Source organism: Paenibacillus sp. AK002 (assembly GCF_053903045.1).
This window is the reverse complement of record NZ_CP096377.1, coordinates 4,453,839-4,511,509: the sequence shown is the minus strand read 5'-3', so window position 1 is coordinate 4,511,509 and position 57,671 is coordinate 4,453,839. Positions and strand designations below refer to the sequence as shown.

General features: G+C 50.9%; 58 protein-coding genes (2 of these 58 cut by a window edge). 39 read left to right on the top strand and 19 right to left on the bottom strand.

Translation table 11 applies throughout. The features are described from left to right. From M1D70_RS19950 to M1D70_RS19935, 4 genes are all read left to right on the top strand, one after another. A protein-coding gene (locus tag M1D70_RS19950) for a cysteine hydrolase family protein (RefSeq protein WP_015736271.1) crosses the window boundary here: on the top strand, nt 1-290 show its 3' portion. Its footprint begins 268 nt before the window's first position; 290 of the gene's 558 nt are visible here — the last part of the coding sequence; the start codon falls outside the window, past its left edge; its stop codon occupies nt 288-290. 57 nt (nt 291-347) lie between these two features. Next, complete coding sequence (locus M1D70_RS19945) at nt 348-1,802, top strand: nicotinate phosphoribosyltransferase (protein WP_009590462.1); 1,455 nt, start codon at nt 348-350, stop codon at nt 1,800-1,802. 1,086 nt (nt 1,803-2,888) lie between these two features. Further along, nucleotides 2,889-3,887, top strand: coding sequence for an NADPH:quinone oxidoreductase family protein (locus M1D70_RS19940; RefSeq protein WP_456287758.1), 999 nt, complete (start codon nt 2,889-2,891; stop codon nt 3,885-3,887). Between the two features lie 89 nt (nt 3,888-3,976). Continuing rightward, nucleotides 3,977-4,504 carry a hypothetical protein gene (locus tag M1D70_RS19935; protein WP_009590451.1) on the top strand — a complete coding sequence of 176 codons (528 nt, stop codon included), beginning with the start codon at nt 3,977-3,979 and terminating at the stop codon, nt 4,502-4,504. Nucleotides 4,505-4,568: 64 nt separating this feature from the next. Here the strand turns inward: M1D70_RS19935 and M1D70_RS19930 are convergent, their stop codons facing one another. After that, on the bottom strand, nt 4,569-5,087 hold the full coding sequence (locus M1D70_RS19930; RefSeq protein WP_090908257.1) for a MogA/MoaB family molybdenum cofactor biosynthesis protein: 519 nt from the start codon (nt 5,085-5,087) through the stop codon (nt 4,569-4,571). Between the two features lie 109 nt (nt 5,088-5,196). On the opposite strand from M1D70_RS19930, the gene M1D70_RS19925 reads away from it, so the two are divergent. The 7 genes from M1D70_RS19925 (at nt 5,197) to M1D70_RS19895 (ending at nt 11,358) form a co-directional block, all read left to right on the top strand. Then, nucleotides 5,197-6,321 carry a CobW family GTP-binding protein gene (locus M1D70_RS19925; protein WP_456287757.1) on the top strand — a complete coding sequence of 375 codons (1,125 nt, stop codon included), beginning with the start codon at nt 5,197-5,199 and terminating at the stop codon, nt 6,319-6,321. Nucleotides 6,322-6,448: 127 nt separating this feature from the next. Continuing rightward, nucleotides 6,449-6,787 (top strand): four-helix bundle copper-binding protein, encoded by a 339-nt coding sequence (locus M1D70_RS19920; protein WP_009590455.1) that lies wholly within the window; start codon nt 6,449-6,451, stop codon nt 6,785-6,787. A 167-nt stretch (nt 6,788-6,954) separates the two neighbouring features. Further along, nucleotides 6,955-8,196 (top strand): ROK family protein, encoded by a 1,242-nt coding sequence (locus tag M1D70_RS19915; protein WP_456287756.1) that lies wholly within the window; start codon nt 6,955-6,957, stop codon nt 8,194-8,196. 5 nt (nt 8,197-8,201) lie between these two features. Further along, nucleotides 8,202-9,092, top strand: a complete 891-nt coding sequence (locus M1D70_RS19910) for an ATP-binding cassette domain-containing protein (RefSeq protein ID WP_456287755.1) — start codon at nt 8,202-8,204, stop codon at nt 9,090-9,092. Next, nucleotides 9,089-9,820, top strand: a complete 732-nt coding sequence (locus M1D70_RS19905; protein WP_009590692.1) for a hypothetical protein — start codon at nt 9,089-9,091, stop codon at nt 9,818-9,820. Before M1D70_RS19910 ends, M1D70_RS19905 begins: the two co-directional genes overlap by 4 nt. A 79-nt stretch (nt 9,821-9,899) precedes the next feature. Beyond that, nucleotides 9,900-10,364: a hypothetical protein gene (locus M1D70_RS19900; RefSeq protein ID WP_009590626.1), complete on the top strand. Its 465-nt coding sequence runs from the start codon at nt 9,900-9,902 to the stop codon at nt 10,362-10,364. Between the two features lie 67 nt (nt 10,365-10,431). Beyond that, the gene (locus tag M1D70_RS19895; RefSeq protein WP_456287754.1) at nt 10,432-11,358 is read left to right on the top strand and encodes an S-layer homology domain-containing protein; all 927 of its coding nucleotides are present in this window, start codon (nt 10,432-10,434) and stop codon (nt 11,356-11,358) included. 200 nt (nt 11,359-11,558) lie between these two features. Here the strand turns inward: M1D70_RS19895 and M1D70_RS19890 are convergent, their stop codons facing one another. Both M1D70_RS19890 and M1D70_RS19885 read right to left on the bottom strand, forming a co-directional pair. Next, nucleotides 11,559-13,664: an ABC transporter ATP-binding protein gene (locus M1D70_RS19890; protein WP_456287753.1), complete on the bottom strand. Its 2,106-nt coding sequence runs from the start codon at nt 13,662-13,664 to the stop codon at nt 11,559-11,561. Continuing rightward, nucleotides 13,665-15,422: an ABC transporter ATP-binding protein gene (locus tag M1D70_RS19885; RefSeq protein ID WP_456290469.1), complete on the bottom strand. Its 1,758-nt coding sequence runs from the start codon at nt 15,420-15,422 to the stop codon at nt 13,665-13,667. A 584-nt stretch (nt 15,423-16,006) separates the two neighbouring features. On the opposite strand from M1D70_RS19885, the gene M1D70_RS19880 reads away from it, so the two are divergent. Both M1D70_RS19880 and M1D70_RS19875 read left to right on the top strand, forming a co-directional pair. After that, nucleotides 16,007-16,312, top strand: coding sequence for a HesB/YadR/YfhF family protein (locus tag M1D70_RS19880; RefSeq protein WP_009590696.1), 306 nt, complete (start codon nt 16,007-16,009; stop codon nt 16,310-16,312). Nucleotides 16,313-16,358: 46 nt separating this feature from the next. Then, the gene (locus M1D70_RS19875; RefSeq protein WP_456287752.1) at nt 16,359-16,808 is read left to right on the top strand and encodes an NUDIX domain-containing protein; all 450 of its coding nucleotides are present in this window, start codon (nt 16,359-16,361) and stop codon (nt 16,806-16,808) included. Between the two features lie 139 nt (nt 16,809-16,947). Here the strand turns inward: M1D70_RS19875 and M1D70_RS19870 are convergent, their stop codons facing one another. Further along, a complete protein-coding gene (locus M1D70_RS19870) occupies nt 16,948-17,460 on the bottom strand; it encodes a hypothetical protein (RefSeq protein ID WP_009590651.1) in 513 nt (170 codons plus the stop codon). Nucleotides 17,461-17,710: 250 nt separating this feature from the next. On the opposite strand from M1D70_RS19870, the gene M1D70_RS19865 reads away from it, so the two are divergent. After that, on the top strand, nt 17,711-19,456 hold the full coding sequence (locus M1D70_RS19865; RefSeq protein WP_009590722.1) for an ABC transporter ATP-binding protein: 1,746 nt from the start codon (nt 17,711-17,713) through the stop codon (nt 19,454-19,456). An 80-nt stretch (nt 19,457-19,536) separates the two neighbouring features. On the opposite strand, the gene M1D70_RS19860 is transcribed toward M1D70_RS19865, so the two are convergent. The 7 genes from M1D70_RS19860 to M1D70_RS19830 all read right to left on the bottom strand — a co-directional run bounded on the left by M1D70_RS19860 (nt 19,537) and on the right by M1D70_RS19830 (nt 24,870). After that, nucleotides 19,537-20,724, bottom strand: a complete 1,188-nt coding sequence (locus M1D70_RS19860) for a DUF6080 domain-containing protein (RefSeq protein ID WP_456287751.1) — start codon at nt 20,722-20,724, stop codon at nt 19,537-19,539. A gap of 165 nt (nt 20,725-20,889) precedes the next feature. Beyond that, nucleotides 20,890-21,210: an EamA family transporter gene (locus M1D70_RS19855; RefSeq protein WP_036671549.1), complete on the bottom strand. Its 321-nt coding sequence runs from the start codon at nt 21,208-21,210 to the stop codon at nt 20,890-20,892. Beyond that, a complete protein-coding gene (locus M1D70_RS19850) occupies nt 21,200-21,541 on the bottom strand; it encodes an EamA family transporter (RefSeq protein WP_009590672.1) in 342 nt (113 codons plus the stop codon). The genes M1D70_RS19855 and M1D70_RS19850 overlap by 11 nt, the downstream gene beginning before the upstream one ends. Beyond that, the gene (locus tag M1D70_RS19845; protein ID WP_009590646.1) at nt 21,529-22,161 is read right to left on the bottom strand and encodes an HAD-IB family hydrolase; all 633 of its coding nucleotides are present in this window, start codon (nt 22,159-22,161) and stop codon (nt 21,529-21,531) included. The genes M1D70_RS19850 and M1D70_RS19845 overlap by 13 nt, the downstream gene beginning before the upstream one ends. A 29-nt stretch (nt 22,162-22,190) precedes the next feature. Beyond that, entirely contained in the window at nt 22,191-23,045 is an 855-nt protein-coding gene (locus M1D70_RS19840; protein WP_456290468.1) for a decaprenyl-phosphate phosphoribosyltransferase, read from the bottom strand. A gap of 275 nt (nt 23,046-23,320) precedes the next feature. After that, the gene (locus M1D70_RS19835) at nt 23,321-23,764 is read right to left on the bottom strand and encodes a DUF441 domain-containing protein (protein WP_009590654.1); all 444 of its coding nucleotides are present in this window, start codon (nt 23,762-23,764) and stop codon (nt 23,321-23,323) included. A gap of 128 nt (nt 23,765-23,892) precedes the next feature. Further along, the gene (locus M1D70_RS19830; RefSeq protein ID WP_009590683.1) at nt 23,893-24,870 is read right to left on the bottom strand and encodes a YpdA family putative bacillithiol disulfide reductase; all 978 of its coding nucleotides are present in this window, start codon (nt 24,868-24,870) and stop codon (nt 23,893-23,895) included. A 219-nt stretch (nt 24,871-25,089) separates the two neighbouring features. On the opposite strand from M1D70_RS19830, the gene M1D70_RS19825 reads away from it, so the two are divergent. Next, nucleotides 25,090-25,395: a DUF2087 domain-containing protein gene (locus M1D70_RS19825; RefSeq protein ID WP_009590655.1), complete on the top strand. Its 306-nt coding sequence runs from the start codon at nt 25,090-25,092 to the stop codon at nt 25,393-25,395. An 87-nt stretch (nt 25,396-25,482) separates the two neighbouring features. On the opposite strand, the gene M1D70_RS19820 is transcribed toward M1D70_RS19825, so the two are convergent. The 4 genes from M1D70_RS19820 to M1D70_RS19805 all read right to left on the bottom strand — a co-directional run bounded on the left by M1D70_RS19820 (nt 25,483) and on the right by M1D70_RS19805 (nt 27,915). After that, nucleotides 25,483-26,109 (bottom strand): FMN-dependent NADH-azoreductase, encoded by a 627-nt coding sequence (locus M1D70_RS19820; protein WP_009590690.1) that lies wholly within the window; start codon nt 26,107-26,109, stop codon nt 25,483-25,485. Nucleotides 26,110-26,187: 78 nt separating this feature from the next. Continuing rightward, entirely contained in the window at nt 26,188-27,036 is an 849-nt protein-coding gene (locus M1D70_RS19815) for a DUF4097 family beta strand repeat-containing protein (protein WP_456287750.1), read from the bottom strand. Then, nucleotides 27,033-27,593, bottom strand: coding sequence for a DUF1700 domain-containing protein (locus M1D70_RS19810; RefSeq protein WP_456287749.1), 561 nt, complete (start codon nt 27,591-27,593; stop codon nt 27,033-27,035). The genes M1D70_RS19815 and M1D70_RS19810 overlap by 4 nt, the downstream gene beginning before the upstream one ends. Continuing rightward, complete coding sequence (locus M1D70_RS19805) at nt 27,586-27,915, bottom strand: PadR family transcriptional regulator (RefSeq protein ID WP_009590638.1); 330 nt, start codon at nt 27,913-27,915, stop codon at nt 27,586-27,588. Before M1D70_RS19805 ends, M1D70_RS19810 begins: the two co-directional genes overlap by 8 nt. A gap of 268 nt (nt 27,916-28,183) precedes the next feature. Here M1D70_RS19805 and M1D70_RS19800 point away from each other — a divergent pair, with 268 nt between their 5' ends. Then, the gene (locus M1D70_RS19800; RefSeq protein ID WP_009590662.1) at nt 28,184-28,318 is read left to right on the top strand and encodes a hypothetical protein; all 135 of its coding nucleotides are present in this window, start codon (nt 28,184-28,186) and stop codon (nt 28,316-28,318) included. A 37-nt stretch (nt 28,319-28,355) separates the two neighbouring features. On the opposite strand, the gene M1D70_RS19795 is transcribed toward M1D70_RS19800, so the two are convergent. Further along, complete coding sequence (locus M1D70_RS19795) at nt 28,356-28,595, bottom strand: hypothetical protein (protein WP_006211206.1); 240 nt, start codon at nt 28,593-28,595, stop codon at nt 28,356-28,358. A 364-nt stretch (nt 28,596-28,959) separates the two neighbouring features. On the opposite strand from M1D70_RS19795, the gene M1D70_RS19790 reads away from it, so the two are divergent. The 13 genes from M1D70_RS19790 (at nt 28,960) to M1D70_RS19730 (ending at nt 42,526) form a co-directional block, all read left to right on the top strand. Beyond that, on the top strand, nt 28,960-29,271 hold the full coding sequence (locus M1D70_RS19790) for a hypothetical protein (protein WP_009590697.1): 312 nt from the start codon (nt 28,960-28,962) through the stop codon (nt 29,269-29,271). An 89-nt stretch (nt 29,272-29,360) separates the two neighbouring features. Continuing rightward, a complete protein-coding gene (gene essC / locus M1D70_RS19785; protein WP_456287748.1) occupies nt 29,361-33,344 on the top strand; it encodes a type VII secretion protein EssC in 3,984 nt (1,327 codons plus the stop codon). 16 nt (nt 33,345-33,360) lie between these two features. Further along, a complete protein-coding gene (locus M1D70_RS19780; RefSeq protein ID WP_015736243.1) occupies nt 33,361-34,167 on the top strand; it encodes a hypothetical protein in 807 nt (268 codons plus the stop codon). Between the two features lie 27 nt (nt 34,168-34,194). After that, complete coding sequence (locus M1D70_RS19775; protein ID WP_456287747.1) at nt 34,195-34,707, top strand: WXG100 family type VII secretion target; 513 nt, start codon at nt 34,195-34,197, stop codon at nt 34,705-34,707. A 166-nt stretch (nt 34,708-34,873) separates the two neighbouring features. Next, a complete protein-coding gene (locus tag M1D70_RS19770; protein ID WP_006211202.1) occupies nt 34,874-35,149 on the top strand; it encodes a WXG100 family type VII secretion target in 276 nt (91 codons plus the stop codon). A 189-nt stretch (nt 35,150-35,338) separates the two neighbouring features. After that, nucleotides 35,339-37,408, top strand: coding sequence for a hypothetical protein (locus M1D70_RS19765; RefSeq protein ID WP_456287746.1), 2,070 nt, complete (start codon nt 35,339-35,341; stop codon nt 37,406-37,408). A 42-nt stretch (nt 37,409-37,450) separates the two neighbouring features. Continuing rightward, nucleotides 37,451-38,203, top strand: a complete 753-nt coding sequence (locus tag M1D70_RS19760) for a vWA domain-containing protein (protein WP_036661656.1) — start codon at nt 37,451-37,453, stop codon at nt 38,201-38,203. 12 nt (nt 38,204-38,215) lie between these two features. Continuing rightward, on the top strand, nt 38,216-39,058 hold the full coding sequence (locus M1D70_RS19755) for a hypothetical protein (protein WP_456287745.1): 843 nt from the start codon (nt 38,216-38,218) through the stop codon (nt 39,056-39,058). A 198-nt stretch (nt 39,059-39,256) separates the two neighbouring features. Beyond that, entirely contained in the window at nt 39,257-39,640 is a 384-nt protein-coding gene (locus M1D70_RS19750) for a GntR family transcriptional regulator (protein WP_009590704.1), read from the top strand. After that, nucleotides 39,637-40,557 carry an ABC transporter ATP-binding protein gene (locus tag M1D70_RS19745; RefSeq protein ID WP_456287744.1) on the top strand — a complete coding sequence of 307 codons (921 nt, stop codon included), beginning with the start codon at nt 39,637-39,639 and terminating at the stop codon, nt 40,555-40,557. Before M1D70_RS19750 ends, M1D70_RS19745 begins: the two co-directional genes overlap by 4 nt. Further along, on the top strand, nt 40,529-41,122 hold the full coding sequence (locus tag M1D70_RS19740; protein ID WP_009590634.1) for an ABC-2 transporter permease: 594 nt from the start codon (nt 40,529-40,531) through the stop codon (nt 41,120-41,122). Before M1D70_RS19745 ends, M1D70_RS19740 begins: the two co-directional genes overlap by 29 nt. A gap of 113 nt (nt 41,123-41,235) precedes the next feature. Beyond that, complete coding sequence (locus tag M1D70_RS19735) at nt 41,236-42,033, top strand: SDR family oxidoreductase (RefSeq protein WP_009590728.1); 798 nt, start codon at nt 41,236-41,238, stop codon at nt 42,031-42,033. Between the two features lie 112 nt (nt 42,034-42,145). Further along, a complete protein-coding gene (locus M1D70_RS19730) occupies nt 42,146-42,526 on the top strand; it encodes a DnaJ family domain-containing protein (RefSeq protein ID WP_009590658.1) in 381 nt (126 codons plus the stop codon). A 69-nt stretch (nt 42,527-42,595) separates the two neighbouring features. Here M1D70_RS19730 and gluQRS read toward each other — a convergent pair whose 3' ends face one another. Then, nucleotides 42,596-43,573, bottom strand: coding sequence for a tRNA glutamyl-Q(34) synthetase GluQRS (gene gluQRS, locus M1D70_RS19725; protein ID WP_456287743.1), 978 nt, complete (start codon nt 43,571-43,573; stop codon nt 42,596-42,598). A 169-nt stretch (nt 43,574-43,742) separates the two neighbouring features. Between gluQRS and hrpB the strand changes: the two genes are divergently transcribed. The 7 genes from hrpB to M1D70_RS19690 all read left to right on the top strand — a co-directional run bounded on the left by hrpB (nt 43,743) and on the right by M1D70_RS19690 (nt 52,187). Next, nucleotides 43,743-46,253: an ATP-dependent helicase HrpB gene (gene hrpB, locus M1D70_RS19720; RefSeq protein WP_456287742.1), complete on the top strand. Its 2,511-nt coding sequence runs from the start codon at nt 43,743-43,745 to the stop codon at nt 46,251-46,253. 78 nt (nt 46,254-46,331) lie between these two features. Beyond that, nucleotides 46,332-46,883, top strand: coding sequence for a general stress protein (locus M1D70_RS19715; RefSeq protein WP_009590725.1), 552 nt, complete (start codon nt 46,332-46,334; stop codon nt 46,881-46,883). 285 nt (nt 46,884-47,168) lie between these two features. After that, nucleotides 47,169-48,365 carry an acyltransferase gene (locus M1D70_RS19710; protein WP_456287741.1) on the top strand — a complete coding sequence of 399 codons (1,197 nt, stop codon included), beginning with the start codon at nt 47,169-47,171 and terminating at the stop codon, nt 48,363-48,365. A 322-nt stretch (nt 48,366-48,687) separates the two neighbouring features. Next, nucleotides 48,688-49,047 carry a helix-turn-helix transcriptional regulator gene (locus M1D70_RS19705; RefSeq protein ID WP_009590710.1) on the top strand — a complete coding sequence of 120 codons (360 nt, stop codon included), beginning with the start codon at nt 48,688-48,690 and terminating at the stop codon, nt 49,045-49,047. Between the two features lie 38 nt (nt 49,048-49,085). Then, the gene (locus M1D70_RS19700; RefSeq protein ID WP_456287740.1) at nt 49,086-50,090 is read left to right on the top strand and encodes a Gfo/Idh/MocA family protein; all 1,005 of its coding nucleotides are present in this window, start codon (nt 49,086-49,088) and stop codon (nt 50,088-50,090) included. A gap of 188 nt (nt 50,091-50,278) precedes the next feature. After that, a complete protein-coding gene (locus M1D70_RS19695) occupies nt 50,279-51,544 on the top strand; it encodes an MFS transporter (RefSeq protein ID WP_456287739.1) in 1,266 nt (421 codons plus the stop codon). Nucleotides 51,545-51,626: 82 nt separating this feature from the next. Then, nucleotides 51,627-52,187: a helix-turn-helix domain-containing protein gene (locus M1D70_RS19690; RefSeq protein ID WP_456287738.1), complete on the top strand. Its 561-nt coding sequence runs from the start codon at nt 51,627-51,629 to the stop codon at nt 52,185-52,187. 66 nt (nt 52,188-52,253) lie between these two features. Here the strand turns inward: M1D70_RS19690 and M1D70_RS19685 are convergent, their stop codons facing one another. Continuing rightward, the gene (locus tag M1D70_RS19685; protein ID WP_456287737.1) at nt 52,254-52,817 is read right to left on the bottom strand and encodes a TraR/DksA C4-type zinc finger protein; all 564 of its coding nucleotides are present in this window, start codon (nt 52,815-52,817) and stop codon (nt 52,254-52,256) included. A gap of 234 nt (nt 52,818-53,051) precedes the next feature. Here M1D70_RS19685 and M1D70_RS19680 point away from each other — a divergent pair, with 234 nt between their 5' ends. Beyond that, nucleotides 53,052-53,429: a DivIVA domain-containing protein gene (locus tag M1D70_RS19680; protein WP_009590687.1), complete on the top strand. Its 378-nt coding sequence runs from the start codon at nt 53,052-53,054 to the stop codon at nt 53,427-53,429. Between the two features lie 67 nt (nt 53,430-53,496). Here M1D70_RS19680 and M1D70_RS19675 read toward each other — a convergent pair whose 3' ends face one another. Beyond that, the gene (locus tag M1D70_RS19675) at nt 53,497-54,063 is read right to left on the bottom strand and encodes a cupin domain-containing protein (protein WP_456287736.1); all 567 of its coding nucleotides are present in this window, start codon (nt 54,061-54,063) and stop codon (nt 53,497-53,499) included. A gap of 248 nt (nt 54,064-54,311) precedes the next feature. Here M1D70_RS19675 and M1D70_RS19670 point away from each other — a divergent pair, with 248 nt between their 5' ends. Both M1D70_RS19670 and M1D70_RS19665 read left to right on the top strand, forming a co-directional pair. Further along, nucleotides 54,312-56,993 carry a CHASE3 domain-containing protein gene (locus M1D70_RS19670; protein ID WP_456287735.1) on the top strand — a complete coding sequence of 894 codons (2,682 nt, stop codon included), beginning with the start codon at nt 54,312-54,314 and terminating at the stop codon, nt 56,991-56,993. 279 nt (nt 56,994-57,272) lie between these two features. Continuing rightward, nucleotides 57,273-57,671, top strand: the beginning of a protein-coding gene (locus tag M1D70_RS19665; protein WP_456287734.1) for a PRD domain-containing protein. 489 nt of this gene lie beyond the right edge of the window; only the first 399 of its 888 coding nucleotides appear in the window; its start codon is at nt 57,273-57,275; its stop codon lies off the right edge, out of view.

Genomic DNA, 57,671 nt, shown 5'->3' with positions numbered 1-57,671 from the left:
AGGATACGATCTATTGGATGGATAAAACAAGATACAGCGCATTTTGCGGCACGGATCTGAACCAGAAGCTGCGGGAGCGAGGGATTACCGAGGTCGATCTCGTGGGGGTATGCACCGACATCTGCGTGCTGCATACCGCCGTGGATGCTTATAATTACGGATACAAAATAACGGTCTATGAAGATGGCGTTGCCAGCTTCAACCCGGAGGGGCATAAGTGGGCGTTAAGCCACTTTCAGGGCAGTCTCGGGGCAGCCGTTGTGCGAAGCGAAGAATTTCTTAATCGATAGACAGCTCGAACTACCCGGAGGCATGGATGAACCGGGTCATACTGGAGGATGATCGTGATGCTGACAGCAGGATTAGCACTACATACGGACAAATACCAGATCAACATGATGTATGCGCATTGGATTAACGGCTCTCATCGTACGCGTGCGGTGTTTGAGGGATATTTCCGCAAGCTGCCGTTCGGTAACGGGTACGCCGTTTTTGCCGGACTGGAAAGGATCGTGCATTATATCGAGTCCTTGCGTTTCTCGGATGAGGATATCGCGTATCTGGCCAAACAGGAAGAGAAGTATAAGCCTGAATTTCTGGAGGAGCTTCGCCGCTTCCGGTTTCAAGGGAATATTGATTCCATGAAGGAGGGAGCGCTGGTATTTCCGAACGAACCGCTCATTCGGGTGGAAGGCACCATTTTCGAGACGCAGCTGGTCGAAACCGCGCTCCTGAACTTCATGAACTTTCAGACCTTGATCGCGACCAAGGCCTCCCGCATCCGTCAGGTGGCCGGCGGCGATACCTTGCTGGAATTTGGCACAAGACGCGCGCAGGAAGCGGATGCGGCCGTGTGGGGAGCCCGTGCAGCGTATCTGGCCGGCTTCCATGCTACCTCGAATATGCTGGCCGGGGAGAAATTCGGCATTCCGACCAAAGGCACGCATGCGCATTCCTGGGTGCAGACCTTCCGGAGCGAGCAGGAGGCATTTGATATTTTTGCCGAGGTCATGCCGGATCAAGTGACACTGCTGGTGGATACCTTCGATACGTTAAAGAGCGGGATTCCTCATGCCATCGCAACGGCGAAGAAGCTGGAGGCCCAAGGAAAGCGGATGAATGCCATTCGTCTGGACAGCGGGGATTTGGCTTACCTGTCGATTCAAGCAAGGAAGATGCTGGATGAGGCCGGTCTTCACTATGTAGGCATTGTGGCATCCAACGATCTGGATGAAGGTACAATTCTGGATCTCAAGGCACAGGGTGCCAAGGTCGATACTTGGGGCGTCGGTACCCAGCTGATCACGGCGGCCGACCAGCCAGCGCTCGGAGGCGTCTACAAGCTGGTGGAGCGGGAGGTTGACGGGAAGATGGTACCAACCATCAAAATATCGGGCAACCCTGAAAAAGTATCCACCCCCGGCAAAAAGGACGTGTACCGCATCATATCCAAGGGCAGCGGCAAAGCGATCGCCGATTACATCTGTTTCCCGGAAGAGGAGATGCCGCCGGAAAGCGGTAAGCTGAAGCTGTTTAATCCGCTGCATCCTTACATGCGCAAAAACGTGAAGAACTTTGAAGCGGTGTCCATGCTGGAACCGATATTCCAGAATGGCGAATTGGTGTATGAACTGCCGGAGCTGGAGGAAATCCGCAGCTATCATGACGCACAGCTGGGACAGTTCTGGCCCGAGTATTTGCGTAAGCTGAATCCGGAGATATACCGCGTGAACCTGAGCGAAGAGGTCTGGGAAGTGAAACAGCGGATGATGGCCGAGTTCATGGAACAGCATGAAGATTAGAATATAAAATACACCAATGAAAAAGACGCTTCCCCAATCTTGCCGCTTGGCAGGAGAAGGGAGCGTCTTTTTGTACTTGGCCTATAGGTCAAGTCGATCCACTATACTTCCGTTGACGTCACTCGCGGTGAGATGAACCTTGTCCTTGTTCTCTAGCATGTCGGGCTGGCGTTCGTAATACCATATGTACAAATCTTCACTGACATCCGGCCTCAGTTGTTGGTAGGGTATGGTATGTGCCGGCTGACCATTTATATGAATCTGAATGGGTTCTGTGCTTCTATACAGGCCAAATAAGAGTGATGAATCCATGCTTGTCTCCGAGAATACGGACGGAGAAGAGGGATTCTTGGGAGAAGGGTATAATATAGATACGGCGGACATCTTCCATCCGAACCATCCTTTGGTATAGGTGGATAATTGTAGTCCCGATCTAGATGTCACCACGAAAGAATAGGCCTTCTCAGAGATTAATTCGGATTGTATGATTTCAGCATGATTAATGCTGAAAGGTGCTTCAAGAAAAGCATGGTTCTCCTTGAATACCGCCGCTTCGATCGAGCGGTGTGTGCTTGTGTATTCGTAGATCCCTGTCATTAAAATGAAGAGGAGGCCGATTAGTACGTACACTTTGAGACCAGGCCAGGTAATCAAAGGGAAAACCCAGAAGACTACAGCGTTAGAATGAGACCCAAGCTTAGAAAGAACACGAGAAACGAGCCGGCAACGCCCCCTGATTGTGTATGAATACCAAGGGCTCCAAAAAACTGGCTGATCGGTTTATAGACGACCGGTAACAGAACTAAGGTCACCAAAGTGAGCAAGTACGAGAAGCGGAAGGATCTACGTTTAGATCCATAATCAAAATGAGTCATAACGTGGATTTCAACTCCAGCTGATAATTTTGTATAAAAGTATTCTTTTTCCATAATAACACAATTCTGATTATAAAGGACGATACTGGATCATTTCTCGGGAAAGCGCATAAGTCGCCATATTCCGAGAGCATGTATAAAGCTTCGACATATTCATAGTGCAAATCCAGATTGCTTTACAGCACCTAAACTAACCCAAGGAGTGATATGTGTGGACAACAAAACCGAATTTCAAGCCTATGTGCTTCGTCAAGATGAGCAAGGGGTTCGCGGCAGCGTGGAGAACATGAGTTTGGATCAGCTGCCGGAAGGCGACGTTATCGTGCGGGTGTTATACAGCGGGGTTAACTATAAAGACGGCCTGGCCAGCATACCGGGTGGAAAAATCGTTCGCAGGTATCCGTTCATACCAGGCATTGATCTGGCAGGGACGGTCGTGCATTCCGCTCATGCGGATTACAAGGAAGGCGATTCCGTCCTCTGTACCGGTTATGAGTTAGGGGTATCCCATGAAGGCGGGTTCAGCCAATATGCACGGGTAAAGGGAGAATGGCTCGTTCCCCTGCCGCAGGGCTTGTCTCCGCGCGATGCGATGGCCATCGGAACCGCAGGGTTTACGGCTGCTTTATCGATCGAGGCTTTATTGCGGAATGGGTTGCGGCAGGAGCAGGGTTCCGTCCTGGTTACGGGCGCGACCGGGGGAGTGGGCAGCTTCGCGGTATCCATCCTTAGCCAGTTAGGTTATCGGGTAACGGCATCGACAGGCAAATCCAGCCAGATCGACTGGCTCTTGAAGCTGGGAGCCCATGAGGTGATCTCCAGAGAAGAAGCTGCAACAGCCTCCAAGGGGGCCATCTCCGCCGAGAAATGGGCAGCCGTGGTAGATCCCGTCGGTGGTAATCATTTGGGCGCCATCCTGAAAAGCGTACAATACGGCGGAAGCGTCGCCGTTTCCGGCATGACGGGCGGCGGTGCGTTTGAAACGACGGTGTTTCCGTTTATACTGAGGGGAATCAATCTCCTTGGCATCGACTCGGTGTACTGCCCCATGGCCTACCGCCGAGCGTTATGGACCAAGCTGGCAAATGAATGGAAGCCGACATCCGTGCTTCAAGAAGGAATCGGCGAACACGGATTGACCGATTTGCCCGAAGTGCTGAATACCATCCTGCAGGGCGGGGCGGTAGGACGAAGCGTCATCGCCTTATAATATTTGGCCGTTTTTATCGAATAATGTTCCTCTCCCACAGGCATTCTAAGGGAAGGTAGCCTTTGACACCTAAGGAAGGGGGAGTGAACATGAAATACCGCAAAATCGTTACCGTGTTATTGCTCTGTTCCATTCTTGCCATATCGGTCGGCTGCTCCAGGCAGGTGGCCAGGGACGAGATGCGCCTATATAACATGAGGGCTTACGAGGAAGGCTCCAGAGAGGCCCGGATATCAGGACGTGGCATGAACGGAAAATTCCTTGAGGATCTCCAGGCCACGTTCAACCAGGCCGATATGCCTTTGACCAACGAAACCTATGTAGAGGACAACGTCGGCAATATCACATATCAATACCGGATCAATTATGATGCAAGCCAGTTTATTACCGTGTACGTCTATCAGAATCAAGCGGCAAGGGAAAAAGGGCTCAAGGAAATCTATGGCGTAACGGAAGGGGATGCCAATGCGGCCGGCGGGCATAATCTGATCATAAGTGACAAGGAAACGTCCATCGTCTATACGTCGACAGGCGACAAAACGGATAACTATTATGACCAGGTCAAAAAAATAGCGCCCTCCCTGCTTGCCAAACATCAACGACGCGCCAGCAGTTAGGATACAGCTAAGGCCGGATGCCCATATGCATCCGGCCTTTTGCATGGTGCCCGGCGTTAGTTGGTTATGATCGGTGTTTATCCAGCTCATATTTGACGTGCCGCAGCTCAGGCAGGAGGATACGGTTCATCGCAAGTTTTACGGCACCGCTGGAACCCGGCATCGAGAAAACGGCTGTGTGGCTTATCGTGCCGCCGATCGCGCGGCTTAGAATAGCCGCAGACCCGATATCTTCGGTGAAGCTGAGGAAGCGGAAGATCTCTCCGAATCCCGGGAGTTCTTTATCCAGCAGCGAAGAGACCGCTTCATAGGTGGTATCCCGGCTCGAGATGCCTGTTCCGCCGGTTAGTAACACGATATCGATCTCCGAAGCGCTGGCCGCGGAATAAATCGTTTCACGGATCGTTTCGTAGTCGTCTGGAACAATGCTGTATGCCACGACGGCATGTCCGGCTTCTTCGAGCAAGCCGATCATCAGTTTGCCGCTCTTGTCCGTGTCCTTCGTCCGCGTGTCCGAAACCGTAATCACCATACAGTTCACGGAAGCGGGGGATTGCTGTTTATGTTCTTGCGTTGAATTCATGCGTTATGACAACTCCTGTTCAGTTAATGGCGGGACGCTTGCGGTAGACGGATGAAATGTAGTACACTCGCTAGCATAATAAACAAATGTGCGCAAAGGAGTATGGAACGTGGAGCACGTAACACCCATTTATATTTTATCAGGTTTTCTCGGCAGTGGAAAAACGACATTGCTTAGCCGCCTCATTGCCTCCTTCAAGCAGCAGGGATTGCGGCCGGCCATTGTCATGAACGAGATCGGCGAGGTTAACATTGAAGGGCTGGCAGCCGATGAAGCGGTGCCGACGGCAGAGATGCTGAGCGGCTGCATCTGTTGTACCATTCGTTCCGATTTATCCTCCGAAATCGCGCTGCTGATCCAGCGGGAGCGGCCGGATGTCATCGTTATCGAAGCGACGGGAATCGCCAATCCGATGGAAATTCTGGACGCGACAGCGGAAGCCTCATTATATATGAGAATTGACGTGAAAAAACTGATCACTGTCGTGGATGCCGCGCATCTGCTGCATTTGAACATAGAGCAGAAGGGAAAGACCTACCGGTTGATGCAGGAGCAGATTCGCGCAGCCTCCGCGCTCGTCCTTAATAAAATGGACCTGGTCGAGGACCGGGACAGAGAGACGATTCGAGAGCTGGTGAAGCGGTGGAATCCTCATGCCTCGATTGTTCCTTCGGTGCGATGCGACTTGAATGTTGAAGATTTGCTGCAGAGCGATCCCGGGGATCGGAATGAGCATTCGATTGTACATCATCGAGAGGCCGGGGATGCCCATGAGCACAGAGACAAAAACAAGCAAGCCAACAGCGCTGAGCATGACCACAACCACAGCCACGAGCATGAACACAGCCACAGCCACGAGCATGACCACAGCCACAGCCACGAGCATGACCACAGCCATGAGCATGACCACAACCACGACCAAACACATGATCATGGCTCCCATGATCATGTCATGTCGTACACATACTACTTCAGCCATCCGGTAAACAGCGTGGAGTTCGAACGATTGATAGCCGGGCTGCCAAGGGATGTATACCGGGCGAAGGGCATTCTCACTTTCAGCGATACGAACAGCCGTTTTTTGTTCCAGTACGCGTTTCGCGAATCCGATTTTATGAAGATAACGCCCCAGGGCCAAGTGCCGGATGTGGTGGTGTTTATCGGGGAGCATTTTCAGAAATCGCTGCTAAGGGAGCAGCTTGAAAAGCTGGAGGGGAAGACAAGCGGGGCCTAAGTCAACCATTTTGCCTGATCATTCTGGGCAATTGTACCTTGGGACTTTCTGGCCGCGTTTGATTCAGAGGGCAGTCGAACGTTTAATACAAAGGCATAGCGTAATAACTACAAGGAGGATCTATCCAATGTTAAATGAACTCAAATATAAAGAATGCATCGAAGCATGTCTCCAATGTATGAACGCTTGCAATGTATGCTATGTATCCTGCCTGAAAGAATACGAACTGGCCATGCTTCGCGATTGTATTACACTCGACAGAGAGTGTGCGGATATTTGCGCGTTCGCGGCTCAAGCCATGTCCCGCAAAAGCCCTTACGTTAAGGAGATTTGCGAGCTCTGCATCAAGGCATGCCTGGCTTGCGCGGAAGAGTGCGAGAAGCATGATCATGAGCATTGCAAACAATGTGCGGAAGCATGCCGGAAATGTGCCGAAGCATGCCGCGAAATGCTGAGCCACGTTTAATCTAACGAGTTTCTATTGTGTGATATAACTAGGCCTGATTTCCGAATAGGAGGTCAGGCTTTTCATTTGCAGTTCGAGTAATGGATTTTACTAACTCCGAATTTTCCCCTATGATAGAGGTGTGAGAGGGCAAGAACAATTATGGGTAAAAAGAATGAGGTTGTAAGATGAACAGTTCCGTTGGCAAGAACAATCGGCATGTCAAAAACCTGAATCGTATCGGCATTATCGCGCTGCTCCGCGACTACGGCAGTTTAACGAAAGCGGAAATCGCAGCCAAGATGAATTTGACGTTTACCGCCGTGAACAATTTGGTGGATGAGCTGATGAAGGATCGATTGATTGCTGAAGCCGGGTTTTATGACGAGTCCATCCGGGGCAGGAAGCCCAAACTCCTCTCCTTGAATCCCGGTGATATTTACACGGTTGGCGTTCATATCAGCGCCTCCTTCGTAAGAGCGGCAGTCATTAATTTGCAGGGGAAAGCGATGATGGAGAAACGCTCCTCCTTTGAAAATAACGCCAATCGCGGCAGCGTGGTGAATGTCATAATCTCCACGATCCAAGACGTATTGGACGAGTCGGGCCTGAAGTCCCAAATCATCGGCATAGGGGTGGGAGCTCCTGGACCGCTTGATCCGGTCCAAGGCAAGATTCTGTCTCCGCCGAACCTTCCCGGACTGCATCAGGTACGATTAAAGGGACTGATCGAGGAGAATACGGAGCTTCCGACCCAAATCGAGAAGGACGCTAACGTGATGGCACTCGGTGAGTTATGGTATGGAAACGGCAGGCATTTCAACCATGTGGTATACGTGGATGCGGATATCGGGATAGGTAGCGGATTGATCTTCAACCAGAAAATATATCAGGGCTACCCTTTTGGAGCCGGTGAGATCGGTCACTGCACGATCGATATTGACGGTCCGCGCTGCAATTGCGGCAATACCGGCTGCCTGGAAGCGATCGCATCCGGTATGGCCATCGTCCGCAGGGTCGGAGAAGAGCTGCGGCGCGGAGCTGCCAGTTCTCTTCAATCCTCGTTTGATGGCAATGATCACGGATTGGACATCACCGATGTGATCACGGCCGGTCTGGGCGGAGATCAATTGGCTGCCAATATGCTGAACGAATCGGCTCGTTATGTCGGCATATCCCTGGCTAATGTCATGAATCTGCTAACCCCGGAGACCATTATCATCGGTGGAGTCCTTGCGAACCGGTACCCGGATTTCTTCACATATGTAAGAGAAACATCATATAACAGAAGCTTGTCCAGCTTTCACGATAAAATCGTGCTTCAGCCATCCAAGTTGAGAGAGTATGCGGGCGTCATAGGCGCCGGCACGATCGTGCTCGAAAAATACCTGAACGAAATACAAACACCAGAATATGTGAACAGGAGTTGAAGTGTTTGCAGGAACTGCTGGAATTGAACGGAGTACATAAGCGTTTCGGTAAGTATGCCGTCCTGCATAACATCACCTGGAGCATCTCCCGCGCTGAGTGCGTTGCGATAACGGGAAGCAATGGCGCAGGCAAGAGCACCATGCTGCATGTGATCGCGGGGCTTGCTAACCCTTCGGAAGGGTCCAGGATCGAATATGGAACATCGCTGCGCGTCGGCTATGTACCGGAACGTTTTCCTGCGCTGCGGTTTCGCCCTTCCGAATATTTGCGCCACATGGCCGGCATTCAGGGCATGGACAAACAAGAAGCCGCGAAGCGGATCGATGCCATGCTGAATGTGTTTCAACTGCAGGACATGAAGATGACGCTATGCTCCAAGGGGATGCTGCAGAAGGTCAATATTATGCAGGCCTTGCTTAGCCAGCCCGATCTGCTGCTTCTGGATGAGCCGCTTTCGGGATTGGACGAGTCCTCCCAGATGGAGATGATCGGCATTCTGACCGAGATCAAAAGACAAGGAACGGCTATCGTGATGTCCGTTCACGAGCCGCTGCTTATTGCTTCGCTGGCTGACCGGGAGACGCGGCTGCGGCAGGGGCGGATCGAGCGGGACGGATTGCTTGAAAGGAGTCCGCATTTAGAGCGGATGAAGCTGGAATTCACGCACGTTTCGCCAGACAACATGCTGGAGCTTGAACGCCGCCCCGGGTTTCTCTATTGGATATCCAGAGGCAACCCGGCATCGATGATGGTTACGCGGCAGGCAACGGACGACATGCTGCTGGATATTTTGCAGTCTGGCGGTTCGCTGATACGGCTTGAGCCTTGGCGCGGGGAGATGAAAGAGCCCGATCACCCCGGTTCGGGCAAGCCTATGGAGGGGGAGGGAGCATGATGGGATCCCTGATTCGTTACTTGCTTGCCAGTTACACAAGATCTTATCGATACTTCGCTCCGATTGCATTCATGCTGATCTCGGTGGTGTTCCTCTACTCCTACCGGCCTAACCCGATCATGGACAGTTATGCCGTGACGGCAGCCTTTCTGTTTGTCGGCTCAGCTTGGCTGGGGTTGAATTTCCACAATCACGATCAAGGGCGTCAAACGATGCTCCTTATTGTTCACAGCGGCAAGGCCCTACGATTTTATGCTGCCCAATATATCACGGTAAGTCTTCTGTCCATCCTATTCAGTGCATTCGCTGTCCTTTATCCCGTCGTGTTCGGGATGTTCGATAAGCCGATTACATTCTACGAGCTTGCACTTGGTTATGTGGGACATGCCGCAATGTCCTTGCTGGGCATTTCGCTGTCCTTATTCTTTCAGTTCGGCTTCATGGAGAACCAGGGAAGAGCGGCAGGGTTACTATTCATCGTGATCATTGTTTCCTTGGCCGGTCAATCCATTGTCCAGTTCGATCATGCTTATTGGGGAGTCATCCCTTACTTGCTGCCGCCTGTCTCCGTCATGATGGACCTGTTCATGCATGCCGACGAGCGGTCACCGGCCGTCAAACTCCTGACAATCGCCTATTCCTTCATCTACGGATTTATTTTACTGGCTGTTTATCTATGGACGGCCTCCCGCAAGGATGCAGCCTCCATGATCCGAAAAGTAGGTTGAAGTAGGAGGAGTCTTCCTTTACCATAGGAATATACACAAATAGAAACGGTAAAGACAGCCAATACTAGAGGAGGATACCATGAAACAAACTCGACTGCTGGACAGTGACCACTCCAAAGAGCTGTTTGCCTATTTCGGATTAGCGGTGTATTATTCACAGGCCCTTGAGCAGCAGCTCGCGAATTTGTTGATGCTGATCAAGCTTTCTCAAGGAAATGTGCCTTCAGAGGAAGATTTCACCGAATTATATCAGCGGAAACTAAGCAGCTCCCTGGGCCAGCTGGTCCATGAGATCCAGCATTACTTTCCGTTCTCCGAGGAAGAGACGCTTCAATTAAAAGAAGTATGGAAGCAGCGAAACTATATCGTTCATGATTATTTCAAAGAACGGATCCATGAGACGTTTAGCCCGGCCGGCCGTTCCCGAATGATACGGGAGCTGACGGCATTTAAGGACCAAGCCCAAGCGCTGGAGCAGAAGCTTCAGGGTTACTCCCGCGAGATGTACGTAAAGCTGGGCCTGGATAGCGAAAAAAGCGTGTAGAAGAAAATGCGCTTCAGATGAAACATATTCCAGCACCTCTGCGTCAGGAATAATAGGAGGTGTAACTATGAAAAAAACAACCAAATTATTAACCGCTATGCTTGTCACTTCGTCATTGCTCGGTGTCGGCGCCGCCTCTGCTTTTACGGATATACAAGAGGAGAAGCCATTGCAAATGGTGAAGGAACTGCAATCGAAAGGGATTATCCAGGGCATCAGCGCCGACAAATTCGCTCCGTCCAAGACGATAACGACCGCTCAGGCAGTGCAGATGGTCGTGAATGCAGCCGGCCTGGAGGTGCAGCCGAACTTTACGGGCCGCTCGTTCGACAGTGTTCCGAAGGATGCTTGGTTTGCCGAAGCCGTGAACATTGCGGCTCAGAACGGATTGTCGGTATCCGCGGACATGAAATGGAATGAGCCGATCACGCGCGAAGGGTTCGCGACCTTGCTCTCGGAAGCGATTCAGAAGACCGGGAATTATCCCGTGATCATGATGTATTTGCATGTGGCCGACGAGGATCTGATGAAAGAGGAGAGCCGCGGGGCCGTGCAATTCCTGCTGTTAACCAAAATCGCGAAGCTGGACGCGAACGACAAGTTCCATCCGACGAAGAGTTTATCGCGAATCGAAGCGGCAGAGCTCGTATACAATTCCATTCGATTCATTGAGGAGCATCAAAAGAACATGATACCCGAAAAGCCGGACCAATCTGAACCGGATGTAAGCACAAGCGTCGTCAAGGTGGACGAATCGCAGAATAAAGTCACGGTAACCAAGGAAGATCTGCCGAATCCGGGGTATGGCATTAAAATTACTTCGGTCGACTATGTTAGCGACACCGAAGCCGTAATCTACTTCAAGGTTGTGCAACCCGATCCGGACAAAATGTACCCGCAAGTCATCTCAAAATCGTCCGATGACGTACTCGTGCCGTCCAAGTACACCAAAATCACGGTCAAAGCAGCCGGTACTCTTGATTCGGCAAAGTAATTCTTGTTATGTACCTGCAGAATACGATGTAAAAAAGAAGGCTGTCCCCAAGCGAATGTTACATTCGACAGGGGACAGCCTTTTTAAAGTGTCAGAAAGTATAAACTTACAAGCCTGGACCTTCCGGATATCGCAAGAAAAACTACGATATTAACCGCGGTCTGTCTTCATATGACTGCGTTAGCTTCGCCTTACGTGGTCTATAAATGCCCTCCGGCCAAGTTGCTGTTGGAAGCGGCCAGCACCGTTTCCTTATTCTCTGGAACCGAAGCCGAGCTTCCTTGCTGGAGCTGGTACATTTTAAAGTACCTTCCGCCCAAGGCCATCAATTCGTCATGGGAACCCTGTTCCACGATTTCTCCGCGGTGAAGAACCAGAATCTGATCGGCGCTGCGGATCGTGGATAAGCGGTGAGCGATGATAAACGTTGTACGTCCGCGCTTCAGAACCTCCAGCGCGTCTTGGATCAAGGCTTCCGTTTCCGTATCGATGTTAGCGGTGGCCTCATCAAGGATCAGTATGGCCGGGTTGAACGCCAATGCACGGGCAAACGAGATCAACTGGCGCTGACCGGCGGAAAGCGTGCTGCCTTTCTCCAGCACCGGCTCATCAAAGCCTTGCGGCAGATGGGCCAGGAGCCGATCTGCACCTACGTCGCGAAGGGCCTGCTCTACCTGTTCCCGGGTAATGTCCGGATCGCCCAGGCTGACATTGGATGCAATGGTGCCGGTGAACAGGTACGGATCCTGCAGCACGATTCCCATATGCTTGCGGAGCCACTGCTTCGGAATATCCGTGACAGGCTGGCCGTCAATCGTGATGGTGCCTTTTTGCGGGTCGTAGAAACGGAACAGCAGATTGATGATGGAGCTTTTGCCCGAGCCCGTATGCCCGACAAGCGCCAGCGTCTGTCCTTGCTTCGCTTCAAACGAAATGTTCTTCAGCACGTAGTCCTTCTTGTAAGCGAACGATACGTCCCGAAACTCCACATTCCCCAAATATCGCGGCATGGAGCCGTCCGTTACTTTTTCGCCCGTTTCATCCATCAGCTCGAAAACCCGCTTGGCGGAGACGATGGAGGTATCGAGCGCGGCCAACTGGTTGACCATGCCCGTAATCGGCTGGAACATGCGGCCGAGCAGATCGACGAAGGCGTACAGCACGCCGATCGAAACGATCCCGGCACCGTTCAGCGATGCCGAACCGAAATACCAGAGCACGACCACAAAGGAAACGTTACGCAGCACATTGACCAGGTTGTGCGTGGTGAAGGAGTTCAGATTCAGCATTTTGTTCTGATGGGCCATATAATCCGCGTTTAGTGCCTCGAACTCGTCCTGGGTCGCTTTTTGGCGGCGGAATACACGGATGATGGCCATACCCTGGATGGATTCATTGATAATGGCGTTGATCTCGCTCAGACGGGAGCGGATAACCGTATTGTATTTGGTTGCGAATTTACGGTACAGGATGGTCCATACAATCAGCATCGGGATGACAAACAAACTGATCAAGCCCAGTCTGACGTCCAGAAGGAACAGGGCGACATAAACACCCGTGATATAGACCGCGCCGGAGCTGAAGTTGGATAATACCGCAACGAAGAGGTCCTTAACCGCTTCGGTGTCATTCGTTACCCGGGAAACGACTTTGCCAGCCGGCAGATTATCGAAGAAGTTGACGGGCAAGCGCTGTATATGGGCATATACATCGGTACGCAGCTTCTGGATGACCCGATTGGCTGCCGATTGGAGCCAGTACGTTCTGCCGAATACCGTTATCATGGAGATCAGAAGACAGATCAGGAACAGGCCAACGAGTTTATAAATGCTGGGCAGCTCGGGTTTGTAAAATTCAAACAGCTGTTCCTTGGTTAATTTGACAGCCGGGTATTGCAGCTCTTCCGAGGCGTAGGAAATCGTCAATACGCCATCCTGGAAGGAACGGTTTCCCTCGGTTCGGGTTACCGGCTCATCAATGAAATAGAAGCTGCGGCCTGCCTGAACGAGGCGCACTTGATGGCCTCGCGTCTCGCCTACCTGAAAGCGATCCTCACGTTTATAATAAGTTCCATTATAGGATGCGGCACCCTGAGCCTGCGTCGTCTCATAATAGGGACGCTCGATGCCCAGGATATGCTCGTCGATCATCGTTTTCGCGATGAAGGGTCCTGCCAGCTCGGCGGCAACGCCGATGGCCAGCAGAATCAGGGCGGTGATGAAGGTGCCCTTAGCCGTTAAGGCATAACGGAAGAGCCGTTTGGCAATTCCGGATTCATTCGAGATGGTTGTATCGCTTGGAGTCAATTAAGACACCTCCTCCGAGGTCAGATTGTTTTCCACCTGCTGGCGTTCGAATTGCTCGCGGTACCAGCCGCCGAGTTCCAGCAGTTCGTCATGGGTTCCCTGCTCCGTGATTCGGCCGTCCTCCAAGACGACGATTAGATCGGCATGCTGGACCGCCGAGAGGCGATGGGTGGAGATCAGGGTCGTTTTACCAGCGCGCTTGCTCCGGATATTATCGATGATTCTGGCTTCCGTCCGGGCATCTACCGCGGACAAGGAATCGTCCAGAATCAGGATTTCAGGGTCGCCGATGAAAGCCCGGGCCAGGGATACCCGCTGTTTTTGCCCGCCGGACAGCGCCACGCCTTTTTCGCCGACAATGGTATCAAGACCATCGGACAGGGTGACCAGATCGCGGTCAAACGCAGCGGTCGTAATCGCCTCCATGATCAATTCGTCGCTGGCATCCTTCTTGCCGAATTGGATGTTCTGGCGCACCGTCTTGGAGAACAGGATCTGCTCCTGCGGCACATACCCGACCCAGCTGTGGAGCTGATCGGTCGCGAGCCTCTCCATCGGCACGCCGGATATGAGGATATCCCCGGTTCCGGTAGGATATTCATGCAGAAGCTGCTTCAGCAGCGTCGATTTGCCGCTGCCCGTGCGTCCTACAACGCCCAGCGTCTGCCCTTTTTGCAGCGTAAAGCTGATATTTTGCAAATTTTCGATCGTTGATGTCGGGTAACGGAAGGTGACATCCTTAAATTGAATCGTGTCCGGAACCTTCACGTCTACGGGGTCTGCGACGTCGGCAACATCCGGCGGCGTCTTCAAGGTTTCGTTGACCCGATCCAGCGATGCGTTACCCCGCTGCATGATATTGATCAATTCCCCGATCGCAAACATCGGCCAAATCATCATCCCGAGGTACATATTGAACGATACGAGATCTCCGAGCGTGATTTGATTTTGGAACACGAGGTACACCCCGTAGGCCAAACCGATGACGTAGCTGAGACCGATGGAAAAATTGATGGTCGGCTCGAATAAGGCATCCACTTTGGTAACCGCCAGATTTTTACGATATACGTCATCCGTAATATCCTGGAAGCGCTGCTGATCGGCGCGTTCCTGCACATAAGCGCGGATGACGCGCACGCCGGCTACGGATTCCAGCACCTGGTCGTTCATGTCTCCGAAGGCATCTTGAGCCAGCGTATAGCGCTTATGAATGGCTCTTCCGTAGATCACCATGCCAATGGCAATGATCGGCATCGGCAGAATCGCAGCCAGCGTCAGCTTCCAGCTGACGATGAAGCCCATGGCGAACAGTACGACGATCAAGTAGATGGTGGAGTCCGTCATGACGAGCATGCCGAAGCCGGCGGTTGCAGCCACGGAGCGAAGGTCATTCGTCGCTTTGGCCATCAGGTCCCCGGTACGGTTGCGCTCGAAAAACGGAGGAAGCATCCGCAGCAAATGGTTCATGTACCGGGTACGGAGCAGGCGTTCCACGAGGTTTGCGCCTCCGAATAATCGGTGCATCCATATGTACGTGGCACAATAAACGACAGCAACGATGCCGAGAATCATGAGCAGGTATTGGACGAGGGACGCCCAGGTTATGGAACTGCTGACGATATCGTCAATGGCGTTTCCGAGCAGGAGCGGCGGCAGAAGCTCAACCAATCCGCAAAAGATGAGCAGGGCCAGGCCGATCAAATAACGTTTTTTCTCACGCTTGAAAAACCAGCCTAAATTTTTAAGTACGGCAAACACATTATCCCTTCCTTTCATATCGTTCTGGCATCATATCATCCGCAAAAACCAAAAAAAGCACATCATCCGACGACGGACGATATGCTTCATTAATTTTGAACTTATCATACGCACGGTGATCATGACTTCCGCGCAAAGGTCAGCTGCTTCGTTCTAATTCATTCCGACAACGAACGAACGAGGCTTGATGATGATGAGACAGCACCAGCGGGGAGTCGATCCATATTGAATTGTAGGGAATGATAATCCAGATGATCTTTATCCATCGCAAACAATTTCAGCATGTCACTCACCCTTTCTTCGTCATTTTACATTTTATTCAAATCGATCTCGTATGGACTGAATTTTATCACCATGAACTGGAATGTGTCAAACTTATTTTTTTGGATCCTCGCGAGTCATTCTTGTAATGAAGGAACGCCGGAACCTTATGTCACTATTTAATTATCAAAATGATTTGTATCCTAGCGTGCGTATGCGTTATGATAATATTGCAGCTAAATTTGGATACCGTCCCTATGATCTCCGGTCTGCCAAATAGATAGGGATCAACATAAAATAACGTCTAAGGAGGTGCACGACACATGCAAATTCAAGTCAGCGATCAGGCAGCACGTTGGTACAAGAAGGAACTTGACCTTCAAGCCGGCACGTTCGTTCGCTTCTTTCCACGCTATAGCTCAGGCGGCGGGCTCCATCCCGGCTTTTCGCTCGGTATTTCGGTAGAAGAGCCAAGGGAAGCAGGACTGACGGAGCGTTCGGAAGAGGTAACTTTCTATATGGAAGAGCAGGATCTGTGGTATTTGAAAGGGTATACGCTACGCGTGAAATATGAGGAATCCTTGGATGACATTTCGTATATTTATGAAGAAGAGGGCGCAGTAAATTAACCTGATGAGAGACTGCAGCGCCATCTAGGGAAAGGAGGTTCCCAAGATGAGCGTATATCACCGTGATATTCGCCAGTATATCGGCAAACGTTCGGTGGTCCGTGTGAAAGCGGCGGTGCTTGTGCTGAACGATAACGGAGAGATTCTGCTCCTGAAACGTCAGAACAGGGACGAGTGGGGACTTCCGATCGGAAACCTGAAGCCCGGCGAAGCTCTTGAAGACACAGCCTCCAGAGAGCTGTGGGAAGAGAGCGGCCTGACCGCGGACGATATGCGACTCTTGGACCTTGTATCAGGTCCGGAGTATATGAAGAAGCAGCTTGGTGGAGATGAGGTATATTATGTAATCGGCGTTTACGCGGCAACCGGTCTGCACAGCGCCATTCATTTGTCTCCGAATACGGAAGTATCTCTTAAATATTTTGATTTCCAGGCATTGCCCCCTATGGATGCGATCACGATCCGCTTGCTGGATAAGATAAAAAAGAAGAGCTGAGGCTCGTTCGTGGCGGCAGATGTGCATGCTTTAAATTCCCCGCACGGGGAATTTTTTTCGGTCAACATGAGGAGTCCCTGCCCCATTCAAACCGGGGAAGGGACTCCTTTTGCCTTGTGTAAGCAAGTACACAGGATACTTACGGCTGCCCGGATAACGGGACCTCCAGTGCAAAGTCAAAATCGTCGATATCATAGACCTGTACGGGAAGAGCGCTTTCAACGATGCGCTGAATCAACTCGTATTGATCCGTCAATATGGGAGCCTCCGCTTTTTGGGAAGCCAGCAGCAGTTCGGTCTCAATGGGATCGAAGGACTCTCCGTACGGTGCGGTGTCCATGGTGTTCATGACCGAGACCCGAGTGGTTTCGCTAACGGGAATGGTCGGACTTTTGGACCAGGGAACCTGGAGGGCCCGCTCGATTTTCTTTTTGTTCAGCGGCTCTTCGAAATACGATATCAATTCGCCGATCTTTATTTTGACGTGCTGGTCATCAGCACTGCTATTCATGAGATGTTCCTCCGTTGTATGAAGCTCATATAATTCCAAAATCGTGGTATATGGAATGATGTATTCGACGGGTTTGGGTGGTACTAACAGCTGACCGTAAATGGCCAGCATGACCGCCTCCGTCACGAAAATTCTGGTCATGACTAAATCCTCCTGCAGACATGATACATTTCATGAGTTTAGAACTAATAAAGCATTGAAGCTCTCAAATGTCAACTGCTCTTCGTCTGTCACAAGATGGATGTCCCTTGAGAAAGACCTCCATCGTTGCACCTTTACAGAAGGCAGACAGTGTTTAGAAGGGCGTTTTTCTTGCGATTATCGAAGGAGTTCACCTTCGCAGAAAACGTTGTGCATTCTATAATCTGAAGAAAGGGGCTGTGATTCACCTTTGAAGTCATGGAAAATCTATTATCCGTTCGTTAAGCCGTATATGAAGTGGATCATTCTCACCCTCATCATCGGCATGATCAAATTCGCGATCCCGTTATTGCTGCCCATGATCATGAAATATGTCGTGGATGATCTGCTGATCAATCAGCAGATGAGCATCGAGCAGAAAATCCAGGATCTGATGTGGATTCTTGGAGGCACGCTGGTGCTGTTTGTCATCGTTCGCGGTCCGGTGGAATACCTGCGGCAGTATTTTGCGCAGTTCATTACGAGCCGTATTTTGTTTGATATGCGTAACCGACTGTATGCGCATCTGCAGCGGTTGTCCCTTCGTTACTACCAGAATACCAAGGTAGGCGAGGCAATATCGCGTTTTATCAATGATGTGGAGCAATCGAAAAACCTGGTGGAAGTCGGTATGATGAACATCTGGCTGGATATGTTCACACTGCTGTTCGTATTAGTGGTCATGTTCTTCATGAATCCCGTTTTGACGCTGGTTGCCATCTCGATTCTGCCTCTCTACGGACTAGCGGTGAACTTACTCTATAAACGGCTTAAGCGCTTGACCAAAGACCGGTCGCAGGCTCTCGCGGGCATTCAGGCATACCTGCATGAGCGGATTCAAGGGATCTCGGTCATCCGAAGCTTTACCCTGGAGCGTTATGATCAGAAGAAATTCGAAGGCATCAACGGAAATTTCCTGAATAAAGCGATGGCCCAGACGCGCTGGAATGCGCTGACCTTCTCGGTGATTAACACGCTGACCGATATTGCGCCTATTCTGGTTATCGGGTACGGGGGCTACCGGGTGATCCAGGGAGATCTGACATTAGGCACGTTTGTTGCCTTCTTCGGTTATCTCGACAGGTTGTATGCGCCTCTTCGCCGCCTGATTAACTCTTCAACGGTGCTGACGCAGGCCTCAGCGTCGCTGGAGCGGGTCAAGGAGCTTATGGACGAGCCGTATGACATCGTGGACCGTCCGAATGCCAAAACGCTCAAGACCGCGGGACAGATCGAATTCGACCGTGTTTCCTTCAAATACAATGACGCTGCGGGATGGGTGCTTCAAGATATTAACCTGACCATTCAGCAGGGACAGACGATTGCGTTCGTCGGCATGAGCGGCGGCGGCAAATCGTCCCTGATCGGACTGATTCCGAGATTCTACGATGTGCAGCAGGGCGCTGTGAAGATTAACGGCCACGATGTCAGGGATTTGACGCTGGACAGCCTGCGCGGATCGGTGGGCATGGTCCTCCAGGACAACTTCCTCTTTAGCGGCACCGTCCGTGAAAATATTCTGTTCGGCAATCCGGAGGCGGATGAAGCTGCGATCGTCGCCGCTGCCCAAGCCGCCAATGCCCATGACTTCATTACCCAGCTGCCGCAAGGCTATGACACGGAAGTAGGCGAACGCGGCGTCAAGCTGTCGGGAGGTCAGAAGCAAAGACTGGCGATCGCCCGCGTCTTTCTCAAGGATCCGGACATTCTGGTGCTGGATGAGGCGACCTCGGCGCTGGATTTGGAATCCGAGCATCTGATCCAGCAGGCGCTGCAATCCTTATCCAACAACCGCACCACATTGATCGTCGCCCATCGTCTTTCGACCATAACGCACGCCGATCAAATCGTTGTGCTGGAGAATGGAAGAATTACGGAGCAGGGCACGCACGGCGAGCTGATGACTCTGGATGGAAGCTATGCCAGACTGTACAACGTGCAGCATTTGGAGACTTAATTACACGAAAGACCCGTCCTTCTTAGGCATGGCATTCGGCCATGCTTCAGGGGACGGGTCTTTTGATATGTTTACCAGTCTTATTTCTCTATATGTTTGAACACCGTGTCATAGGTCGTCTGAATATAGTCCAGAGAATGACCGTGCAGCACGATATTGTTGACCAGCGTGATGAGCAGGAACAGCGCCATGACGCCGGTGAGGACTTGTTGAAGCCGGAGGCTCTTCGTCTTGGCAATGAACAGCGCAGCAAGCACGAACAGCGCAAACAGATAATGTCCTGCGTAGAGGTAGAGATCGTAAGCATATGTGGCCAATCCGAACCCCACGATGATGTGCAGCAGAATGGCAAACAGAATATAGATGGAAAATGCCCAGGTATCGCGGGAACGGATGCCCTTGATGAAGGACAGAACAGCCAGGAGCAGTACCCCGATCCCGACGATATGGACATGGATCGGATACGGTTTGGCCAGATCTGTCACGAACGCTGCGATTCCCGGATCGATCATGGCAAGCTCAGGCGACAGGATCGGGCTTACAAACAGCATGTAGAAGACCCGGGAATGATGCTCCCATGAAAAGGGAGAAACATAGCTGAGCGCACCGTTCTGCACGCTTGAAAACACGTTCGCGATCCATGACTTACCGGAGAACAGCAAGTGCTGAAGCAGGGTGACGATCACCACCATCCCCAGAAAAATCAGCATAATGATGATAAACCTTTTGAACGTATCCATTCGGCGTCGATCGAACAGGCTGATCAGCAACGCTCCCGCGAACGTTGCCACATTCGTGGACGTGATCCCGAAATTAATCAGGGCCAGGGAGGCACTCGGCATGACGGCATACCGGTCCTCCAACCGGCTGTAGTGCAAATAAGCGGCCGACAAAATGATCATGAATTGGGCATACGCGTATGAATCCGGAATGAATGCCGTGAACAGCGAATATGAGCTGATACCGAAGAAAGCCGCCGTTACGAAGGACAGCAGCCAGCCGGCTCCGCTTCGCCGAACGATGTAATAAACCAAGGCTGCACTAAAGGCGTTCAAGACGGATTGAATCAGAAGATAAGGGAGGTTGGAGCTCCCGATCATCGTTGTTAGCGGACTCGTCAGAAAATTAATGAACGGATGGATGATCGAAATATTTTCCGGTCCATACTCCATCGAAGGGTCGAAGTTAAATAGATTCAGCGTAAAGGGCGCACCGTAGAAGGGACTGTGAGGCATCAATTCGGCTGCGTGATCCTTGATGTATGTCACAAAGGGAAGGTTTATGAACACATACCATAAGGCAAGGCAGACGCTTAGCCCGACCGCCGTGTAATTATCTTTTCTATTTCCAAATAAATAACTGAAAAAAGTCATGTTTTTCGTTCCACCAATCTATCCGTGATATGTATTGAAATTCGGCCTGGCGGCATTCGTTTACCAGATCAGCAGCAGCAATCCGGATATGATAAAGGCAACGCCTGCGATTTTTCGAATGCCGATGGTTTCCTTGAACACCAGTTTGGCAAATAGCAGCGCCCACAGGAACGTAAGGGCATTGGCCGGCATCACCAGCGTATACGGAAGTTTCCCAAGCAGGTAAATGTTTAACAAGGCACCTAATCCGTAGCTAAGAAAACCGATCAGCAGCAGCTTGATCCGTTTGCCCGCGGTATATCCTTTGAAGAATACGCTGCCCAGCGAGCCCAGCAAGGTCATTAGGAGCAGAAGCAAGTACGGCAGCACGTCACTTTTCATAGGAGGTTAATGTCACCCCGATTCCAAGCAGGGCCACGGCGGCCAGCTTTTTCAAGGTTAACGGCTCATCCAGAAAGAACTCCCCATAAAACAAAGCCACGATATAGCTGATGCACATTAGGGGATAAGCGACGGACAGCTTCTCCAGGGAAAACGATTTGATCATGAGGATGGCTCCCAGGCCGTAACAGACAAACCCGATTCCCATATACACCAAATTGGCGTGCCCCCATTTCCAGAACAGCTGGCCGGTCGCCGTCAAAAAAGCCGACAGGATCATAAACAGCTTGCCTAAGTGGCGCGGGGCGCTCTGCGCTTTTACTTGTTCCATGTTAATCCCTCGCATCCATGGGCGGACTTTTGATTGATCAAATATTTGTGCTTAACAAGCCGAAACATCGGCAGATCGGATAAGGAATCGGAGTACGCGCAGGAAGTGTCGTAATCAATGGCCAGCCGCTGCTCGCTTAAGTATTGCCGAATCCGGTTCACTTTCTCCTCCCCCTTGCAGTTGTTTCCTTCAATCATCGACGTGAAACGCCCATCCCGAACGGATAATTTGGTGGCAATGACCGCGTCGACGCAGGGCAGCTCCGCAAAGTATCTCATGTAAGCGTCGGGGGACGCGGTTACGAGCAGGACATGATAGCCCTCGCTTTTCTTCAGCTGCATTTCCTTCAGGGCATCCGGGAAGATGGCAGGCTTCAATTCCGTTTCGTAAAAATGCTTCAGGTCGGCGTCATCCAGATGGCGCATCGCATGAAAATACGCGCTTTTTGCCTTTTCGGCTTCCAGGAGACGGAGCTTGTAGAGCAGGGAATGCAGTACGACTTTCAGGATGACCGGTGTCGTGGAAGGGTGTTTTCGTATGCCGTACTTCAAAAATTGGAACATGGAGTCCGTATGGATGACCGTTTTGTCGATGTCAAAAATAGCGAATTTCTGATTCATAAAATTTCCCTCAATTGCCGTTTTTTTAATTACTCAAAATAGATCAATATTCCGATAACGCTGATGACATAGAGGATCACGGTGACCAGGATGTGCGAGTCCTCCAGGAGCACCCGGTCCGGGGCTCCGCCCTTTTTCTCGATATGAATCAGATAAAGATATCGGAACATCCCGTAGATGACGAGCGGAATGGTCCACATAAGATGAACGGTCCTGCCTGACGTAAAGGTAAAGAGCGAATAGCTGATGATGGTTGCCGTTGTAACGATGCTGCTCATCTGGTCGAGCAGATCAAACGAGTATTGATCAAGGACCTTGCGGTGAGAGCCCTTGTCATGCTGCAGCAGATGAAGCTCATGCCGTCTCTTGCCGATCGCCAGGAAGAGCGATAGCAGCATGGTACATAAAAGGAACCAGGGCGTGAACGGGACGTGAATGACGAGCCCGCCTGCGATGGCGCGCAGCACAAACCCGGTCGCGATAATCATGATGTCGATGATGACAACATGTTTCAGCCGGAAGGAATAAGCTACGTTCATGGCAAAATAGAGCAGCAGTAATGCGGTAAACAGCGGATTGAGCAGATAAGAGACGGCCAGCGAAGCGATCAGCAGCAGTATGCCGAACACGACAGCCAGCTTAGGCGGGAGTGCTCCCGAGGCCATGGGCCGGTATTTCTTCACCGGATGGTTGCGATCCGCTTCGCGATCGGCATAATCGTTCACAATGTAGACGCAGCCCGAAACGAAGGACAGCAGGAAGAAACCGATCAAGGTTTCAACAAGCGACCCCGGATTTACCGTTTCAAACGAGAAGAGGGGGGCTGCAAATATTAACAAATTTTTGGTCCATTGCTTCGGCCTTAGCTGCCTGAAGAGCAGCATGGGAAGCTGCTTTAACGGGGCAGCGGCCGATTCGGTATTCGTTGAAGACAATTGTGTTACCTCCTGATACATCCTAATTCGTAGGGAAATACGGGAAAAGCCGTTAAAATACGATAGCTATCATACCATAAAATAGACTATATATGGTAACGTCCCGTCCGGCATGGTACTTAAATATAGAACAAATAAACCTCCCTTAAGGTTCATGAAACCGGCAGGGAGGTTATTGGCCTTTATCCTATTTACCTATAAAATATCCTTTGCGCCGTGAGACTTCACGATTTGCCGATAAGTAAGGAAAGCAGGCCGGCTGCAATGAGCGGCCCGACGGGCACGCCGCGGAATAGGGCTACCCCGAGCACGGTGCCGACGAGCAGGCCGGCGACTACCGTAGGGTTGCTGCCCATCAGCGTGGCTCCGCGTCCGCCCAGATAGGCGACAAGCATGCCGACGGCGATGGCCAGAAGCGACTTCCAATTCAGGAAGGATTCACCGATCGTTTGGAGACTCATTTTGCCGCTCGCCAGCGGAGACATTACGCCAATGGTGAGAATTATGATGCCGAGGGTCAGCCCGTATTTCTCAAGCCATGGGAAGGCTTGCTGGAAGCCGGTGACGCGGATGAGCAGCAATGTCAGCATGGCTATGGTCACGGCGGAATTGCTGCTGATAATGCCCAGGCCCGCCATTGCCAGCAGAATGAGCGAGGTAACGTCCAATGGAGATCACTCCTTATGATTTAGATATCAGAAGGTATGAATGACCGATGAGCAAGCCTTCCTGATATCGTAAAAAACATCAATTACAAGCGGGTTGTCTTCCGGGAATATACGCTGAAAGACGTTGGTTACACCTTTGTGCCCAGATGCTCCGCGATCAATCGGCCGTGCAGCCTGCCGGTTTCAATGAACACCTCATTGGCATTACGGCCGGACGCAATTACGCCGGCGACGTACAGTCCCGGAACATTGGTCTCCATCGTATCCGGATTATAGAGAGGTTTCTCCATATCTTCATCAAGCTGGACGCCGGAAGAGGCGAGCAGTTTGCGATCGGGACGGAACCCGGTCAATGCCAATACAAAGTCGTTTTCGATGATCGATTCTTGTCCCTGATTCGAAAGGACGGTAATGGAAGACTCCGCGATTTGAACGACGCGGGAGTTGAGATGAAGCTGGATATGCCCTTTTTGAACCATGCTGTCGAACAGGGGCCGAACCCAAGGTTTAATGTTCTGCGAGACTTCCTCGCCCCGGTAGACCATCGTAACCTCGGCCCCGACACGGATCAGCTCCATGGCTGCATCCACCGCGGAATTGCTGCCGCCGATGATCGCTGTTTTCATGCCGGCATAAGGATGGGCTTCCCTGAAATAATGGGTTACTTTCTCCAAGTCTTCACCAGGAATGCCAATATAATTCGGATGATCAAAATAACCCGTAGCAATGACTACGTGTTTGGCTTGTCGAAGGGTCTCTTCACCGCCGCGGCGCCGCGTCTTTACCTGAAAGCTGCCGTCAGGCTGCTTGGTTATGGTGAGGGCTTCTTCGTATGGGGAGATATTCAGGTTGAAATGTTTGGCGACCCGACGATAATAGGCCAGCGCCTCGTGCCGGTACGGTTTGTCATTCGATATGGCGAACGGAACTTCTCCGATTTCAAGCATTTCAGCCGTACTGAAAAACTGCATATGGGTCGGATAGAGATAAATGGAATGGACTACGTTGTGTTTATCAATGATCTCGCAGCTGAGGCCCTGGCGGCCGCACTCAATGGCAGCTGCTAGACCGCATGGGCCTGCGCCGATAATTAAGACGTCGAGCATGATGAACCTCCTTATGTATTAACCTTACGCTATCTATCAGCATTATAATCCTACAGCAAATATCGCGATAAATCCAGAATGCAGGGAATCGCACTCCCGCCCCAGCGGGCCTGATGCAGAAAGAGATTGACAAACAATTGTAATTTAATTAATATCTAATTAGATTGATATTAAATTAGAAATTCGTTAAATTGTTTGCCGAAAAAGGAGGAGTCCATCATGGAACAGACTGCCCGAGAAGCCTACAAAGCATCCGTTCTTCGCAGTTTTATTGCTAAGGACGGATCCTTGCGGTCCATCCCGGCACAGTATAAAAAGAAGCTGGTCATCTTGGAATTTTTGGTGGAGCAGCTAGAGGCGGGGAGGGAATATCCGGAAAAGGACATCAATGCGTTTATCAAGCGCTATCACGAGGATTATGCGACGATTCGGCGAGAATTTATCAATCATCGATATATGAGCCGGGATCAGGAAATCTATATTCTTAACCCGCGCGAGGAATGGACGCAGTGGGATGCGCTTTAAACGAAAGCAAAAAAGCTGCCTTCACTGATTTGGTCAGTGAAGGCAGCTTTTTCGAAGTGCTATAAGAGTGAATACGTATAAGTTCAATTAAAATCCGGCAGCGGCCTTTTTAACAAGCTCAAGACCGTTCTGAACGATCATTTCCGCTTCGTCAGGGAACTGGTTGTGGCCTTCGATGATGAGGGTTTCGATATCCTGCACGCCCCATTGACGAAGATTGCCCATAACGAAGTTGACAGCCATCTCTGCTGCAGCCATAGGACCTTCGGAATAATTGCCGCCGCGTGCATTCAGGATGACGACTTTTTTGCCGGTCACGAGACCTACCACGCCTTGCGGTGTATATTTAAACGTTTTGCCTGCTTGGTTCAGGTAATCGATATAGGTATGAAGAACGGCAGGGACGGTCATGTTCCACAGTGGGAAAGCCAGCACGATTTTGTCTGCGGCAAGGAACTGGTCAAGATATTTGCTGACATTGGCAGCAGCCGCTTGCTCTTCAGGAGTAGCTTCCAAACCCTTGGCGGCTTTGAACATACCGTTGATGGCTGTTCCGTCGTAATATGGAAGATTCTCTGCGAACAGGTCAAGCTCCGTGATTTGATCTTCCGGATGGCTTGCTTTGAAGGATTCCAGAAACTCATGGTACATTTTTACGCTGACCGATTGTTCGATCGCTCTGTTGTTTGCTTTGATGAATAGTACATTCGACATGTATGAAGACTCTCCTTGTTGTATAGTTTACTTTATAAATTATAGTATATTTCATTTCTATCGTTTGTCAACAATGCCTTAGTGTACGATATCGATATGGCCGGAGTAGGTTTCCACTTGGATGGTATCGGTTGTTTCCTTCAATGACTCTGGCGCCGATATTGATCCGGTGAGCGACTTAAGGTCATAGAAACCGCGGAATGAAGGGTCAGGCTGCACTTTCACGTTGCCTGATCTGCACAGGATATTCACCGACGAAACGCCGAGCAATCCTACGTTTACATTGCCGGAAGTGACCTCGATGTCCAGGGGGCCTTCCATATCTTTCAATTCGACGTTTCCTGAATGATTGACGAGTTGAGTGGAGGCCTGAATGTCGGAGCCGCGAATACTGCCCGAAATGTTCTCTACGTTCAACTGGTCAGCTACGATTCCGTTCATGTTGATGTTGCCTGACTTTACGGAAATGGCAATCGACTTGGACGAAGCGCCGCTTACCTGGATGTTATTGGAGAACGTTGATAAATCGAGGTCCTCGAGTTTCGTGTTTGAAGGAAGGACAATGGTTATTCTCCCTTTCGGCGAATGAAAGTTCACGCTCATAAACTGAAAAGAATCAGAAGTACTCAGATCTAATTCGATTTCTTGGCCTACAGGCTCAAAAGCTTCAAGAATATCGACATGCTCCGGCTTTAACTTGCCGTCAAAAGCGATATACCCGTTAGCATCGGCGCTATCCTCGAAAGCGAAGCTGATATTCATGCTGCTGGTAATTTTTAATTTCTTCAAATTCACGGCATCCTGCAGATCCCATCGGTTCTGATAGCTGACCAGCTCTTCCCCGAATTTAAACTTGTTTGCGGCCATGCCGATGATTCCTACCAATATAAGTGCGATTGCTAAGCTGAACAACCATTTTCTGTTCACAGTGCGTCACGACCCTTCAACAAACGTGTATTCCATCTGGAGTACCTCAAGGTTAATGATAACAAACCGACCATGGCCGAGCGTGTGGCATAACCGAGGAAGATGCCGATTCCGATCAAGGAGATCGATAAGAATAATTTAGCCGGATAAAACGTTCCATTCAGGATGTAATCGAGCAGAACGAGCACCGGGCTCAGCAAGGTTGCCAGGGCTCCCAGAGCGATGGCGACGCCACCGGACCATAATGCCGCAAGGAACGGGACGGTCACTAATGCACAGAAGAACAAACCGGTTCCTATCGCATATTTGCCTATGGCAGACGGCCTTCTGACCGCCGCGGGAGCAGGCATTTCCATATCCACGTACCGGTCGCCTAACGCTTCCTTCGCCATTTCAAAAGGATCCCCAAGTTCCCGGGCAATCTCCTCTTCGGAACGCCCATTCTGCATGCCGATGACAAAATGGGACTCTACATCCTGAATGAATTCCCGGCGTTCCCCCGGAGGAAGCGCGGCAAGGCGAGATTCCAAAATCGAAATAAACTGTTTTTTAGTCATACAAATTCCCTTCCTCTATCAAATTGGTCACGTTGCTTACAAATGCTTGCCATTCCTTCACCATAGATCGCATATAGATCACTCCGCTGTCCGTCAGCTTATAATATTTACGGGGGGGACCCTCGCTCGATTCCTGGAGGTAGGTGGTGCAGTAGCCTTCATTAACTAGCCTGCGAAGGAGAGGGTACAGGGCGCCTTCGGCTACTTCGATATGCCGGGAGACGGCTTGAGCCAGCTCGTAGCCATATTGGTCCTTGCGATGGATCAGCACAAGCACGCAGAGTTCAAGAACGCCCTTTTTGAATTGAATACTGACATTCATACGGCGATACCTCCTTTCGTAAGTCCATGATCATGCTGTTATCACGAGGTAGTAATTAATATTCAGTAGTGGTCTACAATAAGATATCATTTAGTACTGAATAATGCAAGGTACTGATCATAAAATGGGTACAGCATCAAAAATCGTCGAACCGTGAGAAGCTTTGTATAACGGCGGAAGTCTCGTTTAATCTTGAAAAGGCACGGTTAATAGAAGTTATCAGAACATAGGGTCGTTTTTCCAAGACAAGAATGGAGGGATGAACAGTATGTCCATCGATCGGTTTATATTAAAAAAGCTGAGTAATTGCCAGGAGATCACAACGCGGAGAAATCTCGTGAAATTGTTCCAGATCCGAATTCAGCGGGCGCAGATAGCCGAGGATCGTTATTACGGGGTATAATGGAGACAAACAAAAAAAGGGCTACCCCTCTTTTATATTAAAAGAGAGATAGCGCAAGAGAGTCGTTTTCGCTTTTGCTGTGTAGAATTGCCTCGGATCCCTCGATTTCAATGCTGATGAGGGAGTTGAGGCATTTTTGCAGCGCCTTTTTGCCGGTTTGGATTTTATGGTCAAGCGCGCTGGTTAGCAGTTTCAATACCTTTTGAACCGGCTGCTTGCTATCCGTAGTAAAATAAACGGGAACCGGCTTGTTTTGGAACATGATCAGTGTTTTCATATCAATCACCTCACGAAAGTTTTTTCATGATATTTGCATTATAAATTGCCAATCTTAAAATAACCTTAAATTCATAGAATTAATCAGCATCATTTTTATGAGCGTGACATTTTTGTGAACGACGGGATTTTACTGACGGAAAACCCGGATTTACCCTATAATCAATACATAAATAGTTCCTCGGAACCAACAAATCCGCATCAGAAATAGGAAATAGGAAATATGACACAAATTGACAGAACTGTCCGTGGAATGATATTATTACAATAATGTAACTATTTTTTGCAACTATTGAAATAGGTGATTGGGCTTTCAATATGGAATAAACATAGGATTACCATCTTGAGGAAGGCAGGTTGACCAGATGATACTCACCGTGATCAGCGGTCGAAACGAAGATGATTGGTTTGATATCGACGTACCCGATGAATGCTCCATTGAACGGTTGAACGAGCTGCTGGGATTACGTCTTTTTCGCGAACCCTCGAGTGAAGGAATTCAATATATATTAGAAGCGAAGTTCCCGGAAGGCTTGTGGTTTACGGTAGGCGGCCACTCTAACCTGGTTGAAGCGGGATTGAGGGAAGGGTCCTACGTACGTTTGCAGCGGGCATTCTCGACAACCACCGATGAAGCTCCTGTCTATGGCAGAAGATCGTTGTTTCAAGAGAGCTGACATTGGGTAAGTAACCCATTGGTTTTGACTGAAACAGCAAAATACATAATTGTACATTTCAGATGCTTTGGATTAGGAGGAAGTGACATATGAACGTGTTGTACCAACGTTCGCCGCGCATTAGACCGGCTTTACCGAATGAAGACTTGGAAATTCTGAGACCCCCGTCCGAACCAAGCAAACCGTCGTTCTCGATGATTGCCATCATCATCCCGATTATTATGACGGCGGCGACGATCGGTTTCTATGTCTATATGAACGTAAGCGGTAAGATGGGGAATCCCAATTACATGATGTTCCAGATGCTCTCCATCTTTATGATGCTGACATCCTACACGCTGCCGTTCTTCATGTATTTAAGCAACAAGAAGACCTATCAGAAGAACCTGGCCGAACGCAATCAGAAGTACCGGGCTCAGCTTGATCTGCATCGGGAAGAACTGAAGGAGCGGCAGGAGGATCAGGTCCATATTCTGTTTGACATCCATGGGGATCCGGACGTCTGTTATAACGTTGTGAAGAACCGGAGCAGCAGCTTGTGGGAACGTTCCCCGGAAGATAAGGACTTTTTGGAGATTTGCGTGGGCAAGGGGGAGGTTCCGTTTCACATTAACGTGAAGCCTCCCCGTGCGGACGGGTATGATAAGGACCCGTTAATCGAAGCGGCCGAATTGCTGTCATCCGAGTTCCAGACGGTCGACGATGCCTCTATTGCATTGCCGTTATTCGAATCCAAGGTCATCGGGATCGTGGGCGGAAGAGAACGCGTACTAAACATGCTTCGCGTCATGATGGCCCAAACCGCCGTCAGGCACTCGCCTGACGAAGTGAAAATCGCCGCCTTCTACGAGGAGAGGGAAGCGAGCGAATGGCAGTGGCTGCGGTGGCTGCCCCATACCTGGGATGATGACCGTTCCAGCCGCTATCTTGCGGATCGACGGAGCAATGCGCATCAGCTTGCTGATGAAATATTTACCCATTTATACCGGCGTAAAAACAATCGCTCCGAACATGGAAAAAAATCGATTGAGACGCCGGCTTACGTCGTGATCCTATCCGCAGCCCAATTGATTGAGGAAGAACCTCTGCTGCCTCTGTTGATGGAAGATGCCGATGCGGCTGACGCCGTCACCATCATCTTGTCCGACCGGAAAGAAAGCTTGCCGATGCACTGCCAGCTTATCGTCGAAGTCGATCGGGAGCAGGCGGCGTACACGATTAAGAAACCGGACGGCACCGTCTCCAAGCAATCCTTCCAATCCCATCATATCAGCAGGGAACAGATCGAAGCATTGGCCCGGTATATGGCGCCGATTCGGCTAAAGCGGTCTTCTGCATCCGATATTCCTAGCGTTTTGGCACTATTCGAGATGATGGATATTCAGAAAATCAACGATTTGGATGTTTATAAACGCTGGCAGCAGAACCGATATCCGGATTCATTGCCCGTTCCCATGGGTGTGCGAGCGGGCGGAAAGAAGATTAATTTGAATCTTCATGATAAAATAGAGCGTCAAGGTCATGGTCCGCATGGCCTGATCGCGGGAACGACCGGTTCCGGGAAAAGCGAGGTTATCCAATCCATCGTGGCTTCCCTGGCATCGGAGTTTCACCCTCATGATCTAGCATTCATGCTAATCGACTATAAGGGCGGCGGCATGTCCAATACGTTTGTGAACCTTCCGCACGTCGTGGGCACCATAACGAATTTGGACAACAATCTGATCGAGCGGGCGAAGGTGTCGCTCAAAGCCGAATTGGTCCGCCGCCAGAAAATATTGAACGATGCGGGAAACCTGCAGCACATTGACGAGTATTACAAGCTGCTGCGAAATCGCCATGGCGAGCCGCTCCCGCATCTCGTCATTATCATTGACGAATTTGCACAGCTGAAGAAAGATCAGCCGGAATTTATGGATGAATTGATCAGCATCGCCGCAATCGGGCGAACGCTGGGTGTCCATTTGATCTTGGCGACGCAGAAGCCGGCCGGCGTCGTGGACGATAAAATTTGGAGTAACTCGCGCTTCCGCATCTGTCTTCGGGTACAAAGCGAAGGCGACAGCCGCGACATGCTGAAGATTCCGAATGCAGCCTGGATCAACAAGCCCGGACGAGGCTACTTCCAGGTGGGCAGCGATGAAGTGTTTGAAGAAATGCAATTTGCTTGGAGCGGCGCTCCTTACGTTGAAGAGAAGGATACGCCTGGCGCTGTCTCCATCCGCGAGGTCCGGATCAACGGGAAGACGGAACCGCTGCTTGCGTCGACTCCGTCCCTGGGAGCGCATCTGGAAGTGCCCAAACAGCTGCAGGTGTTTATCGACCATGTAGCGGAAGTGGCCAAGGCGCAAGGGATTGAGCGGCTGCAGGGGCCTTGGCTTCCACCGCTTCCGGAGAGCCTGGATTTGGAGTCAGTGCAATCCGGCATCGAGCAGCCGGTAACGTTCGGCGATTCGGCACTCGTGTCTTATGTCGGAATGGTTGACGATTTGCCTAACCAATGCCAGAAGCCGCTGGTGCTCAATCTGGAGCAAGGCCACTGGGCCGTATATGGGATGCCCGGGCTCGGAAAGACAACCTTTATTCAAACGATGCTTATGTCTTTGGCGAGTCGATATACCCCGGACTTTTGGCATGGATATATCGTGGACATGGGCCGGATGATGCGGGACTTTGCAGGACTGCCGCATATCGGGGGAGTCATGACCGCAGAGGAAGATGATCGGATCAAGCGCCTGTTCCGTTTTCTTGCGAAAACGGCCGCTGTGCGCAAAGACATGATCGCCGAGGCCGGCGTGAAGACCGTTGCTTCCTACCGACGTGGCAGCACGGTGACGGTTCCGCAGCTGGTCGTGGTTATTGACGGTTATCTGAACTTTAGGAATTCCTATCCGGACGAGAATGATATGCTGGAATATCTGCTGCGGGAAGGCGGCAGTCTGGGCATCACGTTTATCATCACGGCGAACCGGATTTCGGATATGTTCGAGAAGGTCCGGAGCAATATCTCGCAAGCGGTATCGTACGAGCTTGCCGATCCGGCCGACTATTATTACGCGGTGGGTCGTCCCACGAGAGCCCCGAGCCAGCTTCCGCCAGGAAGAGGACTGGTCAAAGGCCAGGTGCCTCCACTTGAATTCCAGACCGCACTTCCGGCTTCCGGCCAGGAGGAGGGGGACCGTTCGGCAGCGCTTCGCGACATGATTCGGGTACACCATGAATCATGGCATGGCGAGGAAGCCCCGCGGATCGAATCGCTGCCGGACAAGATTCCGCTCCATCAGCTGCTTAAGGTGAAAAAGCCTTATGAAGCGGCCGCAACGGTGAAGTATCAGGTGCCCGTCGGGGTGGCTACGGATGATCTGACTCCTTTTGCGATCAATCTCGAGGATGGGCCTCATTTTATCGTGGCCAGTCCGATGGAAGGCGGTAAGACGTCGTTCCTTCTTAGCTGGATGCTATCGCTCGCATATCATACTTCTCCGGATGAGCTGGAGATCTATACGGTGGATACGCGCTATGGAAGCAGCGGCCTGAGCCGGATGAACCATCTCCCGCATGTCCGCGGCCACGCGGAGAACGAGGAGGATCTGGGGCCGCTCATTACGAGCCTTTATGAGCGGGTTCAGACCCGGTCGAAGGAGAGCGAGGACCCGGCCATCCTGCTTATGATTGATGATGCCGACGTACTCAGCAAGCAGCTTTCGGATTTCACCTTGAAGGACCAGCTCTCGGCCATCGTCAGACAGGGAAGGGACCGCAGGGTTCATGTCGTCATTGCCGGCGTGCCGGCGGATTTCCCTACGTATGGCGTCGACTGGTTTACCGATATCAAGGCTGCTCAAAACGGATTTTTATTCGGGACCTTGGATTCCAACGATTTATCGTTCTTCCGGATTCCTTTTTCCGAATCTTCTAATAGTCCTGGAGGACTAAAAATACTTCCGCCGGGACAGGGGTACTACGTAAAACGTAAATTTTCCAGAATAAAAGGCGCAGTTCCGTTCGATGAGGAATGGAACGCCCAAAGATGGGTCACAGAAATTCGCGACCGATGGCATGTTGTAGTTTGAGGGGAGGTGGCTCATAATGTTGACAATTCATGCTTCCAAACAAGAAACGATCACGCTGAATGACAAGGAATTTTTCTTCTTGGCTGGAATTATCGGATCGGACCGATTACTTGGTGTTGAAGATCCTTTTGTAGGATATTTAACGGAAGAAATCGCGGTTGAGTGGGAGAAAACCAAACAATCGCTCCTAAGCAAGCAATATTTGATTCAAGAGGAAGGCGGGGAATTGTCGATTCCACCCGAAGTCTTCTCACGAGTGGCTATTGCCGGTCTTGCGGAACGGGCGTGCTGGTTGAAATATGAAAATCAGGATTCGGCGTTTGAAGGATATTTGCATGTTACTGACGAACGGGTAATACAAGTATGCAGAAGCGATGAAGACAACCGGTGTTACATGCTTAGCGAACTCGGTACCATCGAACAAACCTGCGATCAACTGGTGCAGGATCTGGCCCTCAGCGACCAAAACTGGGGAGATATTCCGGCTCTGTTGCTTAGCCGGAAGGAATTCGGCGATATCTACACCTCGGTTACCGAGCATAATTGCGACGATATCGGCGATCGTTTGGCCAGATTGACGGACGATGCGGAAGGTTCAATCGCTTTGGCGAAATGCATGAAGAACAAGGTATCTTCGGGGGAACTCCAGCTGTCGATTTGGAACGGTATCAGCTGGGAAAGTCAAAATGCAGCATTTATAGTGAACGAGTCCATGAATTGGCTGCTGCGTATGAGCCTGGAGGGAGACCAGGACTGGCTAACCGCAGCGCCAGCGACCAAAGAGCAGTTTCGTCATATGTTACTCATGTGGCTGAAACAGTAACAGAGCCTGTATGAAAGGTGAGGACCAATGCGTATTTCTGTCGAGCCGGAGTCTCTCCGGACGTTAAGCCGTCAGCTGCAGCATAGTGGCGATGAATATTTAGCGATAACGAGAACTCTCAACCAAGCCATGGAATCCCTTGTTTGGGAGACGTCTCTCAAAGCGGCGGTTATTGATGAATGGCAGTCTGCCCGGAGTCTTGGAGAGCATCTGGGAGCTCTTCTTGCTCAGCTGGGCAAGCATCTTCAAAGCAAAGCCGATCAATTTCAAGAAACGGATCATCAATACCATACGATTTTGGAGCATGCTATCGTAAGCACCGTATCACCGACGGCTCTGTTTGCCGCTTCCGGGATGGATGGGCGCTCGTCCATACTTCCGGAATATGGTAACTCCGGCACGGTTATATCGAACCCGAGTTCGGCAGCCGCAGCCGTGGGCATGTCCAGCGGAGACAACGGGGGAACGGCTAAACAGGCCGCATTAGCCGGGCAGAGCTGGACCTTTACCGATCCGTCTTCGTTTGGGATTGCCAACTAAATCCCTATCCCATTTGGGGAATTCGGGAAATTCGGGATGGAAAATGTTTCAAATTGGGACGTATAGGGTAACTCGAAATTAGGTCTGAGGACATTTTGATAAACCGAGTCTTCTGGGCTAAGATGTCAAGTGTCACCAGAAAACGAATTTCAAGGAGGTTACATAAATGGCAGGACGTATTTTAATTACGCCAGAACAAGTGGAGCAAGTAGCGAACCAATTTAAACAGAGCGGTGATCAAAGTCAGCAAATCGTTAACAGCCTGACGCAATCGATCAACGGAATGGAAGGTCAATGGGATGGTATGACGAAGCAGCGCTTCTTCCAGGAATTCCAGGAAGCAAGCCGCTTGATGAACTCCTTCGTACAAACGCTTGACAGCATCAGCAATGAGCTGAAGGCGATCGCTCAGAAATTCCGTATGGCTGACGAATCCCGTTAATATCATTCGGAGACTTTTGCTTTCTGATGCATTATAATAGTTTAATAGGCAAAATAAACCGGGTGGTAGGTAACCCGGTTTTCTTGCAATTTTGGATATTTAGAATGTAGTTAATCGTGAATCAATCGCGGTTCTATCGGTTAATAGAGTTATATAGCAAGGTAATGGAGTTAAGAGAGGGTGAAGTTCATGACATTTCAGCCAAACCCGGGCGATGGGATCGTTGTTAATGGAACGGCTTATACGGTAGGGCAGCATCCGGCTGCACCGGGCGTAGCTTATGCCCAGGCAGGGAGGCAAGGGATCGTCTATCAGCTGATTCCCGTGAATGGGGAGCTGCACGAAGCCAAAGCACTAAAAGTGTTTTTTCCTAAGTTCAGAATTCCGGCTATGGTTTATCAATCCGAGCATATGGGGAATTATCGCGAGATACCGGGTTTGCAGGTAAGCAGTCGAGAGGTGCTCACTCCCGAAAGAAACGGAGATTTGATAGCGGAATATCCGGATTTGCTCTACGCGGTCATCATGCCATGGATTCATGGATGTACTTGGTTTGACGTTATAAGCGATCAGCGTAATCTGGGACGTTCCGAAAGCCTGATGCTTGCCAAGGCTTTGGCAGCCATCGGCTCAAGCATGGAGCAGCGCGGATTGGCGCATTGCGATCTGTCTGCGCCCAATGTCATGCTTCCGTTTTTTTCGGAAGTGAAGCTGCCGGAAGGCGCTGCCGCCGTGGAGCTTGTCGATGTCGAGCAGATGTACAGTCCAAAAATGGACCGTCCCGACGTTTTGCTCGCCGGCTCGCCGGGATATGCGGCGCATCGAACGGTGCACAGCGGGTTATGGAGCGCGTATGCCGATCGTTTTGCAGGGGCCGTCATCATTGCCGAGATGCTGGGGTGGAGCGATCCGGCTATCGTGAATCGGGCATGGGGCGAAAGCTATTTTGATCAGCATGAAATGCAGACTCCGTGCGAACGTTATTTTTTGCTTAAAAAATCGCTGGGTCAGCGGTGGGGCACACGGATCTCGGATCTGTTCGGCAGAGCTTGGGACAGTCAGGATTTGAGCAGCTGCCCTACCTTTGGCGAGTGGCTCATCGCTTTATCCTCGGTTAGTGAGGAAGAAGTGGTGGAAGAAGCACCGGCTGCCACTGCCGCTGCGGCTGCCCAGGAAGAAAGTTCGGATGAATCCGGCTCTGAGCGTTCCCGGGAGGTGCCTGCAGACATCATGGCATCGCTTGGAATCGAGCCGGGCACGCGAGAGGTTAACGACAATGTGGTAGGACGCTTGTTTCATCAGGCGCGCGACTTGGAGAAGGCAGGCAATCTTTCCGGAGCATTGGAAATATTCCGTTCGGCGTATCACTTCGTCAAGAAGGACAGTCCGCTTGAAGTGGAGCTCGCCGCCGCCATACAGGGACTGGAGGAGCAGCTGCGCCCCGCTGAAGAATCATCCAACAAAGGGATTAAAGCCTTGTTGTCATCCCGCAAATTCATGCTCTCCACCGCTGCGGCCATCGTGATCCTGGCGGGTTCCGCGATTACGGTCAATCAGATTCTGGCTGAGAAGGCCGAGAACCGCCAGATGGATGCCCAGCGTTTAGCGGAGCAGCAGGCCCAGGAGAAAGAAGAGGCTGCGCGCAAGCAGGAGGAAGAAGCGCAGAAGCAGCAGGAGGAGGCTGCAAAGAAGGAAGCGGAGGCCAAAAAAGCCGAAGAGGAACGCTTGAAGGCGGAAGAGGCGAAGAAGGCCGAGGAAGCCGAGTTGGTGCGCAAAGAGCAGGAGAAATCCGAGCTTCAGGCAAAGTATGATAAGCAGGCGAAGTATGAAGCTTATCTGGCATCGCTTGAGGAGAAAAAGAAGAAGCAGGCGCTGCAGGAGAAATATGATAATCAGGCAAAATACGAGGCGTATTTAGCCCAGCAGGAAGAGAAGAAGAAAAGGCAGGCTCAGGAAGAGGCAGCGGCCAAGGCGGAAGCGGAACGACAGGCCCAAGCGCGGGCTGCTCAGCAAGCGCAAGCCGCCCAGCTTCAGAAGCAGCGGTCCCAAAACGTTGTCGAACTGGTTGCCTTATATAACAAGGCATATAATGCGCAGGTTGCCGGCAACAAGGACCGCGCGAAGAATGCCGCGCGTGAATTCATAGCGCTGTATAACAAGGACAAATCCTATTACAAAACGGTTGGCAAAATGAGCAGCCGCCTTAACAATCTGCAGCAATTCATCAGTGACGACAGCCACTGGATACCTAAACTGTAAAGAAGTAAACATGACAAATTGCAGGGGTGAATGTTATTCACGATGAACTATACCATTCAAGCATCACAGCGCACGCCAGCGCTCATTATATATCTGATTGATATCAGCGCGTCCATGAATATGCTGATGGAGGATCGCAGAAGGATTGATGTTGTTTACGAAGCGTTATCCTTAGCCATTCGGCAAATGGTGTTTCGTTCCACCAAGGGGAACCGGCTGACGCCGAGGTACCGGATCGCCATTCTTGCATACAGCGATGACGTATATGATTTGTTAAACGGGATCAAGGGCATTGACGAAATTGCGGCGATCGGCTCGCTTCCGGATTTGACGCCGAAGCGGTTCTCCGATTCGGCCAAAGCGTTTCTTCAGGCCGAGAAAATTCTGCAATCGGAGATTCCCAACATGCAGGATTGCCCTGCGCCGCTCGTATGCCATATGACGGATGGCGTGGCCACGGGAGAGGATCCGGAACCGATTGCCCGCCGTATCATGAATATGAGCGTTCCGGACGGAAACGTACTGGTGGAGAATATTTTCATCTCCGACCATCTGATGAACCAGCCGATCTCCGAACCACGCCGCTGGAAGGGGATATTGGCTGATACGCAGCTTGAGGATGAACACGCGCGCAAACTCAAGATGATGTCTTCCGTTCTTCCCGAGAGCTATCGAGAAATGCTGGTTGAGGCGGATTATCAGCTGAGTCCGGGGGCCTTGATGATGCTCCCTGGCACATGCTCCGAGCTGGTGTCCATCGGATTCCAGATGTCAGCCGCCACGCCGGTAAGGTAAGAGGTCACAGCCATGAAGCGATCATACGCTAGAAGCATGGAAACGTTGGGGATTCGCAAGCGGAAGGCTCAAACAGCGTCGTTTTATTACGAGAGCAAGCAGACCGGGGAAGAGCCGCTTACGAAGATTAGGGATTTGTTCACATGTCGTTATGCGTATGGCAGAGCGGCAGAATCCGTCATGCTCTCCGAGACGGGTCAGGATTTCATTGCATTGAAAATGGATGAAGAGGTCTGCCATTTTGTATTGTGTGACGGCGTCGGCTTGAGTTACCGAGGCGATGTGGCTTCGCGCCTGCTCGGTCAGGGCTTGATGAACTGGCTGGATACGGTTGAAGAGCCCACGTCCTCATCGCTGGAGCGCAAGCTGAAGGAACTAACGCATGAAGCAGATCGGGAAATGCGGACGCATTCGCTGAGCTCCGAAACCCCCAAGCTTCTGCGTGAAGTGCTGGAGGAGAAGCAGCGCAAGGGAAGCGAAGCCATGTACATATGCGGACGCATCGAGCGGTCAACGGGTTTTCGTCGAAAAGGAAGGCTGTGGCTTGCCTGGCAGGGAGACTCCAGGGTACGATTATGGCGTCAGCAGGACGAGATTACTTCAATATTCGGAGACCGCTTCCGAACGGCCGAACGCTGGTCTTCCCGCACCGGACCGATCGGAGGCAGTCCTCACGTGTTTACGTGCAAGCTGGAACCGGAGACCGGTTATCGCCTTCAATTATACAGCGACGGGCTTACGGATCTGGACCCGATGAAGGAGCCGATTCCCGATGAGCAAGTACAAGTATTAATGAATGCCCGCCATACAGGCGGTCTGGAAGATGACGCTTCCTTTCTGGAGATCGTATGGTAGTACAGAAATGACCGATTATATCGCGAGCCGGACCCATGAGGTCCGGCTTTTTTTTACTTGGATTCGAAAATAAACGGAATTGACGCGGTATTATTTAATGTGTATATTGTATATATACAATAAATACTTTATATACACATCATCAACATAACTGAACCCTAATATCAGGCACAGAAAAGGCGGTGAAATATTATTGCGATGATTCAGATTATTCTATCCCATTCCAGCGGCGAGCCGATTTACTTGCAAATTGAAAGACAGATCCGGCAGAGCATCATGCGCGGAGAGATGAAGCCGGGAGAGCCGCTTCCTTCTATCCGGCAGCTAGCCAAGGACTTGGGAATCAGCGTTATTACGACGAAGAGGGCATACAGCGAGCTGGAAGCCGTCGGCTTGATCGAGTCGATGGTAGGCAGAGGCTCCTTCGTATCGGGAGGCAATCAGGATATGATTCGGGAGCAACGCCTGCGCCTGATCGAAGATAAAATCAGGGATATTCTCGAGGAATGCCGAAGCATTCCTATAGAGGCCGAGGAATTGATCGAGATGATCCATACAATAAACAAGGAGGAATCCGAATGAAGAATGTAGACGGAATACAGGATCAGGATCAACCAGCAATGCAAATCAACCATCTGAGCAAGAAATATACATCGTTTGCGCTGAACGACATTTCCCTTCTTATCCCTAAGGGATACATTACCGGATTGATCGGCCCCAACGGAGCCGGCAAAAGCACGCTTATCCGCTCCATCATGGGGATGGTTGTCCCGGATTCAGGCCAGATCGCCGTGAATGGCCGGCGGCTTCGCTCGGACGATGCAAGTTATAAGGAAGAGATCGGTTTTGTTTCGGACGAGAATATTTTTTATGAGTATTTAACGCTGAATCAAATTATCCGCATGACGTCCCCTTTTTATAAGCGCTGGAACAGCACCAGAATGGATCAGCTGATGCAGATGTTCGAGCTTCCCGGCAGAAAGAAACTAAAGGATTGCTCGAAAGGCATGAAAATGAAATTTTCCATTGCGATGGCCATGGCTCATGATCCGCGAATATTGATTTTAGATGAGCCGACAGCGGGTCTTGATCCGGTATTTCGCAGAGAGCTGCTGCAATTGCTGAGCGATTTTATACAGGATGAGAACCGGACGATCCTGTTCTCAACGCATAATACGGATGATCTGGATCGAATAGCGGATTACATCACCTTTATTCACCGGGGTCGCATCGTGTTCAGTGAAGGCAAGGATGAAATTATCGACAAATATGTCATTGTCAAAGGCAGCAGCGACCTGTTGGATCCGGATGTCCGCAAGCAGTTTACCGGCCTCAAGGAAACGCCGTACGGGTTCGAGGCTCTCTCGGCAAACCGGGAATCCGCGCACAAGCTGTTCGGAGACAGCGTGTTATACGAGCGGCCTGCCCTGGAGGATATTATGTATTACACTTCGAAAGGAGACACTGTTCATGAGTCATATCGTTCCCCTCATTCATAAGGATTGGATGGTCATCCGAAAATATGCTTGGCTCTTTGCGATCTGGCTGGCGTTGTTTTCGTTTGGCAATGCCGTCGGCATCCTAGGTTATATGGTGGCCGGGATGATGATCATCGTCATTTCGAATACCGATTTGCATCCTTTCCATAAATATTCCATGAGTTTGCCGATACCGCGCCGGGACATTGTGTTGAGCAAGTATGTCTCTTCCCTCTTGTTTATGTTGATCGGGTTATTGGCGGGTTTCCTGGTCCAAATCGCTTATATCTGGTTAGGCGGGGATGGAGAAGGCGCTGTTCTTTATCAAAATATTGTGTCCGGCATTTCCTTGATCCTGTTTATTGCCGTTTACTATCCTCTCTATTATTGGCTGGGGCCCAAGGGCGGACAAACGCTGAAGCTGGTGCTGGTAGCGGTGTTGTTCGCGATTACGATGGCTATCAATACGCTGTGGTCGGATGGCCTGCAAACGGATTATCTTTGGTATGGACTCGGCATATCCTGCCTGGTGGTTTTCGCTTCATATCAGCTCTCAACCTATATCTTTTCGCGAACGGACGTGTAAGTCCAATCGGATCTTGCAAAAAATTAGAAATCATGATTATAAAACAACTCCTTTTGGGTAATCTTGTGACAGATGAACGCATAACGGATAACGACAAAAGGAGCGTGTTGGACATGAATGAAGGACACGGACGTTTTCATGGGAGAACGGCGATCATTACCGGTGCCGGATCAGGCATCGGAAAGGCGGCTGCCATTCAGCTGGCGAAGGAAGGCGCGAATGTGGCCTTATTCGATCTGTTGGATGATCGGACCCATCAAGCGGAATCGGAGATCAACTCCATTCGCGAAGGGGCGGCCAGAGCATTCGACGTAGATACAACCGATCCCGACAGGGTGGAAAAGGCAGTCCTTGAAACGGTGGAGATATTTGGCGGCGTCGATATTGTATTTGCCAATGCAGGGATCAACGGCGTCATGACGCCGATCGATGAAATGAAGCTGGAGGAATGGGCCAAGACGCTGAACGTAAATTTGAACGGGACGTTCCTGACGGTCAAATATGCAATTCCGCATCTCAAGAAGAGGGGGCAGGGCAGCATCATCATTACGAGCTCCGTCAATGGCACTCGAACCTTCTCCAACTTTGGCATGAGCGCCTATAGCACAACCAAAGCGGGACAGGTCGCTTTTGCGAAGATGGCTGCGCTGGAGCTGGCTCAATTCAAGATCAGAGTCAATGTGATTTGTCCCGGCGCGATATCCACCAACATCGACCAAAGCACGAAGAAGCAAGGGGATCTGGAGGAAATCGTGATACCGGTTGAATATCCGGAAGGAAGTCAGCCGCTGGCAGACGGGCCGGGGACGCCGGAAGAGGTCGCCGATTTGGTGGCGTTTCTCGCTTCCGACCAGTCGAGACATATTACAGGGGCACAGATATTCATAGATGGAGCGGAATCGCTGTTGTAATGTTGAAAGGGATCGGATGACCTGCGTGTGATCCCCTACATTTAGAACTTGGAATATCCCGCGGGCTGATTTATGATGAGAGGACGAAGGAACAGGAGGAGGCTGGATTTACATGAGCATCTTTTCCAGATTGGCTGAGCAGAAGATCGAGGAAGCGATCCGCAACGGAGAATTCGATAACCTGCCTCTTGCCGGCAAAAAACTCCCGATCGACGATCTTTCGCACATCCCGGAAGATTTGAGGATGTCCTACCGCATCATGAAAAACGCGGGTTACGTTCCTGAAGAAGTAACGCTTCGGAAGGAATGCGTCCAGCTCTATGATTTGCTCGGCGCTACCCGAAACGAGGGCGAGCAGGAGCAGCTCAAACGTAAGCTCAATGAAAAGCACCTTAGGCTGCAGTTGCTGCTGGAACAGCGGGGGTTAAGCGGTAACAGCGCGTTTACGCAGTATGAGTCCAAGGTCAGGGAACGATTAACCGGTAAGGAATAACGGAACAGCGCCAGTCTTTCTTCTCGCCACGAGAATGAAAGGGCTGGCGCTGATTGTTTTTCGCTAAAGTTAAAGCTCGAACAGCCGGTTTTTGACAGGATCCGAAATTTTTATGGGGAATGAAGAAACTTTCGATAAATCAAAAACAGGGATCAATTCCGCAGGAGTTGCTGCTTCCGGGTGATCCAGGAGGCCGGCTGTCCATGCCAGCCAGCCGGTTAAGCGTTCCGGCGCGATGCCCTGGCCGCGTAGAAAGGAGAGGCTGAGCCCCCGGGTTCGCTTGGCCAGCCGTTTGCCCTCCGCATCCACCATCAGCGGTGTGTGCGCAAACTGCGGCGGCTGATAGGACAGCGCTTCATACAATAGCAGCTGACGAGGGGTGGAGTCCAGAAGATCAGCTCCTCGGAGCACATGGGTTATGCCCATTAGCGCATCATCCGCCACCACCGCGAGTTGATACGAAATGATATCGTCGGCTCTCCTCACGACAAAATCTCCGCCGTCGGATAGTCGGTAACGCTGAACCCCGGCAATGCCGTCAACAAAGGAAACGATTCTGTGCGGCACCTTCATGCGCAGCGAAGGTTTCTTATGAATCTCTTTCAGCGCAGCTTCCTCCCGGGTCAGCTCTCGGCAGGTTCCCGGATAGCGAAAGCCCTCCGATGCAATGCCATGCGGTGCGCTGGCTGCCGCCGTTATATCCGCCCGGCTGCAATAGCAGGGGTACAGCATATTCGATTCCTTCAGTTTGGCGATTTCCCGTTCGTACAATGCGTGGCGAGCAGCCTGATGATACGGCCCGCAGGCTCCGCCAACGCCGGGGCCTTCATCCCAATCCAATCCGAGCCATTCCAGATCTCTCATGATCTCGTCTGCGAGCTCTTGGCGGGAACGCTGCACATCGATATCTTCGATTCGGAGTATATATTGACCGTTCATACTCCTCATTTGCAGCCATCCAAGCAAAGCGGTCAATGCATTGCCGATATGCATCTTGCCTGATGGCGTAGGGGCAAAGCGGCCGCGAAATGTGGCTTGCTGCTCCATACATTTCACCTTCCGACTAATTGAATCTTGATGTTTCACAGGAATGATATTCATATTGTAGCGCATATGCATCGATTCTCGCCAGCCAATGGCCTACTTGACGTAAATCGGCTGTTTAATATAATTAAGGGATTATATTGATATTCGATAGGATGACGGAGAGATATCCATGACTGAACTACCGATTCACCGAGTATTACCACAATTGAAAAAGGCTTTATCGACAGGAACTCATGCCGTGTTGATCGCTGAACCGGGTGCAGGTAAGACGACGCAAGTGCCGCTTGCTTTTCTGAATGAACCTTGGCTTGCCGGCAAACGGATCATCATGCTGGAGCCCAGAAGGATTGCGGCCCGCTCAGCGGCGGGATTTATGGCGGCCTCATTGGGAGAAGCGATAGGAGAAACGATCGGGTACCGGGTTCGGATGGACAGCAAGATCGGACGGGACACTCGGATCGAGGTCGTCACGGAAGGCGTTTTGACGCGGATGCTGCAGGCTGATCCGGAATTGACCGGCATCGGCATGATTATATTTGACGAATTTCATGAGCGGAATTTGCAGGCCGATGCCGGACTGGCTTTTGCGATGGAATCCCAAGCGGTCCTGCGGGAAGATTTAAGGCTGCTGGTCATGTCCGCTACCCTTGAGGCGGAGCCGGTTGCGAAGCTTCTTGGAGACGCACCGGTCATCGTCAGCGAAGGGCGTGCTTTTCCGGTAACGACTCACTATCTGCGCTCGTTCCCTCTGGATGAGATACATAAAGGTGCCGCTATCGCCATTACGCGCGCGCTCGCCGAACAGGAAGGCGATATACTCGTATTTTTGCCAGGTGCTCGTGAAATCAGGCGGACCGCGAATGAATTATTAAGAACGGGCTTAAATCCAGAAGTCGTCATTCGTGAATTATACAGCGCCCTTCCGGCGGAGAAGCAGGATGAAGCCATAAAACGAGATGTGAACGGACGGCGTAAAATTGTTCTGTCCACAAGCATCGCGGAGAGCAGCATTACCATTCAGGGGATCAAAACCGTCGTGGACAGCGGTTATATGCGAACAGAAGCATTCTCCCCGAGAACGGGACTGCCGCAATTGATCACGAGACGGCTGTCCAGAGCGTCTGCCGATCAGAGAAGGGGCAGGGCAGGCCGCGTCTCGGCCGGCGTGTGCTATCGCTTGTGGAGTGAGGAAGAGCACCGCCATCTGCCGGAGAGTACCATTCCGGCGATCCGCGAATCCGATCTTGCGCCGCTGGCCTTGGAATTGGCCGTATGGGGTGCGCGTGATCCGGAGCAGCTCGCTTGGCTTGACGCGCCGCCTCGGCTGGCCTATGCGCAAGGTCAAGCGTTATTGAAGCAGCTTTCGGCTCTGGATGATACGGGCAGCATCACCCGGCATGGCCGTGAGATGGCGCTGCTTGGAGTTCATCCGAGGCTGGCTCACATGCTGCTTAAGGCACAGGAAATCGGCGAGGCCTCGCTGGCCATCCGAATCGCCGTTCTGCTTCAGGAGCGCGATATACTGAGCCGAAGCGAAGCGCTTCGGGACCAGGATTTGCGTACGCGCGTGGAACGGCTTCTCTTGTTTGAACAGCATGGACAGCGATCCGCCCAGCAGGACACGGTGAACGAAGCCGTGCTGCAGCGGATGAAACAAGAGATTCGGAAGCTCCACGCCCAGCTGAATATCGAATATGCAGCTGACGGTGACCTGAACCTCTGCGGCCTGCTGCTGTCGTTTGCCTATCCGGATCGGATCGCGAAGAACAGGGGAGGCAGCGGGTTTCTCATGCGCAGCGGCAGGGGCGTGAAGTTGGCTGCGGTTCAGCCTATGAGCCGTGCCAGGTACATTGTGGCCGCATCCGTAGACGATCAAGGTGCAGACGGGAATATCCAGCTAGCTTCCGAAATGGACGAAGCCTGGCTTGAGCAGTATTATCTTGACGAGATGGAACAGCAGAAAGAAGTCGCATGGGATACAGCTTCCGGCAGCATCAGGGCCAGGCAGAAGCTGATGCTGGGAGCCATCGTTATCAAGGAACAAGCCTATCCCAATCCGACAGGGGAGGAAATAGCGCGCGCCTTGCTGCAAGGGATCAGGCAGGAGGGCCTTGGCTTATTTCAGTGGAGCAAGGCGGCCGTGCAGCTGAGAGAACGGATGGCCTTTATGTTCCGGCACGAAGCCGAAGGGGATTGGCCGGATGTATCGGACGAAGGATTGCTGGATCGCGCGGAAGCGTGGCTGCTTCCTTATTTGGACGGGCTGAGGAATCGTAATGATATCAGGCGACTGGCACCCGGAACGCTCTTGGAACATATGCTCAGCTGGGAGCAGAAGCAGCAGCTTCAAAAAGAAGCCCCGACGCATATCAAGGTGCCGAGCGGGTCGCAGATCCCGATCAACTACAGCAACCCTGAACAGCCGTTTCTGGCCGTTCGTCTGCAGGAGATGTTCGGGATGCGGGACACGCCGCGCATTGCCGGCGGGCGCGTTGCGCTGACCTTACATTTGTTGTCGCCTGCGCAGAGACCGGTCCAGGTTACCTCTGATCTGTCGAGCTTTTGGGCAAACGGGTATTACGAGGTGAAAAAGGATCTAAAGGGTAGATATCCTAAGCATTATTGGCCTGATGATCCGCTGGAGGCGATCGCAACAAATCGGACCAGACCCAAGGCATAACAAGGCAGCGCCACGTTTAATTTCCCCTCCCGTCGGGTAATGTTAAATATGAACGACCACCGATGAGGAGGGTTTATCATGGAGAAGAAAGTTGTTGGGGTATTTCGTTCGGAACAGGAGGCCGCTCAAGCTATAGAGCAGCTGCAGCGGCACGGAATTCCGAACGATGCCATTTCCATTATAGCGAAGGATAAACGCGAGGCGGACATGATAGCCGAGCAGACGGGAACGATGGCTCCCGAAGGAGTAGCTGCGGGTGCAGCAACAGGCGGCATACTTGGAGGCACGGCAGGATTGCTGGCTGGGCTGGGAGCCCTCGCCATTCCCGGCATCGGCCCGATTCTTGCGGCCGGACCGATAGCAGCGACCCTTACGGGCGCAGCAGTCGGTGCGGGAGCCGGCGGGCTGGTCGGAGGCTTTATCGGCCTTGGCATCCCGGAAGATGAGGCGAAGGAATATGAGTCCTATGTCGAGCAGGGACGGATTCTCGTCATGGTTGACGCCGATCAAGAGAATACCGGCATTTACGATATATTCCGCGATTACGATTACAGAAACGAGGGGCGATACGGTGCGGTTGATCCAGACCGGAACGACACACTGCCGCCGCGAGGAACTACGCTGCTGTAAGTAGCGTGAACCGGTTCCGATTCGGAACCGGTTTTTTTGCGGTCAGAAAGTAACCCTTCGTCATTTGTGCCTCCGAGATATTCGTTAGAAAAGAGGTCTCTACCTGCGGCAAGTCTTCCGTGAATGCATGCCGATAGAAGTTTTTCATTATATACATAATCATACGGGTGAATGCCAGGTATGGAGCCAGCCGTCATGGCCAGTAAATAATTGGATTAGCCCGTCACGGGAGAAGTCCCTTAAAATGAGGTTGATTCATATGAAGCCAGATGAAGGGGGAGCAGTATGTCCAAACAAAGAATTCCGGAAATCGAGCGCCTCCGAGGAATGGCCTTCCTGGCTGTGGTTTTGCAGCATTCCATCGCGCATTATTCGGTCGCGCCGGGGATGACGTCAAATGATGGCCTGATGATGGGCTTCCTTCTGATGGCGACGAAATTCGCTGTGCCCGTCTTTATTTTTATTACCGGCATGGTGTTGTTTTATAATGATAAAGGCGGTTTGCAATACGGCAGGTTCATCAAAAGACGATTCGGCGACATTTATGTTCCTTTTGCCGTATGGACCCTGATCACATTATTAATCAATCATAAGTTTAATCCCGCATGGATCGGGGACTGGAAATATCTTGGGGAAGTATGGTTAACCGGAAAAGCCAGCTCGCATTTTTGGTATATTATTATGCTGTTCCAATTTTATTTGCTGTATCCACTCTTCAGATCCGCCATACTAGGAATCAAGGAACGATGCGGCGTACGGACGCAGCTTACGATACTGGTTCTTTCCGGGCTGCTGTACGTGGGCTTGACGGGAGTTATCAATGATATCGGGCACTTGATGGGAAGTTTGAGCATACCGGTGTGGAGCGAGCTGTTCACAACCTATGCGGATCGGAATGCACTTTATTATTTCTTCTATTTTGCGCTTGGGGCAGCAGCCGGTTTATATCATGCCTATTGGATAAAATGGCTCAAGAAGGCCCGACCGGCCATATGGCTGGTCTTTGCATTTACGTTCGGCTGGATGCTCATGCAGGCCGTGAATGAAATCCGTTCAGCGGAGAATGGAGCGATCACGTTCTATTCCTTGTCGCTGCTGCGGCCGATGATGGCGCTTTTCCTGATTAGCTCCATCATGGTCATGTACGATACGGCCGGCTGGATTACCCGCCATGCCGGAGCGCGGACGAATGCGCTCCTAACCTCCATTGGCGTCTATTCGTACGGTGCTTACCTGATGCATTTATTAACGCTCCGGATAAGCTATGCAGTCGACGGGTATCTGCTGATCGGCATGCCATCTCTGGTGAGGATCCTTTCTTCATGGATCATCAGCGTGGCGATAGCGTACGCCGCAACTCGCCTGCTTGCAAAGCTGCCGTTCGGAAAATGGCTCGTCGGCATCGCGGGTGCACGGAACCCTCGCTCTATTCGGCCATACGGCAAATCGCATCCATCCGCCGGGACAACCACCGGCATGTGAAAACAAAATGAAGCCCACCCTTTAGGGTGGGCTTTTTCATGGGCTCGCTCCATCGTTCCTAAGACCCAAACGAACCAAACGACCGAATCAACAACAGGTGAAAAACTAAACACTATACAATTACAACATATGAAAAATTCACAACAGAAAAAGCATGGGCATCCCTGCCTCATTCCCATGCGACCATCACCTGCCAACGTTTCAATCCACGCCTTCTTGGTTTAAAAAGAGAAGGATGCTTCCTATTGTGCAAACTGGGAAACTGTGGGTTATAATAAGGTATATTATGGGACAAGTAGCTCGTGAAGGAGGAGGCGTCCGAATGGCATTTATGATCGCGCAGCGCGCTTTTATCAAAGTATATCTTATTACCATGGTGGAGCAGCAGCGCGGATATGGATATCAGATGCTCGAAGAACTACGGCAGGAATTCAAGAGCCATGGATATTCGCCGCCGCAAAGCGAAATCTATCGTGCTCTGCATGAATTGGTGCAGGAGGGGGTTCTATACCGTACCAAACAGCTTAAAGGAAACGATCCGCGGGTCGATTTCCAGGAAATCGTACTTTATCATTTTACTGACGAAGGTGCCGAGAAGGCCAAACTCTATAAAAAACAGGTTAAGACCGATTTGGATCGATGCTTGGGGATCCTTCATAAAGCCGTAAACGACAATTATTAAAAATAGATCCGGAATGCAGCCAAAGGAGGAATGACCTCGTGAGCAAGAAACTGCGCTTTGGGATTATGAGTACCGCTCGTATTGCAAGAAATTCAATGATACCCGGCATATTGAAATCGGAACGCTGTGAGGTTGGGGCCGTAGCAAGCCGCAATGCCGATAAAGCCAGGGAGCTCGCGGAACGATACCATATTAAAACATACTATGGTTCTTATGATGAGCTTCTGGCGGATCCTGACATTGATGCGGTGTATATTCCGTTGCCGAATCACCTGCATAAACCTTGGACTATCAAAGCCGCTGAGGCCGGAAAGCATGTTCTGTGCGAGAAACCGGCGGCCCTGACGGAAACGGATGTCCGTGAGATGGCTGAGGCAGCCAAAGCACACAACGTGCTGTTCGCCGAAGCCTTCATGTACCGCTACCATCCGAAGCACGCGCGTGTACGCGAAATCATCGAAAGCGGCGAAATCGGCCAGCTTCGCGGAATACACGGGTCGTTCACCTTCAACAATGCGGAGGATAAAAGCAATGTCCGCTACAGCAAGGATATGGGCGGAGGTTCGATCTACGACGTGGGATGTTATCCCATCTCGGCGGCGAGAATGATATACGGACAGGAGCCTAAAGCCGTGACGGCCCACGCTTTTTTCTCCGAGGAGCATGACGGCGTGGACATGATGGTACATGGAATAATGGAATTTGACAATGGACTGGGCCTGACATTCGACTGTGGCATGTGGACCTACTCCAGATGCTCGTTAGAGATTGCGGGAACCGACGGCAGGATTGAGCTGCCCTCCGCCTTCGGCTGGGAGAGAATGGAGGATATGGCCCAGATATTCGTTCATACGGCCAAGGGAACCCGCGAGGAAAAAGTGGGGATATACAACCATTTTGCCCTGCAAGCGGACGCCATGGCTGCTGCCGTGATGGATGGCGCGCCATTGCCATACGGTCCGGAAGATGCCATCAGCAATATCAGAGCCATCGAAGCATGCCTTCAAGCAGCGAGATCATCTTCACGGGTGGAAATTAAATAAAGCTGCGCTATCAAATATAAACGTTAGACCTTAAATCGCCAACATGGCGATTTATTTTTTTTGCCTATTGCATTCCTCTTCAAAATCATTAAAATAAACTTAACGTTAAAAAATATTTAACGTAATTATAATTTTAACGAACAAAAAAGTTTAATGAAACCATTTCATAACGAAGAGGAGAAAGAAACATGCAAAATGCCGCCGTTTTGGAAAAACAAGGCTTTGGCCAACTGTTGAAAATCCGCCCGTACCTGATTTATTTATCTGCTCAAGCCATTACCCGATTAGGGGATTCCTTGGATTCCATCGCTTACAGCTGGATGGTTTATATGCTCACAGGCTCAGAGCTGTTAATGGGGACCTTGTTCGCTTTTAACTTTCTGCCGGGATTGCTTTTCAGTTTGTTTACGGGAACCTTTGTAGACCGCTGGCCTAAGAAAAGAGTCCTCGCCTTAACCTACCTCAGCCGCGGCATCGTGGTGTCTCTGACGGCCTTTTTGTATGCGATCGGTTCTCTTGAAGTCTGGCATCTGTTTGTCTTCACGTTCCTGAATTCAACGCTCGAATGTTTCTCCAGACCCGCCGAAACCTCCATCGTTCCCCGGCTGCTCCCCAAGGAACAGCTGCTCGCGGGCAATTCTTTCTCTACATCCGTGAGCCGCAGCGCCGAATTAATCGGTCTGTCCATTGCCGGAGCCCTAATCGCCTTGATCGGAATTTCGGGAACGATCCTGATCGATGCCGTGACGTTTCTAATCGCCGCGGTTATTATCGCCTTTATGCCGAATCCCGAAGCGGCCGAACAGGCCGAATTCCCTGGACCGGTGTCCGAGAAAGAAAGAACGGTGCTCGGCGACATCAAAGAAGCGCTTCTGTTTGTGAAGCAGCATTCGCTGCTTCTCATTACGACGATTCTGGCGATGATCAATAATTTCTGCTTGGCACCGTTGAACGTGCTGCAGCCGGTCTACGTCAAGGAGACGTTGGGTGCCGGTGCGGGAGGTCTGAGCGTAATGGGAACGGCGCTTCTGATCGGTATGATTTGCAGCGGGCTATGGATTGGTCGCTACGGCAAGAGTTTCAAAAAGAGCACCTTGATCATGTCAGGATCGATCATGCTCGGGATCGGATATTTTGCTTTAGGGATTCCAGGGCATCTCCCGGCGTGGCGCGTGGAGTCCGCGGCGGTCTGCATGTTCGTTGCCGGTTTTGCCGTATCCATGCTGAATGCCCCGATCTCGACGTATCTGATGGAAGTAACGCCGCGGCATATGCTGGGCAGAATTGGCGCCCTGATGACGGTATTGTGCACGGCTGCAATTCCTGTCGGAAGCCTGATAACGGGACTTGTTGCAGAGCATCAATCCCCTCCCGTGCTCTTCTCGTTGATGGGATTCGTCATGCTGGTGCCCGTGCTGTTCCTGATTCGAAAGAAGAGTTTCCGTGCCATCTGAATCCGTCGTCGTTTTTGTAATTTCGTCATTCTCGGCCTATAATGAGAAGGTGAAAAATTAACGTGAAACTGAGGTGTACGGTGTGGAAACGAAGGAATTGACTACACTGGAAGAGATCAAAATATATTCAGATCCATATCGGCTCCAGATTTTGAATGTATTAAACAAGATGGATCGTCCGGCAACCGTAAAGGAGGTTGCGGACAAGATCGGGGATGTGCCTGCGAAGGTTCATTATCATATGAAGAAGCTGGAGCGGATCGGCCTGGTCAAGATCGTATCCACCAAAGAAATCAACGGAATTATCGCTAAATATTACGAGCCTTTTGTCGGTACGGTAAAGATCAAGCGAGGGGCGGATTCCGACGAGCCGGTCATCAAGGAATTGATTCGGTCCGAAACGAACAAATTATTATCCGAGCTGTTCGACCAGAATCGAGACCGTTTCTTTAAAAATATGAGCCAGGATGGCGAAGCGACGTCCATGTTGACCAATACCACCTTGTATATGAGCGAAGATGAAGCGCGCGAGTTATTTGTTGAGCTGGATAACATGCTGACCCCTTATAAAAAGAAGCGAGGGGAAGAGTACGACGAATACGAGTTTTTTGCTTCCAATGTTCGGAACCATAAAGAATCTTGATTATGCAAAAAAAGCTGGTACCCAAGCATCAGGTACCAGCTTTCCCTTCTAATTTGCCAAATCAATTCATACATTCTTCTTATAATCGTCTTGTCCTGGTTTAATGGACATGCCGGGCGATGTGGAGGTTCCGTAATCTTCCACGGCATCCCAGGCGCCGGCGTCATCAAATTTACCGTCGGCTGCTTGGCGGTTGACGCCGGCGCCTGATGGGGGCGGGGTCATGACATCCTCTTCAACCGGACGGTTGTCGTTGATGTCTTTTCGCGGAGTATGATCGAGGCAATAGGCCGTATAAGGCAAAGCTTCCAGCCGTTCATACGGAATTTCCCGTCCGCATTCGGCGCAGGTTCCGTATTCGCCTTGGTCCATACGCTGCAGGGCAGCATCAATCTGCTCCAATTCACGCTCGAGCGTCTCCTGAATGGCCAAGTCCCGACCGCGTTCGAAAACTTCGGTGCCCACGTCAGCGGGATGGTTGTCGGCAGCGCTCAGCTCTCCCGTGGAGTCTCGCAGGGAAAGATCCTTGTTGGTGTCTTCCCGGGACACCAATTGATTTTCCAACCGTTCTTTATCACTGAGCAACCGTTGTCTTAGTTCACTGTATTGTTGTTTTGTCATGCTGGTCATAGGAATAGTCGCTCCTCTCTGGGTTATGTGCACAATAGAACTTCTTATGTAAATTCAATACCCGAAAAGGATTGGTAACAATCACATGAAGGATGGGAATGACGGCCTGCCGTTTTTGGAACATTCTCCAAAAAAGCCCCGGAGTGTTTTAATCACGGTGCTTAATATGATATAAACAATGATAGAGAGAAGGCTAAGAAGAAGGGCTGCACCAATATTTGGAGGTAAATCATTATGGATGAACACATGAAACGCCGATTGGATAAACAGAAAAAGCTTTTTCGGCAGCTAGGCATTCAACTGGACGCTTTGTCTATCCATGAAAAGAATTTTTCGAATAAACTGCGGGGTTACGATCAGGAGGAAGTGGATTCCTTTCTGGACGAAGTGATCCAAGATTATGAGCGGTTCTATGCCACCATCTCCGATCTGATGGACAAATGGCAGGAGCAGCAGATCACCATTCGCGATCTGAGGGCTGGCGTTAAGCCGGAAGCTGAGCGTCCGGCACTGAATCCCGAAGAGATCGAAGAGACGGTGGCGAAGCTGGAAGCCGACTTGAGGCTTCTGAAGAAGCAGATCCGCCCTGAACAAAGATTCTATATTGATTAATGCCATACGATGCGAGCGATATCATTACATAAGAAGTGTCCCAGCAACAAGAACCACACGTGGCCGATCACCGGCTGCGTGTGGTTTTGTTGTTAGGTTGCCCGGTTTTGAGCCACGGCGGCCCCGGAATGGGCTTTTCCGAAGTCTCGCTCTCGATCCTGTCTTGAAGCGGGATGGGCGTAAGGAGTGTCTTCGTGGAAAGCTGCTTGTTCGGGTCGTCGCCTTCAAAGGCATCTTTTTCGTAAAGCGAAAAAGGCCATAAAGGTGCAAGGTCGATTTGGTGCGGATGCCCGGTTCGATAGATCAAGAGCAGGATCGTCCCGTGGGATAGCGATGTAATCCAGTGGCACCAACCGATCGGGGCATGCACCACCTGACCGGGTACGGCTTGAAACACGAGATTTCGGTGACTTTCCGGATCCACCAGGGAATAACTGATGTCTCCTTGAATGATGTAACACAATTCATCGGTATCCGGATGGCCGTGAGGCGAGAGGCCCTCACCGCGGCCGAGATGGATTTCCGACATGAACATGCCCTGTAGAAGGGGCAGCTCCAGGGACGACACGTTCGCTGCTCCTCGACCGGCAGTACGTTCAGCCTGTTTCCTGGAATGATATACATGCCTTGTCAACGCAGTGTCTCCGCAAACGCTGTTACGATCCTCATATGAGCGGTCCTCCTTTTTTAGCTGGAATATATCAAAAGTGTACAAGCACGTCCCCTAACAATATATGCCCAAACGTGTATAAATCTGACTGCCTACGACTAAAGAATCATTGATGACATGAAAACTGGTTTTGCTTGTAAACCATTTTCATAACAATTACTATGAGAATATGAGCAGACTTATACAGATCGAAAATAAGGGAGGTTAGCCGTTTGTCTAACAACCTGAAATTCAACATCCGCAGCAAGATTGTCATCGGCTATTTATTGATATTAATGTGTCTTGGAGCTTTTCTCTGGATTGTTTCCGACCGTATCTCTTCCCTGCAGCAAGAGGCGGATTTTATAGAGAAACATGATATCGAAGTACATAATCTCACGCATGAAATCGAGAAGAATATGCTGGAGATGGAAACCGGCCAGAGAGGGTACGTCATCACGGGCGATGAAACCTACCTGGAGCCCTTCAACCAAGCGCTGTCGTCCTGGCAGATCAATTATAACAAGCTGTACAAGCTTGTGAGCGATAACTCGGAGCAAGCCAATCATCTGGAAAATATTAAGGAGAATATCAAGGAGTGGATTACCAACGCCGGACAGCCTGCGGTTCAACTCATGCAGCTCGGACAAGATGAAGAGGCTCTTCATTTCTTTATTAACGATCCCGGAAAGCAAGCGATGAATTCGATTCATGAGCTGTTCCTCTCTTTTCGAAGCAAGGAACGGGAACTGACAACGAGCAGAATCGAAGAAATGAAGGAAAGCAATGCCCGTTTATTGAACACGATGTATCTGTTATGGGCCGGTGCGGCACTGATCACCATATGTGCGGCTTGGGTCATTTCGAAAAGCATCGTAAAGCCGATCAACCAAGTGACCAACGTCATCTCCGATATTGTCAATGGAGGGAATATATCCCAACGCATCCATGTGCATTCCAATGACGAGGTCCGCCAGTTGGCCGATACAACCAACGAACTGCTCGCACAGGTTGGCAGGCAGAACTGGGCCAAGGATCATGTCTCGGTCATGTCGACGATTCTTCAATCGTCCGATCGCGTGGAGACGGCCGTGCAATTCTTCATTCATAAGCTGGCTTTGATCATGAAGCTTCCGTATGGGGCGGTGTTTATTACCCGGTCAGGATCGGAACTGGTTAAGGCTGCTGCTTTTGCCGACCCGGACGGCGAGCCTTGGAACAAGGTCCGGGATCGTTTCCTGCCGGGCGAAGGTTTGGTGGGGCAGTGCATGCTGGAGCAGCGTATGATCATACTGGACGATATACCGCCCAACTATGTGCGGATCGAATCGGGACTCGGCGATGCCGAGCCTTCCACGCTGCTGCTGGCACCCGTGATGTTCGAGGGACAAGTTCTCGGCGTGATCGAGTTGGCCAAATTCCAACCCTTCGATGAGCTGGAGATTCAGCTCATCGAACAGTTGAATTTCCAGCTTGGAGTGACCTTGAATTCGATTCAAAGCAAAATGGAGATCCAGCAGCTGTACCATGAATCCCAAACGCTGAATGAGGAGCTGCAGAGCCAAACCGAAGAGCTGCAAGCTCAGACCGAGGAGCTTCAGACCCACTCCGTGGAAATGCATTTGCTGAATGAACGGTTGGGAGCTCAAAAGGAAGCAGCTCTGATTGCAGCCAGCGAATTGGAAAAATACGCGAAAGAGCTGGAGAAGAGCTCCAAATATAAATCGCAGTTCCTGGCCAATATGTCCCATGAGCTGCGGACGCCGCTGAACAGCATGCTCATCCTCTCCCAGATTTTAGCTGAGAATAAGCAGGGGAACCTGACGGAGGAAGAGCAGCATTATGCTACCGTCATTCATAATTCCGGCAGTGAATTGTTGAATTTGATCAATGACATCCTGGATCTGTCCAAGGTCGAGGCAGGTAAGATGCAGATCGAAATGGACTTGGTGAACTTGACGGAGCTGCCGGAGCTGATGCAAGGATACTTCTCCAAAAGCGCGGAATCCAAAAATCTGGAATTTGATATCGAGATGGCGGATGACCTCCCCGACATGATGTACAGCGATGGGATGCGCCTTCATCAAATTCTGCGCAACCTGCTCTCCAATGCGATTAAGTTTACGGAGAGCGGCAGCGTGAAGCTGCGGGTAAAGAAAATGAATTCGATTGTCACTTCGGATTTCATTATCAGCGGCGATGTCATTGCGTTTTCCGTTGAGGATACCGGCATCGGGATTGCGGCAGAGCACCTACAGCCGATCTTCGAAGCATTCCAGCAAGGTGAAGAAACCACGGCGAGAAAATTCGGAGGCACGGGTCTCGGCTTATCGATATCGCTGCATTTAGCCAAATTGCTTGGCGGGTATATAACCGTGGAGAGCGAGGAAGGGATCGGCAGCACCTTTATCTTATATTTGCCGCTCGTAACGGAGGGCGGTGAAGCCGACAGCCTGTTTATGCTGCCCGAAGTAGCTGCCACCGCAAGCGACAACAACTTGAGCGATATCCGGATGGAAGAGTACGAACAGGAGGAGCTTAGCCGGTTGGAGAACAAGACCGTATTGATTGTCGACGATGATATACGGAATGTGTACGCATTGACCAATGCGCTGGAGAAACTCCAGCTGACCGTGCATACAGCCCAGAACGGCTTCGAGTGCTTGGAGCTGTTAAGCAAGCATCCATCCATCGATGCGGTATTGCTGGATACGGTCATGCCTGAAATGGACGGCGTCGAAACGATGAAGCGGATTCGGGAGAACCCGGAGTGGAGCGATCTGCCTCTGATCGTCATGAGCTCGAATGCGATGAGGGATTCGGATCAATTTCTTGGAGACGGTGCGAACGGATACCTTCACAAGCCGCTCCAAATCCGCGAGGTCATCCATATGCTTCAGAAATGGATAGGGTAATAAGGGAGCAGGTCAAAATCCGGGAATGACGGCGCGTATGCGCTGGTTCTTACATGAGCATGTCGTAAGTTGACGAATGCAAGCGGGTTGTTTTATGATGGAATCATAGCTGAAACATAAAACGGCGTGTTACCTAAAACAGGGCATGAGCCAAGAAGAGACATCTTTTTATAGGGGGTCTTTTCTTGGCTTTTTCAATGTTCATGCGGTGGGAGTATTTCTTCGTATATGAATCCTATGGCGGAACACTGTTTAAACTTAAAGGAAAGGGGGAAGTTAATGAGCGGGATCGAGTTGTTTACAGTCGTTCGTGTTATTGGTAACAATGTCGTGATGGTTATTGGCGGTAAAAAAGAATCGGAATACGTTATCTTAGGTAAAGGCATCGGCTTCGGCGCAAAAATAGGCGGCACGATCGCTTCGGACGATAAGCGGATTGAAAAGCTGTTCAGGCTGGAGGATCGGGAACAGTGGAGCCAAGCTCACCATCTGCTGGAAGAATTTGATCCGCAGGTGATGGAGATTACGGATCAGATACTGAATCTCATCGGACAGGAATTTCCGGGCACATTAAATGATAAGGTATACTTGGCGCTTCCAAGCCATATCCAGTTTACGATTTACAGAATCCGCAAAGGCATGGATATTATTAATCCTTTCCTTGAAGAAACCCGCATC

What these genes read in the sequence shown, in the direction of transcription:
- M1D70_RS19945 (WP_009590462.1), top strand. Translation starts at nt 348, where the DNA reads ATGCTGACAGCAGGATTAGCACTACATACGGACAAATACCAGATCAAC.
- M1D70_RS19935 (WP_009590451.1), top strand. Translation starts at nt 3,977, where the DNA reads ATGAAATACCGCAAAATCGTTACCGTGTTATTGCTCTGTTCCATTCTT.
- M1D70_RS19930 (WP_090908257.1), bottom strand. Translation starts at nt 5,087, where the DNA reads ATGAATTCAACGCAAGAACATAAACAGCAATCCCCCGCTTCCGTGAAC.
- M1D70_RS19920 (WP_009590455.1), top strand. Translation starts at nt 6,449, where the DNA reads ATGTTAAATGAACTCAAATATAAAGAATGCATCGAAGCATGTCTCCAA.
- M1D70_RS19915 (WP_456287756.1), top strand. Translation starts at nt 6,955, where the DNA reads ATGAACAGTTCCGTTGGCAAGAACAATCGGCATGTCAAAAACCTGAAT.
- M1D70_RS19905 (WP_009590692.1), top strand. Translation starts at nt 9,089, where the DNA reads ATGATGGGATCCCTGATTCGTTACTTGCTTGCCAGTTACACAAGATCT.
- M1D70_RS19900 (WP_009590626.1), top strand. Translation starts at nt 9,900, where the DNA reads ATGAAACAAACTCGACTGCTGGACAGTGACCACTCCAAAGAGCTGTTT.
- M1D70_RS19895 (WP_456287754.1), top strand. Translation starts at nt 10,432, where the DNA reads ATGAAAAAAACAACCAAATTATTAACCGCTATGCTTGTCACTTCGTCA.
- M1D70_RS19880 (WP_009590696.1), top strand. Translation starts at nt 16,007, where the DNA reads ATGCAAATTCAAGTCAGCGATCAGGCAGCACGTTGGTACAAGAAGGAA.
- M1D70_RS19875 (WP_456287752.1), top strand. Translation starts at nt 16,359, where the DNA reads ATGAGCGTATATCACCGTGATATTCGCCAGTATATCGGCAAACGTTCG.
- M1D70_RS19870 (WP_009590651.1), bottom strand. Translation starts at nt 17,460, where the DNA reads ATGACCAGAATTTTCGTGACGGAGGCGGTCATGCTGGCCATTTACGGT.
- M1D70_RS19855 (WP_036671549.1), bottom strand. Translation starts at nt 21,210, where the DNA reads ATGAAAAGTGACGTGCTGCCGTACTTGCTTCTGCTCCTAATGACCTTG.
- M1D70_RS19850 (WP_009590672.1), bottom strand. Translation starts at nt 21,541, where the DNA reads ATGGAACAAGTAAAAGCGCAGAGCGCCCCGCGCCACTTAGGCAAGCTG.
- M1D70_RS19845 (WP_009590646.1), bottom strand. Translation starts at nt 22,161, where the DNA reads ATGAATCAGAAATTCGCTATTTTTGACATCGACAAAACGGTCATCCAT.
- M1D70_RS19840 (WP_456290468.1), bottom strand. Translation starts at nt 23,045, where the DNA reads ATGCTGCTCTTCAGGCAGCTAAGGCCGAAGCAATGGACCAAAAATTTG.
- M1D70_RS19830 (WP_009590683.1), bottom strand. Translation starts at nt 24,870, where the DNA reads ATGCTCGACGTCTTAATTATCGGCGCAGGCCCATGCGGTCTAGCAGCT.
- M1D70_RS19825 (WP_009590655.1), top strand. Translation starts at nt 25,090, where the DNA reads ATGGAACAGACTGCCCGAGAAGCCTACAAAGCATCCGTTCTTCGCAGT.
- M1D70_RS19820 (WP_009590690.1), bottom strand. Translation starts at nt 26,109, where the DNA reads ATGTCGAATGTACTATTCATCAAAGCAAACAACAGAGCGATCGAACAA.
- M1D70_RS19810 (WP_456287749.1), bottom strand. Translation starts at nt 27,593, where the DNA reads ATGACTAAAAAACAGTTTATTTCGATTTTGGAATCTCGCCTTGCCGCG.
- M1D70_RS19805 (WP_009590638.1), bottom strand. Translation starts at nt 27,915, where the DNA reads ATGAATGTCAGTATTCAATTCAAAAAGGGCGTTCTTGAACTCTGCGTG.
- M1D70_RS19800 (WP_009590662.1), top strand. Translation starts at nt 28,184, where the DNA reads ATGTCCATCGATCGGTTTATATTAAAAAAGCTGAGTAATTGCCAGGAG.
- M1D70_RS19795 (WP_006211206.1), bottom strand. Translation starts at nt 28,595, where the DNA reads ATGAAAACACTGATCATGTTCCAAAACAAGCCGGTTCCCGTTTATTTT.
- M1D70_RS19790 (WP_009590697.1), top strand. Translation starts at nt 28,960, where the DNA reads ATGATACTCACCGTGATCAGCGGTCGAAACGAAGATGATTGGTTTGAT.
- essC (WP_456287748.1), top strand. Translation starts at nt 29,361, where the DNA reads ATGAACGTGTTGTACCAACGTTCGCCGCGCATTAGACCGGCTTTACCG.
- M1D70_RS19780 (WP_015736243.1), top strand. Translation starts at nt 33,361, where the DNA reads ATGTTGACAATTCATGCTTCCAAACAAGAAACGATCACGCTGAATGAC.
- M1D70_RS19775 (WP_456287747.1), top strand. Translation starts at nt 34,195, where the DNA reads ATGCGTATTTCTGTCGAGCCGGAGTCTCTCCGGACGTTAAGCCGTCAG.
- M1D70_RS19770 (WP_006211202.1), top strand. Translation starts at nt 34,874, where the DNA reads ATGGCAGGACGTATTTTAATTACGCCAGAACAAGTGGAGCAAGTAGCG.
- M1D70_RS19765 (WP_456287746.1), top strand. Translation starts at nt 35,339, where the DNA reads ATGACATTTCAGCCAAACCCGGGCGATGGGATCGTTGTTAATGGAACG.
- M1D70_RS19760 (WP_036661656.1), top strand. Translation starts at nt 37,451, where the DNA reads ATGAACTATACCATTCAAGCATCACAGCGCACGCCAGCGCTCATTATA.
- M1D70_RS19755 (WP_456287745.1), top strand. Translation starts at nt 38,216, where the DNA reads ATGAAGCGATCATACGCTAGAAGCATGGAAACGTTGGGGATTCGCAAG.
- M1D70_RS19750 (WP_009590704.1), top strand. Translation starts at nt 39,257, where the DNA reads ATGATTCAGATTATTCTATCCCATTCCAGCGGCGAGCCGATTTACTTG.
- M1D70_RS19745 (WP_456287744.1), top strand. Translation starts at nt 39,637, where the DNA reads ATGAAGAATGTAGACGGAATACAGGATCAGGATCAACCAGCAATGCAA.
- M1D70_RS19740 (WP_009590634.1), top strand. Translation starts at nt 40,529, where the DNA reads ATGAGTCATATCGTTCCCCTCATTCATAAGGATTGGATGGTCATCCGA.
- M1D70_RS19735 (WP_009590728.1), top strand. Translation starts at nt 41,236, where the DNA reads ATGAATGAAGGACACGGACGTTTTCATGGGAGAACGGCGATCATTACC.
- M1D70_RS19730 (WP_009590658.1), top strand. Translation starts at nt 42,146, where the DNA reads ATGAGCATCTTTTCCAGATTGGCTGAGCAGAAGATCGAGGAAGCGATC.
- gluQRS (WP_456287743.1), bottom strand. Translation starts at nt 43,573, where the DNA reads ATGGAGCAGCAAGCCACATTTCGCGGCCGCTTTGCCCCTACGCCATCA.
- hrpB (WP_456287742.1), top strand. Translation starts at nt 43,743, where the DNA reads ATGACTGAACTACCGATTCACCGAGTATTACCACAATTGAAAAAGGCT.
- M1D70_RS19715 (WP_009590725.1), top strand. Translation starts at nt 46,332, where the DNA reads ATGGAGAAGAAAGTTGTTGGGGTATTTCGTTCGGAACAGGAGGCCGCT.
- M1D70_RS19710 (WP_456287741.1), top strand. Translation starts at nt 47,169, where the DNA reads ATGTCCAAACAAAGAATTCCGGAAATCGAGCGCCTCCGAGGAATGGCC.
- M1D70_RS19705 (WP_009590710.1), top strand. Translation starts at nt 48,688, where the DNA reads ATGGCATTTATGATCGCGCAGCGCGCTTTTATCAAAGTATATCTTATT.
- M1D70_RS19695 (WP_456287739.1), top strand. Translation starts at nt 50,279, where the DNA reads ATGCAAAATGCCGCCGTTTTGGAAAAACAAGGCTTTGGCCAACTGTTG.
- M1D70_RS19685 (WP_456287737.1), bottom strand. Translation starts at nt 52,817, where the DNA reads ATGACCAGCATGACAAAACAACAATACAGTGAACTAAGACAACGGTTG.
- M1D70_RS19680 (WP_009590687.1), top strand. Translation starts at nt 53,052, where the DNA reads ATGGATGAACACATGAAACGCCGATTGGATAAACAGAAAAAGCTTTTT.